Origin of the sequence: Sinosporangium album, from assembly GCF_900100605.1 — a bacterium.
In the GTDB taxonomy this organism is placed as follows: domain Bacteria; phylum Actinomycetota; class Actinomycetes; order Streptosporangiales; family Streptosporangiaceae; genus Sinosporangium; species Sinosporangium album.
This window is the reverse complement of the sequence record NZ_FNCN01000014.1, coordinates 1-57671: the sequence shown is the minus strand read 5'-3', so window position 1 is coordinate 57671 and position 57671 is coordinate 1. Positions and strand designations below refer to the sequence as shown.

Sequence of the window (57671 nt, the reverse complement as noted above, 5' to 3'; positions counted from 1 at the left end):
GAGGGCCCGCAGATGGTTGGCGACCACGACGTTGAGGTCGGGCAGCAGCTCATGCCTGGCGGGGTTGGCGCTCCACGCGGCCAGGGCCTCTGCGCCTATCTCCCGTCCCGCCTCCAGCCTGCTGATCCGGTTGGCGGCGTAGAGGAAGCGGAGCTGGTTGAGGACCCAGCCGCAGACCCGCTCGTCGGTACTGTGCAGCGCGCCCGACGGGTGGATGTGGTTCCACAGCTCGGTGAACACCGCCTGGTGCTCCTGGTCGGACGCGTCGAACCTCGGGAAGGCGTAGGCCGCGAGCACGCCGAGTGCCTGCCGTCTGCGCAGCTCCGCCTCCTCCTCGCTCATGAGGCCGCGGATCAGACGCTGGATGAGGGCATTGGTGCGCACGGAGGGGGCCCCGCCCCACCGCATCGCGATCAGGCCGTACCTTTCGGCCTTCACCAGCACCGCGTCGATCATCTGCGGGTCGTCGAGCCCCTCGCCGAAGCGGGCGAGCTCCGACGCGACCCGCCACGAGCGCAGCAGCTTCAGCGAGATGCGTGCGGGATACAGGAACGAGATGAGCTGGAGCAGCCAGATCACGCCCTTGCCGAACGTGCGGAACCGTAGCGAGTCCAGCGCCATCGCCGTAATGGCCCGTATCTCGGGCGTGCTCGCCACCGCGGTCTCTCGCGTACTCTCTCGCGTGCTCTCTCGCGTGCTCTCCGACACCTCGTACGGCCCGGCGAGCTCGCCGAGGGCGCCGAGGGCGCCGAGGGCGCGGTCGAGGGTAGCGCGGAACCGGCTCACCGCCTGCGCCGCGGCCTCGGCGTCCGGCACGTTGCGGAACCGGCGCCACCGCGCGTCCTCACCGATCCAGGCGCAGGCCAGTTCGACCGCGAGCGGCACATCGCGTACGGCCGCGGCCACGCCCGCCGCGTCCTCCACGTCGAGCGCGGGCAGTTTGTCCAACAGGAGGGCGACGCTCTCGTCCCGGTCGAAGGGCGGCACGGGCTCGCCCTGCCCGTCGGCGGCCGAAGAGGTGAGCGTGACGATCACGTGCCCGGAGCGGGACCGGGGGGTCATCCCGTCGAGGTGGCGGATGTCGTCGACGTTGTCGTACACGAGCAGCCAGCGCGACGGCTCGACGTTCAGGGCCTTGAGCATGGCCTTGGCGCCGTCGCCTCCGGGCGGGATCTGGAGCGCTTCGGCGAGGTCGGCCAGGCCCTTGCGGATGTCGGTTCTGGAACCGCTCGGGATCCAGCCGATGATGTCGTAGTCCGGGGCGAAGCGGTGCACGTATTCCAGGACGAGCTGGCTCTTGCCTACCCCTTCGTCGCCGCGCAGGTAGTAGGGCTCGGGGGCGAGCACGGTGGGCGCGAGGCTGTCCCGCAGCGACTCCAGCAGTTCGTCGCGGCCGACGAACGACGGGTTGCGCGGCGGGTAGGAACGGTGGCCCGGCCCGGTGCCGGGCTTTCGCCCGTCGGCGGCGGCGCCGGGGAAGCGCGTCGCCGGCAAGGGCCGGAACTCCTGGAAGGAGGTGAGTCCAAGCTGTCTGCGCAGCCGTTCCTCCGCCTGCTCCTCCTTGATGTCGCGCAGGTCGAGCCGGTCGAGCGAGGCGGCCCATTCGGGCTGGTCGGCGCCGTCGACCAGCACCGCGACGGTCCGGCCGGACACGCGGGCCCCCTCGGCCGGGCGCGCGGGCCGCTTCCGCTCCGTACGGCGGTCGCGGGTGTGGACGGCCCAGGCGCGGGCGAGGTTGCGCGGGGAGATCAGCAGAACGTGGTGGCCCTCCTCGACGGGCGGCGGGACGCGGGAGGCCAGGGCCGGCACCATCTCGGTGGGGACGCCGTGTTCGCCGAGCAGGCCGCGGCACCAGTCGGCCCAGACGCGGTCGCGCGGCGCGTAGACGATGGACACCCCGGTCGGGAGCGTGGAGAACGACTGGCCGAGCGCGCGGGTGTAGCGCTCCCTGAGCGCGGCGTCGGGCGGTGTCATCGACCGCACCCGGTCATCGCTGATCAGCCTGGCGAGCAGTTCGTAGGCCCGCGTCAGCCGGGCGTGCTCGTCGTCGCCGTCCAGCAGCACGGCGAGTTTCTCCTGGTGGGAGAACTCCGGCCGGTACAGCACCTCGATCTGCCCGAGCAGGGAGGATTCGCCCGCCGTGATGGAGGCGAACCGTTCGCGTGCCAGCAGCCGCGCCCGCCGCAGCCCTTGGGGGTCGCGCTCGTCGACTCCCGTCGGCACTGGCAGGATGCGCAGCTCGGTGCGCCTGCTCAGCATGCGCCGCGCCAGGGCTCCGCTGCCCATGATCGCCCCGGGGGTCATGGACACGCACAGCACCACGGTGTCGGAGAGTTGCGCCGCGGTGGCCACGGCGATGTCGCCGGCTCCGGCGGGGCCGTCCACGAGCACGTAGTCGTAGACGTGGGAGGTCAGCCTGCGGCGCAGGTCGGGCAGGCGGCGCGTCCACGCCTCGAAGGAGAAGCGGGGAATGTGGGCCCGCTCTCCGATCGCCGGTTCGGGCAGTGCGGGCCCGAGGTAGTCGACGCGGCCGTCCCGGGACGGAGGGTCGCAGTCGAGCCGGACGACCGCGGCGAGCGGGTTGTTGCGGTCGGCGGGACGCTCCGCGTCGAGCACGGGCCGCCCGAAGGGGGCGAAGTAGCGGTGGAGGGCGGGGGCCTCGGTTCTGGTGTCGACCACGAGCACCTTCTGCCCCGCCGACGCGAGGATCCAGGCGATGTTCGCGATGGCCGCCGTCTGCCCGGTTCCTCCGCCGTAGGAGACGAAGGAGACGACGACGCCGGGCCCTGCCGCCACGGCGGTCACCGCCCTCGTATCGGGTGCGTGCCGCGAATCATCCGCGATACCAAACGTTCCATATCAACCTCCAACGCTCGGCAGCAACCCCGCGAAACCGGAAAATTTCCTAGATATCCAAACTTAGGCAGCGAAGCATCCAAAACCAGTATATGTACTGCTACCTCTCGCGAGAGCCTTTCCCGGCACGCGCTCAGATCGCATTCCGGAATCCGTCGAAGGCGCAGAGCATGGAACCGGCTGCGGCTTCTCTGCGGATTCTTCGCAGAGAAGCCGACAATGCCGTCTCCGGCAGCTCGGCGAGCACGCTCAGGTCACCACTGCTCAGGTCGACGCCGCTCAGGTCGACGCCGCTCAGGTCGACGAGATCCGAGCGGTGGTCGCGGATGCCCTCGCCCATCGCCCACACCACCCCCAGCCACGTGACCTGGGGCGGGCCTCCGCCCTCAGGCCGGTGGGTCACATGAAATCGCGCTCCGATGGTCCTATCACGAACGACCGACAAATTCTATATTGACATGATTGATGTGACAATATCGGTTTTAGGATATAGGTATCGTAGGATGACTGCTCTTCGCAAACGCTGGGAGTGAGCACGAAGCGGCGCCAATCCCTAAAGGCCACATCTCTAAAGAACCCCCTACTAAAGGGCCCCCTCTCCCGGAGAGGACCACAGAGCCCGTCGATGTCGCGGAACTTCTCGCCGACGGGTGGCGCCCGACCCCCTTCACGCAGTTCGTGATGAAAATCGCCGCCAGGTGCGATCTCGCCTGCGACCACCGCGAGCAGCGAGGAGGAGGCATACGGCCTGTCGTTCACGAACTGCGACAGGGCGAAATCCGGAGAGTTCCTCCCACGGGAGCGGACCAGTCTCACCGGGTCCACGTCGAGCATCAGCGCGGCCGTGCACCGGCCTGGCTCGGCTTCGGGATAGAAGACCCGGGCGGTGCCGTACGACTGCTCGAACTCCTGCACCCGGTCAGGGTGCTTATGAAGGAGGTAGCCCAGATCTGTCGCTGGTGTGCGGGTTGTCGAGATCGTCAGAAGCACCCCGCCAAATGTGCCGGAGACCCATCCGCAGCCGCATCCGATTTGTCCAGCACGCTCCACGCCTAACCATCACTATCCGGACGCATCGGACGACATCTGTCGATCACTTCCAGTGCGGGGGGCACCCTTGCTAACGTTCAAGCTTCCGGTGCGCACCGTAGCCGATCCAGCACATTATGCGATCGGCTCTCGTGGTGAGAGGCGGATCAGGATGCCGGTGACAGACGACACCCCGCTGGCCGCCGGCCAGGGCACAGGCGACGGGCCTTCCCGCCGCGGAGACGGGCCGAGGCCCGCCCCCGCCGACGGCCCCTCCCCGGGCCCGGATCGCCCAAGCCACCGATACCGGCCGGATCAACCGAGTTGGCCGCCCGGGCCCAGGAACGGTCCCGTCCCGGCGACGGCGACCGATCGCCACGCCCGGCACGACCATTCCCCGATACCCGAGTCCGAGCAAGGGCGACCCACCCCCTACAACGGCGGCGGCCCCACCGAGGCCGACCACTCCCCTGGGAGCGGTCCTCCCCCAGGGGACGCGACTCACCTGCGGGCCGGACACGGCGACACCGGTCCGGAAAACCCCGGCCGTAAGCTCACGGACACGGGAGACTCCGGGTGCAGGGACGCTCACCCGGCTGACCCCGGCCACAGGCATTCCACTCCAGAGGACCCCGGCCACAGGCATGCCAACCCCGGAGATTCCGGGCGCACGCACATTCATCCTGGTGACGCCGCCTCCGGCCATCCTGGTGACGCCGCCTCCGGAGACACTGCCTCCGACACTGCCGGCCGACGGGCGGGGCCGACCGACGAACCGCCCCCGCAACCCCCCTCCGAGAACGACGGCTCACCCCCGGGAGGCCTGGAGACGGGAGCGGGCGACGGTCTCGCCCCCCGGCCGCTCGTGTTCTTGGGGTTCCTGGGACTGGCGATGGCAACAAGCGCCGCGATCTGGGCGCTTCCCGGTAAAGCCCACACAGACTGGGCACCCGCACCCGCACCCAGCACCACCAGCCGACCGGCCACCGGCGGCACCGCCGCGGCACCCCCACGGGAACCGGCCCGATCCCCCGAGTCGCCCCCCGACCCTCCCCCCGACCAGGTGCCCGTCTCCGCCACCAGCCCCGAACAGCCCTCCGGTTTCGTGGCCTATGTCGACACCGGCAGGGACCCCGGATTCCAGCCGGTCGACGCCATGCGGCGCACAGGCGCCGATTGGTTCCTCCTCGGCCACCTCACCTCCGGACCGGACGGCTGCGCCGCGCTCTGGAGCGGGAAGATGGGCCACAGCGGCGACCTCGTGATCGGCAGACTCGGCGGCCTGCGAACGGCGGGCGGCGACGCCGGGGTGTCCTTCGGCGGAGCCTCAGGCACCGACCCTGCGGTGACGTGCAAAGCGAAATCCCGGGTGGCCTCGGCCTACCGCAGCGTCCTGGGCGCGTTCGACCTGACCCACCTCGACTTCGAACCGCGCGAAAAGCCCTCCCTGCCCGTCGCGAAACGGCGGGCCGGCGCCGTGGCCGCACTGCAGAAAGAGGCCACCGCGGCCCACCGCCCCCTGTGGGTGAGCTTCTCCCTCCCGGCGACCCGCCACGGCCTGTCCCGCGAACACCGCGCCCTGCTCCGCGCCACCCGCCAAGCCGGCGCCCGCATCGACACCGTCAACCTGATCACCCCGCTGAAACCCGGCGGCCTGCGCGGCGTGGCCGCCGCCGTACGCGCCGCCGCCCCGCAGATCGGCGCCGCACTCGCCCTCGACCACTCCACCGTCTGGCGCCACCTCGGCGTCACCCCCGTGCTCTCCCACCCCGACGCCCTCACCCCCGCCGGCGCCCGCACCCTCGCCGCCTACGCCGAACGCCACCACCTGACCTGGCTGTCCCTCCGCGGCGCCACCCCCGACGACACCATCACCCGCGTCCTCACCGCCCCAACCGAACGGTCAAAGTGACCTGAGCCCAGAACCGACCACGGCGGGCCCTCTCGGTATCACCAGAAATGTGCGCGACCGGTGCGTGCGCATGCCGCCCTCCCTGTCGTCGTTAGCCTGAACAGCAAAAAGCCCCGGCGTGCTTCAGTTCGAATGGCCGGGGCTTCGCCATGCTCCGGGCTATGCGGACGGTTTAACGCCTTCCAGCCGGGCGAGAATGCGCGCCAGCAGGCTGCTCGTCTCGATCTGGTTCGCCTTGATCTCCGCCATGTCCTCGACGACGCGGTTGAGCTTGAGCTCCATGGCGGACTGGCCCGCCTTGAGAGCTGCAAGGTCCCCCCTGATCTCGGTGACATCTTCCCTGATCTGCGCGATGTCGCCCTCGACGCTGGACACCCGGTCCTCGATGTACGGCATGCGCCCAGGATAGGTGGTCAGCTCGGGCGGATGGGCGTGTCACGCCTGACGGATCTGCCCACCGCTCTCTCATCAAGGTCAGGGCCGGGGCCCAGAAGTAGTAGCCTCCGGCCCGCACGCCGTGGTCGAGGTGCGCGTGCCCTCGGGAGTCCGGTCAGGCGTTGCGCTGTCGGTAGGCACGCTGCCTGCAGGCGCGGGAGCAGTACTTGCGGGGGCGTCCGGTCGGGGGCAGGCCGGTGGCCTTGCCGCACACCGTGCAGCGACTTTCGTCACCACTTTCGTCACGAGTTCCGTCACGGGCAGATCTCCCCTCGCCGATGAGAACCTCGATGCCGTCAAGCACCCGCTGCAGGCCGAACTCGAACGGGTCCAGCGGATCGTGGTAACCGCCTTCGCTGTAGATGCGGGTCAGCGTGGGATAACGGTGCATGTGCTCGAAGAGCGAGTCGCGCTCCCCCCACCACTCCTCCTCCCCCACCCCCGTGCTCTGCTCCATGCGCAGGGCCTCCACGGCCTGCCGGGCGGCGCTCTCGATGAACCCGGACACCAGAGTCACCACGGCCACCACCTGCCTGGGCGGCAGCCCCGTCTCGGCCACCACGCCGAGGGCCCAGTCCAGGCCCGCGACGGCGTTGGGCCCCGGCAGGGAGCGGACTCTGGTGGACTCCACGAGCCAGGGGTGGCGGAGGCAGAGCGCCAGCTCGGCCCGCGCCCAGGCGGTGACGGCGCCCCGCCAGCCCGGCTCACGCCGTACCTCCTCATTCCCGGCGTCCTCGCGCGCGGGCTCCCCCATGACCTCGTCGCGCATGAGGTCGACCAGCTCGGCCTTGCCGGGCACGTGGCGGTAGAGCGACATGGTGGTGAAGCCGAGCCGCTCGGCGACCCTGCGCATGGAGACGGCGGAGAGGCCTTCGGCGTCGGCCAGCTCAATCGCGGTCCGCACGATCCGCTCCAGGTTGAGGCCGACCCTGGCCTTCGCCCCCCACAGCAGTTCGGTGCTCCGCTCCGGATTCGCCACTTTCACTCCTCTCGTGTATATGCTGTATATCAGATATGTACGCCATAAACTTGTATCCCATTAACGCGGAGGCCTTCCATCATGATCTTCGTCGATCCCACTGGTGACGACTCAGGTCCGGGCACGAGCGAGCGCCCATTCGCGACCCTCGCCCGAGCCCGCGCCGCCGCCCGGCCCGGCAGCGTGATCACCCTCAGGGGCGGCACCTACCACCTCACCGAGACATTCACTCTCTCGGCCGCCGACTCCGGCGTCGTCTACCAGGCCTACGGGTACGGCACGGCCGACCAAGACGATGTCGTCATCAGCGGCGGCAGGCACATCACAGGCTGGCGGAAAGGCGACGACGGCGTCCACCTCGCCGAGGTGCCAGGGTTGGCCACTCGGCAGCTCTACGTCTCCGGGCGCCGTGCCGTACGGGCCTCCATCCCGCTCGACCAAACGCTCAAGAGGACCGAGACGGGCTACACCATTGACACCCCGACAGACTGGCACGGGGAGGTGGAACTGGTCTACCGGGGCGTCTATCCGTGGTCCGAGGCCCGCTGCCAGGTCGCGCGCATCGGGAACGGCCCGGACGGCACCACCCTCACCATGGCGCAGCCCGCGTTCGCGTGGGCCACGAAGCTTTACCGGGCGATCGTCCCGTGGGAGAGCGGCGAGTCGTACGGCGCCGACTCCCCCACCTCGGCGGAGAACAGCCCCGCCTTCGTCAGCGAGGGCACATTCGCGCTCAACGGCGGCGTCCTGCATTACATGCCGCTGCCCGGAGAGAGCCTCGACCACGTGGTGGCGCCGATGCTGGAGACGCTCATCCACGCCAACGACGTGCGGGACGTCGCCTTCCGCGGCATCACCTTCGCCGACGCGACGTGGCTGCGGCCCAGCTCACCTGAGGGTTTCCTGCATTACCACGGCAACGGTTACTACGACGGCGGCGAACTCGTCGTCTATGCCTTCCACGACGGCCAGGCCGAGGTCACCGGCCCGGGCGGCGACAGCCCCTCCATGCCCGCCAACGTGATCTTCGAGAACGCCTCCGGCGTCACCCTGGAAGGCTGCCGCTTCACCCGGCTGGGCGCGACGGCCCTGGCGTTCCACGGCGAGGGCGCGGACAACGTGCTGCGCGGCAGCGTGATCGACGATGTGTCTGGCGGCGGAATCATCGTCGGCGGGGGCACCAGGGTCCACGTGGAGGAAAACCACATCCACCACATCGGCCGCGACTACAGCGGCTCGCCCGCGGTCCTCCTCACCGACACCCACGGCGCCGTGGTGGCACACAACCAGGTCGACAACGTCCCACACGCGGGCATCGTCATCTACGAGGGGCGCGGCACCCAAGTGCTGCACAACCTGGTGCACGACACCATGCAGGTCCTCGCCGACGGCGGCGGCGTCTACATCGCCGGCCCGCAGGGAGACTCCCCCGCCAACGGCGCCCTGATCCGCGGCAACGTCATCCGCGACACCATCACCCCCTACAACTTCGCCCTCTACACCGACTACGGCGCCGCCTGGGTCACCGTCGAAGGGAACGTCGTGCACCGGGCCGACAATCCGGTGATCCTCGAAGTGTGGCCGGCTCTGGAGAACGTGGAGTTCACCGGCAACTACTGGGACGCCGACCCCGGCCAGGCCCCCGCCGGCGTGACCCTCACCGCCAACACGGTCCTCACCGAAGAGCAGTTCGCCACCGACCCGGCCGTCGCCGGCATCGTGGCCGCCGCAGGACGCACCAGCGCGAACTGACCTCCGGCCCCGGCAGTTCGGCGACGTGGGCGACCGTCACTGTCTTGGGGTTGTCGGTCAGCAGGTAGGTCGGTGCGCCGCCCAGGGTTCGCAGCGCGCTGTCCAGCCAGGCGGTCAGGAGCCCAGGGTCTGGTCCCAGGCGGGCAGCACGATGTGGAAGCGCGACCATGCGGCCAGGCGCAGAACAGCTGGGTGCGACGGCCGGCAATCTCAGGTCCCTCGCCCCAGTCCCACTGCAACCACGTGCCGGCTTCAGGGATCCAGGAGCGGTAGGTCCGCCGGCGTCCTGCCTTCCGCACCTCCTTGATCACTCGGACGGCCCGGCGCGTCATCCGCTCCGAGCCCTTGAACAGCACGCGTGGCGTTCTTCGTATCGACAGGCACCGCCGGGGAAGTGCACGACCATTGCTCACCTCTGCCGTACTCCCACCGTCGTTCACCTGAACAGCGAAAAGCCCCGGCTTGGCCGGGGCTTCGCCGTGCTCACGGCTATGCGGACGGCTGGACGCCTTCGGCGCGGGCCACCAGCCGCGCGAGTAGGTCCCGGATCTCTATCTGCCCGGCGGTCAACGCCGCGACGTTTTCATCGAGACGGTTCAACCTGAGCTCCATATTGCCGACAGCGCGCTCGACGACGCCGATCCGGTCCTTGATCTCGCCTACGTCGCCCTTGATCTCGGCGATGTCGGCCTCAACGGTGGACACCCGGTCCTCGATGTACGGCATGCGCCCAGGATAGGTGGTCGGCTCCGGCGGATGGGCGTGTCATACCCCGTGGCTGTCCGCAGCCCCGCCGGACTGCCGGCCGCTTGGGCGCTCGCAGACCCGAACTCGACGAGCGCGAGGTCTCTTCGGCGCGTCAGCCATGTGTCGCCGTGCGTCAGCGGTGCGTCAAAGCCGTGCGACCCATGGCGACACCATGCAACAGTTTTTCCAGCTCGGCGCACTCAACAGTTAAACGATCAGGCTGCTACCAGCAGGGCGACGCACTCGACGTGGTGGGTCATGGGGAAGGCGTCGAAAGCGCGCAGGTCGGACAGGGTGTAGCCATGTTCCCCGAACCAGGCGACGTCGCGGGCGAGGGTGGCGGGGTCGCAGGAGACGTAGACGATGCGGGCGGCGCGCAGGTCGGCGACGCGGTGGACGACGTCGCGGCCGAGGCCGGCGCGGGGCGGGTCGACGACGACGAGGTCGGCGCGTTCGATCTCGAACCGGTCGAGGGCGTCTTCGACGCGGCCGCGCTCGACCGTGGCCTGCGGCAGATCGCGTAGGTTGCGGCGGGCGTCGCGCACGGCGGCCTGCTCGGATTCGATGCCGAAGACGGCGCCGTCGGGGCCGACGGCTTCGGCGAGCCCGGCGGCGAAGAGGCCGACGCCGCAGTAGAGGTCGAGGGCCCACTGGCCGGGTTTGACGTCGGCGAAGGTCAGGACGGCGTCGAGCAGGGTGGCGGCGGCCTCGGGGTGGACCTGCCAGAAGCCGCTGCCGGTGACCTGGAAGGTGCGGTCGCCGACGCGCTCGTGGAGGACGCCGCTGCCCTTGACGGCGCGGGTGCGGCCGCGGCCCTCGTCGACGAGGACGGCTGCGGCGGCGTCGAGGTCGGGCACGGCGACGGTTCTGCGGGGGCGCGGGGTGATCACGACGGCGCGCTCGCCGCTGCTTGAGGCGATCACTTCGACGCCGGAAGCGCCCCGCCAGTTGCGGTGTTCGACGCCGGCCTTCTCGATCTCGGGCTGCGCGATGAGGCAGGCGTCGATCGGCTCGATCTCGTGGGACCGGTGGCGGCGGAGCCCCACGACGCCGTCGGGCCTGGCGGCGAACTGCACCCGTGTGCGCCATCCGAGGCCGTCCGGGGTGCCGGGCAGCTCCTCGACCGCCACGTCGCGTTCGATCCCGGCGAGCCGCTGGAACTGCTCGGCCACGACGGCGGATTTGAGGCGCCGCTGGGCGGGAAGGCTCGCGTGCTGCCAGTCGCAGCCGCCGCAGCGGCCCGGCCCGGCGAACGGGCAGGGGGCCTCGACGCGGTCGGGCGAGGGGGCGAGGATCTCGACGGCGTCGGCGCGCAGGAAGCGGCTGGTCTCCTCGGTGATCTCGGCGACGACGCGCTCTCCGGGCAGGGCGTGGCGGACGAACACCACGCGCCCCTCGTGACGCGCCACGCACCAGCCGCCGTGAGCGACAGCACCGACAGAAAGCTCAACTCGCACGAAACTCTCCCACGACCACCGCGTGACCGGTCTTGGCACGCCGTGTCAGCGTACCGGCAGCGCGTACGGCGGGCCGCCACACGCGACTCCAGCGCCGCGCGCGAACTGCCGGCGCAGCCGTACGGCATGGGCCCGACCAGGCTCATGCCGTACAAATCGAACTATGCCCCAGGCTGTTGGTCCCCGTTGCGGACGGGCTCCGGGGGTCGGCGCACCGCACCGGGCGCGTGCGGCTCGGGCCGGCCCTTGAGGCGGTCGGAGGAGTGGAGCTGCCATGGGACGCTGGTCACCATGACCCCGGGCTGGAACAGCAGCCTGCCCTTCAGCCGCAGCGCGCTCTGGTTGTGGAGCACGTGCTCCCACCAGCGGCCCACGACGTATTCCGGGATGAACACCGTGACCACGTCTCTCGGGGAGCGGCGGCGCAGGGTCTTGACATATTCCAGAATGGGCCGGGTGATCTCCCGGTAGGGCGAGTCGAGGGTCTTGAGCGGCACCGGGACGCCGAGCCGCTCCCACTCCTGCCGCAGGGCCGCGGCCTCGTCGCCCTCGACCCCCACGGTGATCGCTTCCAGGGTGGAGGGCCGGGTGGCCCGGGCGTAGGCGAGGGCGCGCAGGGTGGGCTTGTGGAGCTTGGACACGAGCACGATCGCGTGGTTGCGGGCGGGGAGGGTGGCCTCTTCGACCTCGGCTCCGTCCGGCACGGCGAGTTCGGCGGCGACGTTGTCGTAGTGCCGCCGGATGCCCTTCATCATGAGGAACAGGACCGGCATGGCGACGCAGACGATCCACGCCCCCGGGATGAACTTGGTGACCAGCACGACGACGAGCACGGTGCCGGTGAGGATCGCGCCGAAGCCGTTGATGAGCCGCGACCGCTTCATGCGGGCGCGGGCCTTGGGGTCGGTCTCGGTCGCGAGGTGGCGCGTCCAGTGCCGCACCATGCCGGTCTGGCTGAGCGTGAAGGAGACGAACACGCCGACGATGTAGAGGTTGAGCAGCCGGCTCACGTCGGCGTCGAACCCCCACAGCAGCAGGCAGGCCGCGGCGGCGAGGATGACGATGCCGTTGCTGAACGCCAGGCGGTCGCCCCGGGTGTGGAGCTGGCGCGGCAGGTAGCGGTCCTGGGCGAGGATCGAGCCGAGCACCGGGAAGCCGTTGAAGGCCGTGTTGGCGGCCAGGAAGAGGATCAGCGCGGTGACCGCGGCGATCACGAAGAACAGGATCGATCCGCCGCCGAACACCGCGTCGGCCACCTGGGCGATGATCGGCTGCTGGTAGTAGTCGGGGCCCGCCGGTTTGCCGTCGATGAGCACGTTCGTGGAGACATGGGCGGGCTCGGCGAGCTTGACCTCGGATACCAGGCCGAGAGTGATGATCCCGACGAACATCGTGACCGAGATCGTGCCCATCATGAGCAGGGTGGTGGCCGCGTTCTTGCTCTTGGGCTTCCGGAAGGCCGGCACGCCGTTGCTGATGGCCTCGACTCCGGTCAGCGCGGCGCACCCCGAGGAGAACGCGCGCAGGATCAGCAGGGCCGCGGCGAACCCGGCGAGGTTGGTCTGCTCCGGGATGATCTCGTAGTCGGCCGTCGGCGCGCGCAGCTCGTCGTCGAGCACGAGCACGCGGAACGCGCCGTAGAGCACCAGGCCGAGGACCGACACCATGAACAGGTAGGTCGGTACGGCGAAGGCCGCCCCCGACTCCCTGATGCCCCGAAGGTTGATCACGGTCAGGAAGATCACGATGAGGATGGCGACGAGCGGCTTGTGCTCGGCCACGTACGGGATCGCGGCGCCGACGTAGTCGACGCCGTTGGCCACCGACACGGCCACGGTGAGCACATAGTCGACCTGCAGCGCGCTCGCGACGGTCAGACCGGCGTTCTTGCCCAGGTTGACGGTGGCGACCTCGTAGTCGCCGCCTCCGCTCGGGTAGGCGTGGACGTTCTGCCGGTAGGAGGCGACGACGGTCAGCATGACCACGACGACGCCCACCGCGACCCAGGGGCTGTAGTGGTAGAAGGAGAGCCCGGCGATCGACAGGATGACGAGGATTTCCTGAGGCGCGTAGGCGACCGAGGAGAGCGCGTCACTGGCGAAGACCGGAAGGGCGATGCGCTTCGGCAGGAGCTGCTCGTGAAGTTGCGTGCTTCGAAGCGCCCGCCCCACGAGCAGGCGTTTCAAAAGATCGGTCACCTTTACCACGAGTGACGATGCTAGCTCGCAAGTCATGCCCCTCCGACACGGCACTCCCGAAGCGGGCCATACTGGCTAGGTATCAACTAAACGGTCCGCCTCAACCTGAGCGGCGGGGGAGTATGCATATCGTGATCATGGGATGCGGCAGGGTCGGCTCGACCCTGGCTCACATCCTTGAGGACAGCGGCCATTCGGTCGCGATCATCGACCGTGACCCTCAGGCGTTCCGCCGTCTCCGGGCGGGCTTCCGAGGGCGGCGCGTCACCGGTGTCGGTTTCGATAGGGATGTCCTCGCCGAGGCCGGCATCGAGTCGGCGTCGGCCTATGTCGCGGTGAGCAGCGGCGACAACTCCAACATCATCTCCGCCCGCGTGGCCCGTGAGACCTTCGGCATCGACAACGTCGTGGCCCGGATCTACGACCCGCGACGCGCCGAGGTCTACCAGCGTCTGGGCATCCCCACCGTGGCCACGGTCCGCTGGACGGCCGACCAGATCCTGCGGCGCGTCCTGCCCGAGGGCGCCGAGCCGCTGTGGCGCGACCCCACCGGCACCGTGATCCTGGCCGAAGTGGTCTTCAACCCCGCCTGGATCGGCATCCGCACCTCCGACCTGGAGGCAGCCGCCGGCGCCAGGATCGCCTTCGTCAACCGGATGGGCGAGGCGCTGCTCCCGACCTCGGAGACCGTGCTCCAGGAGGACGACGTCCTGCACATCATGGCCGCGGAGAACGACATGGACCGGATCAACAAGGTGCTGTCCGCGGCGCCGGAAGAGGGGCAGTGATGCGCGTCGCCATCGCGGGCGCCGGAGCGGTCGGCCGTTCCATCGCCGCCGAGCTCCTCGAGAACGGGCACGAGGTCCTGCTCGTCGACAACGACCCCAAGGCCATCAAGATCGACAGCGTCCCCCGGGCCGAGTGGCTCCTGGCCGACGCCTGTGAGATCTCCTCCCTCGACGAGGCCGGGTTCAACAACTGCCACGTCGTGGTGGCCTCCACCGGCGACGACAAGGTCAACCTGGTCGTCTCCCTGCTCGCCAAGACCGAGTACGGCGTGCCGCGCGTCGTGGCCCGGATCAACCACCCCAACAACGAGTGGCTGTTCAACGAGTCGTGGGGCGTGGACGTGGCCGTGTCGACCCCGCGCCTGCTGAGCGCCCTGGTCGAGGAGGCGGTGAGCGTCGGCGACCTGGTGCGGCTGCTCACCTTCCGGCAGGGGCAGGCCAACCTGGTCGAGCTGACCCTTCCCGACGACGCCCCCGTCGTGGGGCAGCGCGCCGGGTCGGTGCCCTGGCCGCCCGACTCGGCCCTGGTGGCGATCCTCCGCGAGGGGCGTGTGCTGGTGCCCACCGCCGACGACCCGCTGGAGGCCGGAGACGAGCTGCTGTTCGTCGCCCGCCAGGAGGTCGAGGACGAGCTGGCCCAGCTCCTGTCCCCCCACTGAACGCACGCACGTGAACGCACGCGCGCGCGAGGCCCCCGCCCGGGCAGGGCGGGGGCCTCGTCGTCGTCCGTACGGCCGGAGCCCACATGTCGCGCGGCCTGCGTGTCGCGGGGCCTGCGTGTCGCGCCTACGTGTCGCGCCCCTCGTGCGCGGCGGGAGCGGCGGGTGCGCCCGTCGCGGCCCCGATCGGGGTGCGCCCGCGCGCCAGCACCCACACCATCGCCCCCAGCGCGGCCACCTGCAGCGGCCACCCCATGATGACCTTGGCCACGCCGAGCGCGGCCACCTGGTTGCCGAGGTAGAGCGGAAGCTGCACCACGACCCGCACCAGGCACGGCAGCATCAGCAGCCAGGTGAGCCGCGAGCACAGCTTGACGACCCCGGAGTCCTGGCGCCACGCCGTCGGGTCGCCGCTGAGCGACCCGATGAGGAACCCGACGAGGGGCCACCGCACGATGATGGACAGGAACATGGCCGCGGCGTAGGCCGCGTTGTAGAGGATGCCGGGCAGCAGCACATCCCTCGCCTCACCGGTGCGGGAGGCGAAGAAGGCGCCGATCGCGATGCCGATCAGCCCGTTGAAGACGAACTGGATGCTGGTCCGCTGCACCAGCCGCACGATCAAGAGGACCACGGCCAGGCCGCCACTGATGATCAGCGAGGTCCGGAGCTGCTCGGTCGAGATCCACGACAGCGTGAAGGCGGCGGTCGGAAGAGCCGCCTCGACGATGCCGCGCTTCCCGCCCAGGGCCTTGGCCAACTGGCCTCGGACGGCCGCCTCCACGGTCTGGTAGGCGGCGCTCTGATCGGCCTCGGCCGTGTTGCTCATGGACGTGGTCACCGTGCCTCTGCCTCAGGCTCCGCCGGACGGGCGCAGCTCGTATCTCGGATTGAACATCACCTTGCGCCCATCCTGCATGCTCACCAGGCCCTCCGCACGCAAGGTGCGGCCCGGCTCGATGCCGGCGATCTTGCGACGCCCGAGCCAGACCAGGTCGATCACATCGGAGCCGTCGTAGAGCTCCGCCTCCAGGGCGGGCGCTCCTCCCCTGGGGCGCAGGGTCACGGTGCGCAGCGTACCCGCCACACATGAGCGCCGCCGGTCGGCGCACGCGGCGATCGGAGTCGCGCCGTGGCGGTCGAGATCCTCTTGGAGCTCCTCGGCCTCCAGCTCCGACCGAGTCGACGTCAGCCGCTTGAGGAACTCTCGGAATCCCCCACGTTTATGGGGCTCTGCCGTACTCACACTGCTCCCTGCTTTTCCCTGCTTTTCCAACGCGCCGTAGCGCGTGTCCCGCTCGTACCTCCAGCTTGACCGACGGGGGTCCGCGGAGGCGACCCGGGTGTGCCGGAGGGGCGCCACCGCCCCGCTCAGCGGAGTTCGGTGATCTCGGGGCCGCGCTCGAACGGGTTGAGATCGCCGCGGTCCCGCGCCGCGTGCTGCTCGACGGCCTGGCGGGTCTCGGTGGGCAGCACGAGCTGGATCGGCTCCTTCGGAGGCATCGGCTCGTCACCGCGCACGATCACGAGGTCGCGGATCACGCCTTCGAGCGTCGCGGCCGCGCCGCCGTCGACGGCGGCCTTGCCGCTGAGTACGGCGCGCAGGAACCATCGGGGCCCGTCCACACCGACGTAGCGGACCGGTTGAAGCGAGCCGGCGGCCGGGGCCTGCCCCTCGGCGGGCACCATGGCCACGAGCTCCACCCCGAACGGGCCGTCCTTCTCCTCGGACGAGCCGCCGGCGTTCTTGACGCCTTCGGCGAGCTCCGAACGGACCTCGTCCCAGATGCCCGACCGCTTCGGCGCGGCGAAGGCATGGATCTGGAGTGCGCTCTCCTCGAAGAGCACGACCGCGCCGACGATCTGCTCGCCGGCCACGTTGAGCTGCACCTCGAAGCCCGGGCTCACCGGTAGGCGCATGCCTCCGAGGTCGACCCGTTCGACCTCGGGGTGGGGGTCTCCGGAGTCCCACGGGCCGGTCGTGCCCGCGGGGGCACCGCCCTCCTCGGGGACCGCCGGTGCCGCCTCGGCTTCGTCATGACGACGGCGTCGACGTCGAAACACTTTCCTCGCCTCCCATGTTGTCAGCGGCCGGTGGACCCGAACCCGCCGTCGCCCCGTGCGGAGCCCGGCAGCCTGTCCACCTCGTAGAAGGCGGCACGCTCGACCCGCTGGATCACCAGTTGGGCGACACGGTCACCGCGCCGGAGCCGGACCGCCTCCTTGGTGTCGGTGTTGAGCAGAGTCACCCGTATCTCGCCACGGTATCCGGCATCGACCGTGCCAGGCGCGTTGACCAGGGTGACACCATGCTTTGCTGCCAAACCCGACCGGGGGTGGACAAAAGCGGCGAAGCCATCGGGTAGGGCGATGGCGATACCGGTGCCCACGATGACCCGCTCCCCTGGGAGCAGCTCGACGTCCTCCACGGCGTAAAGGTCGGCACCGGCATCGCCGGGGTGGGCGTAGGTCGGCATGGGGAGGTCCGGGTCGAGGCGGCGGATCAGCACCTCGACACCTCTTTCCGCACTTGTGGTCACGAGGGGGAACCTTACCGCCTGCGCTGGCGATTTCTCCGTCCTACACGACCGATCCCGCGGGCCCGACCGAACCTGGGGTCGGATCTGATGAGGATTCGGGTGATTGGCCATGAGCGGCCCCCGGCTCGGACCGCCGCCCGGACTTCGCCTCGCCGGGCTTGGAGTCCCCACCGGTCTCGGAGGGCCGGCCGGTCTCCCGCCGTCCGCCGGTCTCCCCAGGCCCGCCCTGCTCGCCGGGTTCGGACGGCTCGGCCTTGGTCGGGCCGGTCGCGGTCGGGCCGGTCGCGGTCGGGCCGGTCGCGGTCGGGCCGGACTCCGAGGGACCGGGCTCTGGCTTCGGGCCCGGTTCAGGCGGGCCGGTTGCGGGCGGAGCCGTACCGGACGGCGGCACCGGTGGGTCCTTGCGCAGCTCGGGCAGCGCCCTGTAGAGCACGGCCGCGATGGGCACCGCGATGGCGGCCCCCGCGATGCCCGCCTGGATGCCGCCCAGCGCGAGGACCAGGATCACCGCCAGCGGGTGGAAGTTGATGGCCCGGCCCACGATCAGCGGCTGCAGTACGTGGTTCTCAAGCTGCTGCTCCACGACCAGGATGCCCAGGAAGATCAACGCGTAGACCCAGCCCTTGGCGCCGAGGGTCACGAGCGTCGCCACCGCCCCGGCGAAGAAGATTCCCACGATCGGGATGAAACTCGCCAGGAAGATGAGCACCGCCAGGCCCGCCCACAGCGGCACGCCCATGCCCGCCAGGACGATGCCCATCACCACGCCGTGCACCGCCGCCACCGCGACCGTGCCCTGCACGTAGAGCGACAGGGTGCGCCACGCCGCCCGCCCGGCACGGTCCACACGCGGCGTCAGACGCCCGAAGGCGCGCAGGAACCACAGCCAGATGCGGTCGCCGTCCTTGAGCAGGAAGAACGTGATGAACAGCAGCAGCACCAGCGAGGCGAGCACCTCGACCGCCACCGCGGCCCCGCTCACGAGCGTGCCGGTGATCTCGGCCTGCCGCTGCTGGAGCTGCTTGAGGAGCTCGTCAGTCCAGCCGGAGATCTGCGTCTGCTGGAGCTTCAGCGGCCCGGTGGTCAGCCAGTGCTGCACCTCGCGGACGCTTGCCTGGACCTGCCCGGCCAGCCGCGGGAACTCGTCGTTGGCGCGGACCCCCACGATCCATCCCGTGCCTCCGATCACCGCGAGGGCGGCGAGCATCGTGATCCACGTCGCCCAGATGGGCCGCAGACCGACCGCGCGCAACCTGCGCGTCAGCGGGTACAGCAGCGCGGTCAGCAGCATGGCGATGGCCACGGGCAGTGCCACGAAGGTGACGCTTCCGATGCCGAGAGCGGTGTAGTAGACGACTATTCCGATGACGATCAGGCGCCAGCTCCACGCGGCCAAGGCGGCGAGAACTGGTGGCACGAGCTCTGAGCGAGGTTCTCGGTCCGGAATCACGTTGTCCAGCCTGACACGTGACTCGCCGGAACGCGCGCACGTTTTCCCACGCTTCGCACGCCCATAAGCTCAGAAGTTCACCTAAAACCCCTGATAGGGATCGCAGCACAGGTGAACATTCGAACCGAGCCCCTCCCCCTCAGCGGCGCGGGGGCCGCCCGGAGGGGCCGCGGGCTCACGCCAGAAGGACCTCGACGCTCTTCGCGTCCGCGTGGGTGAGCACGAACTCCTCGACGTTGCCCGCCGCGCAGAGGTCGTCCTGGGCCTGGCGGATCAGGTGGGCGTGGGGGTGGGCGACGGACAGGCGGGAGACCTCGGCCCGCATCGAGAGCTTGGCCTCGGACTTGGCCTTGCGGATGCCGCGGAGGACCTCGGAGACGACCGGCAGGAGCGCGGGGTTGCCGGCTGTGCCGTACGGCGCGGGCCAGGTGGCACCGTGAATGGACGTGTCATGCCACCACGACCACACCTCCTCCACCACGAAGGGGATGAAGGGGGCGAACAGCCTGAGCAGCACGTCGAGCGCCGTGCGCAGGGCCTCCTGAGCGGAGGCCGCCGCCGCGTCCGACCCGTAGGCCCTGGCCTTGACGAGTTCGAGGTAGTCGTCGCAGAACTCCCAGAAGAAGCGCTCGGTCGCCTCCAGGGCCCGGGTGTGGTCATAGCCGGCGAGCGCGGCGGTGGCCTCCTCGACCACGCCCGACAGGCGGGCCAGCATCGACAGGTCGAGCGGTTCGGTGACGGCGGTCGGACCGGCCCCGGCCGCGCCGGTCTCGGAGGGGGCGAGGCCGAGGATGAACTTCGAGGCGTTCAAGATCTTGATCGCGAGACGTCGGCCGATCTTGAACTGGCCGGGGTCGAAGGTGGTGTCGGTGCCGAGGCGTCCGCCGGCCGCCCAGTAGCGGACGGCGTCGGAGCCGTGCTTCTCCAGCAGGTCCATGGGCGTGACGACGTTGCCCTTGGACTTGGACATCTTCTTGCGGTCGGGATCGACGACCCACCCGGAGATGGCCGCCGACCGCCAGGGCACGCAGCCGTGCTCAAGGTGGGAGCGGACGATCGTGGAGAACAGCCAGGTGCGGATGATCTCGTGGGACTGCGGCCGGAGGTCCATGGGGAAGACCTTCGAGAACAGGTCGGCGCCGCCGCCGCTCTCCCACCGCGCGGCGATCTGCGGTGTCAGCGATGAGGTGGCCCAGGTGTCCATGACGTCGGGGTCGCCAATGAAGCCGTGGGGCTTGCCGCGCTGGTCCTCGGTGTAGCCGGGGGGCGCGTCGGCGGACGGGTCGACCGGCAGGTCGGCCTCGCCGGGGACGATGGGGCTGTCGTAGACGATCTCTCCGGCCCCGTCCAGCGGATACCACACCGGGACGGGCACGCCGAAGAAGCGCTGCCGCGAGATCAACCAGTCGCCGGCCAGCCCTTCGACCCAGTTGTCGTAGCGGACCCACATGTGGCCGGGGTGCCAGGACAGCTCGCCCCCGCGCTCCAGCATCGTGCCGCGCAGGGCGTGGTCGCGGCCGCCGTTGCGGAGATACCACTGCCGGGTCGTGACGATCTCCAGGGGGCGCGACCCGCGCTCGTAGAACTTGACCGGCCGGGTGACAGGCCGGGGATCGCCCTCCATGTCCCCGCTTTCGCGGAGCATCTCGACGATCCGCTCCCGCGCGCCGTGAACGGTCTTGCCCGCGATCTCGGCGTAAGGTCCGGCGGGCACCCCGGCCGGGGGCTCGGGCAGGAGGCGCCCGTCCCATCCGATGACGGCCCTGGTGTCCAGGCCGAGCTCGCGCCACCAGATCACGTCGGTGACGTCGCCGAAGGTGCACACCATCGCGATGCCCGAGCCCTTGTCGCGGTCGGCCAGGCGGTGTGCCACGACGGGCACCTCCACGCCGAACAGCGGGGTGCGCACGGTGGTGCCGATCAGCGGCCGGTAGCGCTCGTCGTCGGGGTGGGCGACGAGTGCCACGCAGGCGGGCAGCAGCTCGGGCCTGGTGGTCTCGATCCACACCCGCCCGGTGAACCCCATGGCCCGCTGCTCCTCCGAGAGCGGGAAACCGACCCGGTGGAAGGCCCCCGTGTGGTCGCGGTCCTCCAGCTCGGCCTGGGCGACGGCCGTGCGGAAGGTCACGTCCCAGAGCGTCGGCGCCTCGGCGAGGTATGCCTCGCCGCGGGCGAGGTTGCGCAGGAAGGCCCGCTGGGAGACGGCCTGGGCCCCGTCGCTGATCGTCGTGTAGAGCAGGGACCAGTCGACCGACAGGCCGACCCGCCGCCAGACCTCCTCGAACGCCTGCTCGTCGACGGCGGTGAGGCGGTGGCACAGCTCCACGAAGTTGCGCCGCGAGATCGGCACCTCGTGCTTGCCCGGCCGGGCGGGCGGCTCGAAGTCCGGGTCGTAGGGAAGCGAGGGGTCGCAGCGCACGCCGTACACATTCTGCACGCGGCGCTCGGTCGGCAGGCCGTTGTCATCCCAGCCCATGGGATAAAAGACGCTCTGACCACGCATCCGCTGGAATCTCGCCGTAATGTCGGTATGCGTATAAGAGAAGACGTGACCGATATGCAGTGAGCCCGAAACGGTGGGCGGCGGCGTGTCAATGGAGAAGACCCCGTCACGCGGGCGGGACCGGTCGAACCGGTAGACGCCCTCGGCCTCCCAGCGAGCGGACCATACCGTCTCCAGCCCGTCGAGAGAGGGGTTCTCGGGGACTGTCGCATGGCGCTGTCGCGGTGTGGTCATGCCTCCTTATGGTATGGCTTGGCATCCATGCGCGCCGCAAGAGACTAGGGTTCCATCACAGAGCGGTGATGAAGGGGGAGCCATGAACGACACGCTCGAAGAAATCGCGGATAACGCCAAAGCCGAAAAGCCCGACCTGGCGTGGCGACTGATCGGCGGCGCGGTGGCCATGGGCGTCGGTTTCGCGACCCGCAAGCTGATCGAGTACGGCTGGCGCAAGACGACCGGCAAGAAGCCCCCGGCCAACCCGGAGTCCCTGGAGGTCGGTCTGGCCGAGGCGGTCGGCTTCGCCGTCGTCATGGGCGTCGGCATGGAGGTCGCGCGCATCGTCGCCACCCGCGCCGCCGCCAAGCGCTACCAGGCGTGGAGCAGCGCTGCCGCCAAGGCGACCTCCCACAAGGTCTGAGCGGCCGGTGCGGGCCGCGAGTCCACCGCCGGCCCGCACCACACCGCTGGTCACTTCCCACTCATGCGTTCACACCGCGTACGGCTGCCGCCCTGGTGCCCCCGCCACCCGCCCGTCCCCCTGGCCACCCGGGCCGGCCTCCGGCCGTACGCCTCACCGCTCGCGTGTCACCCTTCGCCTCGCCCCTCCAAGGCGTTGAGGAACTCGCCGGCCCAGCGGTCGACGTTGTAGGTCGCGACGCGCCGCCGCATCGACCGCATGCGCCGGGACAGCTCGTGCGGGGTGGCCCGCATGGCGGCGATCATGGCCCGCTTCATGCCCTCGACGTCGTAGGGGTTGACGGAGAACGCGTGCCTGAGCTCGTCGGCCGCCCCGGCGAACTCGCTCAGCACGAGGCTGCCGCGCAGATCGTGGCGGCAGGCGATGTATTCCTTGGCGACGAGGTTCATGCCGTCGCGCAGGGGGGTGACCACCATGACGTCGGCGGCGAGGTAGAGCGCGGCGAGCTCGCGCCGGTTGTAGGACTGGTGGAGGTATTGCACGGGCTGGTGCCCGAGCTGGGAGTGTTCGCCGTTGATGCGGCCGACCTGGAGTTCGATCGAGTTGCGCAGCCGCCGGTATTCCTCGACGCGTTCGCGGCTCGGGGTCGCGATCTGCACGAACACCGCTTCCCCCGGCGTGATCGCGCGGTCGGCCAGCAGCTCGCCGTACGCCTTGAGCCGCTGCCCGATGCCCTTGGTGTAGTCGAGGCGGTCGACGCCGAGCAGCATGTGCTCGGGTTCGCCGAGCTCGGACCTGATCTCCTTGGCCCGCGCGACGATGCCCGGCTCCCTGACCAGGGTGTCGAGTTCGCTGAAATCCACCGAGATCGGGAACGCCTCCGCCCTGACCCGGCGCCCGGAAAGCTCGACCTCGTTGCGGTAGTGCTGGAGGCCGAGGAGCCTACGGCACAGCCGTACGAAGTTGGCCGCGCCGCCGGGCCGCTGGAAGCCGACGAGGTCGGCGCCGAGGAGACCCTCGACGATCTCCCTTCGCCAGGGGAGCTGCCAGAACAGTTCGACAGGGGGAAAGGGGATGTGCAGGAAGAAACCGATGCGCAGGTCCGGGCGGAGCCGGCGCAGCATGGCAGGCACGAGTTGGAGCTGGTAGTCCTGGATCCACACGACGGCGCCCTCGTCGGCCGCCTCCGCGGCGGCGCGGGCGAACCGGTCGTTGACCGCCCTGTAGGCGTCCCACAGGACGCGGGAGTAGATCGGGGTGGCCACCACATCGTGGTAAAGAGGCCAGATCGTAGCGTTGGAGAACCCTTCGTAATAGAGCTCGACCTCCGAGGCGGAGAGCGGGACGGGAACCAGGTGCATGCCGTCGTGGTCGAACGGCTTGACCTCCTCCCCCGATGCGCCGTGCCACCCGAGCCAGGCGCCCTCGCGGCGCTGCATCACGGGCGCGATGGCCGTGACCAGGCCACCCGGGCTGCGCCGCCACGAGGCGGTGCCGTCCGCCGCGACGACTCGATCAACGGGTAGACGGTTGGCGACGATCAGAAACGAGCTCCGAGCCTTCACGCATTGCCTCCCAAGGCTTGACTGCTGAGGGTCTCCCATCTCCTCTTCGCGAGCCGCGGGGGCGGGTCGGCCGGTTCGGACGAGATCGGGTGCCCGCCGTGGCAGCCGACCAACGGCTTGCGACGTGGATGGGAACACTCAATGTCCACCATACGGAAACGCTCCGCAGTGAGCATGCCCTGGGATGCCGGGCGGTCCGGCGCCGCCGGGGTTTTCGGTCCTGCGGCCGGTACCGTCTCAGGCGGGCGGGAGTCCTCGCTGACGCCGCAGGTCGGCGCGTACGGCGGAGGCCAGCTTGCGGGTCGCCGCCCTGTTGAGGGCCGCCCCGGCGACCGCTCCGGTGAGGAAGGGGCCGAGCGTGGTCAGATGTCGGCCGAATGTCCTCATCAGCCGGTTGCGCAGCGCGGTCTTGGCAGCCGTGCCGAGCGCGAGGGTGATGCTTCCGGGGGCCAGCGGGTCGATGCCGCGCTGCCTGCTCCAGGCCGCGGTGAAGGCGAGGGCGCGCTGGGGGACGCCGCCCTGGACGGCGATGCCGTACACCTCGTGGAGTTCGGCGATCAGTTTGACCTCGATCGACGCGACGACGATCGTCTCGGCGACGAGTAGCGCGGGGGTCGAGACGAGCAGCGGCGGGGTCGCGAACTGCGCGGTGACAAGGGCTCCGCCGACCGCGCCGACCGCCATGGTGGCCTTGGTCGCCACACGGGTGAGCTCGTCGGCGAGGGCTTCGCCGGTGAGCCCGTGGTGGTGCTCGCTGAGGGTGGCGAGATCGCGGATGGGGATGCGCGGGGCGACGCTCAGGAAGATCTCGGCGAGCCATCGTCCTCGCCCGACGCCGTTCTCCCCCGCCGCGCGGGCACCGCGAGCCAGTGCGGCGCCGAGACGGGTGAGCAGCCGCTTCCGCTCGCCGTTTTCGAGATCGTCGGGCTTGGTGAGTCTGTCAAGGAGTTCGGCGACCTCATCACCGGCCGTGTCCCTGCCTGACACGGCCCCGGACGCGCCTTGGGGGGACGGTCCAGCGGAGGTGGAGCCGTCCTGATCCCTTGGTGTGTCCGTCGCTTTGGGGACGCCGGACCCTTCGTGCTCGGGTTGATCCGCTGTGGACGTCACGGTGCGGAACCTCCTTGTCCGTCCTCACGCCGCGAGGGCGCGGACGGGCATCGCAGCCTGATGGTCAGGCGGCGCACTCCCGGCAGATCTGCTGGCCGTTCTTGTCGGAGGCCAACTGGCTCCGGTGATGCACCAGGAAGCATCGCGAGCAGGTGAACTCGTCGGCTTGACGAGGTATCACCCGCAGCGAGAGCTCCTCGTTCGACAGGTCCGCGCCGGGCAGTTCGAGTGACTCGGCGAGGTCGGTCTCGTCGATGTCGATGCTGCCCGAGGACTTGTCCGTGCGCCGCGCCTGAAGTTCCTGCAGGCTGTCTTCAGCCATGTCGTCGTCGGTCTTGCGCGGGCTGTCGTAGTCGGTAGCCATCGTGCTTACTCCATCCCCCTCATCTATCTGTTGCGCGTTTCGCGCGTGTGTAACGTCCGAGAGGTCCGTCTTGTGCCCGATCTGCCAGGGAGATTTTGCTGGGGTACCCAGGCGAGGCATGAGATGAACCTCATCCACACGTGAGGGACCTACCGCCAATGGGCGTGGTTAGTCAAATATGGCGAAAACCACAGCATTGACGGCATGCACCACCTGTGTTCGACGGCACATCCAACCACATGTGCGGGGTCCGCGAGACGACCCCCGCCGGATCAGCGCCCGGCAAGTCGGATCGTCACCACAAGTCCTCCGCCCTCGCGGGGAAGCGCCGCGACATTTCCACCGTGTGCCTGCACAACCGCCCGGACGATGGAGAGCCCGAGCCCCGCCCCCTTCGCGGAGTCGACCCGGTCGGCGTTGAGTCGCCGGAACGGCTCAAAAAGGCTGCTCACCTCGTATGCGGGCACATGCTGCCCGGTGTTGGCCACCTGAACGACCAGTGCCCCCTCCACCATTCCCGTACGCACCCAAACTCTTCCTGATTCGGGAATGTTGTACTTGATCGCATTCTCAATGAGGTTCGCCACAGATCTCTCAAGAAGCACAGGATCACCAATGGTGTGAGCACTGTGTAGGTCTGCGGAGATCGTGACACCGGCCTCTTCAGCCCAGGGCGAAAGTTGCTCCAAGGCCGCCTCGGTGACCTCCTTCACGTCCACCGGCTTGCGCACCCTCAGCTCGCGCTCACTGCGGGCGAGCAGCAGCAGCCCCTCGATCAGCCGCTCGTTGCGGGCGTTCACCTCAAGCAGGGTGCGCCCCAGTGCCTTCAGATCCTCCGACGCCTCCGGATCGCCGAGGGCGATCTCCAGCACCGTCCGGTTGATCGTCAGTGGGGTGCGCAGTTCGTGCGACGCGTTCGCCACGAACCGGCGCTGGGTGTCGAAGGCGGTGTTGAGGCGCGTCAGCATCGCGTCGAAGGTGTCCGCCAGTTCCTTCAGCTCGTCGCTCGGCCCCTGGAGATCGATGCGCTCATGAGCCAGCGTGCTGTCCGACAGCCGCCGCGCGGTGGTCGTCATCTGCTGGACCGGCCGCAGCGCCCTGTCGGCGATGAAGTAGCCGGTGACCAGCGACAGCAGCCCCACGCCGCCCAGGGCGAGCAGCGCCCTGTTGAGGAAGTGGCCCTGCGCGATGTCCAACATGACCGTCTTGACTTCCTCGATCATCGCCCGGACGGCGTTCGCCTGCTCAAGGGTGGCGTAGGACGGGAAGGGCAGACTCAAGAGGACATCGGTGATGATCTGGCCGAACATCGAATAGAGGACGAACACCAGCATGGCCCCGGCGGCGAAGACCATCGCACTGTAGGTGAGGGTCAGGCGCCACCTGATGCTGATGCGCTCGGTGAGCCACGTCACACCGGCCATGGCCCTGCCCTTGCCCGCGTGGGGCCCGGCCGACGGCGGCGGCGGACCGTCCCAGGCCGGCGGTCCCGCGGGTGGAGGCGGCGGGCCTCCGGCGGCGCCGTACGGCCGCGGCCCGTTCTCGGCCGCCGCCTCGGCCTCCGGCCGACTCCCGCGGTGAGGCTTCGCCATCGGGCGAGTCGGTTCCGGACCGTGTGGACCAGTCACAGTTTGTAACCCACTCCTGGAACTGTCTCGATCACCTGGGGGTCACCGAGCTTCTTGCGGAGCGTCATCATGGTGACGCGGACGACGTTCGTGAACGGGTCGATGTTCTCGTCCCACGCCTTGTCCAGCAGGTCCTCCTGGCTGACGACCGCGCCCTCGGCGCGCATCAGCTCCTCCAGGACCGCGAACTCCTTCTTGGTGAGCGCGATCTCCCGCCCGTCCCGCGTGACCAGGCGCTTGCCGGGGTCGAGGCGCACGCCCGCGCGTTCGAGCACCGGCGGGAGCGCGGGCGCCGAGCGGCGGCCGAGCGCGCGCACGCGGGCCACGAGTTCGATGAAGACGAAAGGCTTGGCCAGGTAGTCGTCGGCGCCGAGGCCCAGGCCCTCGACCTTGTCGTCCACATCGCCGGCGGCGGTGAGCATGAGGATGCGCGAGGCCGTACGCTGCTCGACCAGCCTGCGGCAGACCTCGTCGCCGTGGATCTTGGGGAGGTCGCGGTCCAGCACGATGACGTCGTAGTCGATGTAGCCGGTGCGCTCCAGCGCGCCGGCCCCGTCATAGGCGACATCGACGGCCATGGCCTCCCGGCGGAGCCCCGTCGCGATCGCGTCCGCGAGCACCCGCTCGTCTTCGACCACCAGCACCCGCACGGCCCCTGACACCTCCAGATCGACAATCGGCGACGTTCGTTCGAAACCCGTTCGCGAGTCCCGCCGGCCACGAGGACACCCTGCCCCCGCCACATTGTCCCCGGACCCACCGTAAGCACACGGTAAGCCGGTCTCAGCACAGGTCTGGTCATTGAACGTGATGGACAGCACACCACGAATATCCGAAGAGTCAGGTTTTAACCAGGACTTGGTATGGGTAAAGCGAGAACACTCCGCCGGGCAACCGAGGCAGGGCACCCGTGGCCCACCTCAGGACACGCGGCGGACCAGCACTTTCCCCTACTCGCGGAACCCCTCAGAAAGAAGGTGAGATGGGCGAGTTCACGACCACGATTGAATACCGGCTCGACCAGGCCTACAAGGGCCTTCAGGAGGCTCGCTCCACCGGCGACGAGTACCTCGCCGACACCCTCGCCGCCGAGATCGAGGACCTGCGCCGTGTTGCGGATGAGCACGGTATCGCCCTGAACGGGTAGTCCGGGCTCACGCCGACTCGGTGGTGGCAGGCGAACGAGTCAGCACGCTCAACACGCTCGACGATACCGCCCCGTTCGCTCCCCCGAACGGGGCGGTTTCGCGTGTCGCGGAACGCGCCTCAGGCGTCGCGTTCGGGATCGAGCGGGAGCAGCATGTCATGCAGGGCGTCGAACAGGTCCGGCGCCGCGCACAGGGTGAGGTCGGAGTTCGGCTCCCGGCCGCGCAGCCCGCCGAGCCTGGCCCCGGCCTCGACGGCGATGAGCCCGCCCGCGGCGTGGTCCCAGGTGTTGACCCCGCGCTCGTAGTAGGCGTCCACCCGGCCCGCCGCCACCGCGCACAGATCGGCCGCCGCCGAGCCGTACCTGCGGATGTCGCGCACCCTGGGCAGCACGTGGGCCAGCACCTCGGCCTGGACCTCGCGGCGGTTCGACTCGTAGCCGAAGCCCGTCGCCACCAGCGCCTGCGGCAGCGGCACCCCGGTGTTGCACTGGAGTCGCCTGCCCGCGAGGTAGGCCCCCGAGCCGCGGCTCGCGGTGAACACCTCACCCCGGGGCACCACGTTGACGACGCCGGCCACCACCTCGCCGTCGACCTCGACGGCGAGGCTGACGCACCAGTCGGGCAGGCCGTACAGGAAGTTCACGGTGCCGTCGATGGGGTCCACGATCCAGCGCACCCCGCTGCCGCCGGGCGTGTCACCGCCCTCCTCACCGAGTACGGCGTCGCCGGGCCTGGCCGCGGCGATCCGGGCGCGGATCAGTTCCTCGGCGGCCCGGTCCAGGGCGGTGACCACGTCGGTGGGGCTGGATTTGACGGCGAGGACCTCGGGTCTGTCGGGCCGCTTGGCGAGCAGCATCTCGCCCGCCTCCCGGGCGATGTCCTCGGCAAGGGCCAGATAATCGGTCATGTCAGCGACTCCGGGTGTTTCCACTCGTGGCCAAGGACGTGCTGGGCCAGGAAAGCAAGACAGGTTTCATACCAAGCGACGATATTTCCTGGCTTGAGGATCCAGTGATTCTCGTCCGGGAAGTACAGGAACTTGGACTCCGCGCCCACCCGCTGGAGATCCCACCACAGGCGCAACGCCTCACCGATGGGCACGCGGTAGTCCTTATCGCCGTGGATCACCAGCATCGGGACCGAGATCCGCTCCAGCGCGCGATGCGGGGAAAGCTCGTCGTACCGCGCCGCCCCCGGCGGGGCGATCTCGCGCACCATGAAGAAGGCGGTGTCGGTCGTGCCGGAGAACTGCTCCAGGTGCCACAGGGAGGCGTGGGTGACGACGGCCTTCCAGCCGGTGGTGCGACCCGCCAGCCAGTTGGCCATGTAGCCGCCGAAGGACCCCCCCATCACCGCCGTCCGCGTCGCATCGATGTCGGGACGTGCCAGGCAGGCGCCGGTCACGGCCATCACGTCGGCCTCGGTGCTCGGCCCCCAGTCACCCCAGCCCCGCGCGATCATGGCCGCGCCGTACCCGGTGGACAGACACGGATCGGGCAGGAGTACGGCATAGCCCGCCTCAGCCATGATCCACGGGTTCCACCGCCACGACCAGTCGTTCCAACTCGCCATGGGACCGCCGTGGACCCACAGCAGGAGAGGCGCCGGGTTCGCGGCGCTCGCGCCGTCCGGCAGCACAAGCCACGCCCGGAGGTCCTGCCCGTCCGGGGCCCGGGCGTCGAACTCGGTGAGGGTGCCGGGGAGCCCCAGGTCCGGGGTCGGCGAGGGGAGCCCGGTCACCGTGCCGTCGACGCCGATGCGCACCGGGCCGGGGGGCGCATCCATCGCGCTCCGCAGCGCGTACAGGCCGGTGCCGTCGGGCAGCGGGCACAGCGCCGCGTAAGCGGCGTCGTCGGGCGTCAGCCGTACCGGCTCCGAGCCGTCGAGGGCGAGGCGGAACACCGGGCGGCGGCCCCGGTGGTCGGCGGCGGCGTAGACGTGCGACGCGTCGGAGGCCCAGGCGACGTCGGCCGGCCACAGCCCGCCTCCGAAAGGGACGACCCGCCCGGAGGCCAGGTCCACCAGGCAGAACACGATCTCGGGCGGCCGGGTGGGCTCGGAATGGCTCACCTTCACGCAGGTCACGTGGCGGCCGTCCGGCGAGACGCGGACCGGGCCGAGGAAGTCCTGCCCCTCCTCCGAGGCCAGTGTCCTGCGCGTCCCCGTGGCGACGTCGAGCACCGCCAGATCCGAGCGGAGCATCCCGCCGGGGAGGGCCACCCGCCACGTGGTGACGACGGCGGATCCGTCGGGGGTGACGTCGAAATCCATCTCGTCGAGGGCCCGGCCGGGCTCGGGGGTGAGATCGCCGACCTCCGCCAGAGCCTCTCCGACCGGACCCTCGGCCGCGAACAGCCGTGTCTGCCCGGGACCGAGGTCGCTGTCCCAGATCCGCACCGGAAAACCCTCGTGCAGGATGGCGCTGATCCCGGCGTCCTTGCGCGCGCCGCGGCGCTCCTCCTCCAGGCCCGCGTCGCCGGGAAGCACGTCGGCGGCGTAGACGACGGTGGGGCCGCCCGTCCGCACCGCGGAGATCCCGCCGGGCCGGGACGCGATCCGCCTGGCCTCCCCGCCGTCGGCAGGCAACAGCCACAGGGCGGGCACCTCCCCGTCCTCCCCGTCGTTCCCATCGGCCGGGTCGGGCCTGGCGGAGACGAACAGCAGATCCCCCTCGGCGGTGAACGCCGCTCCGCTCTCCCCCTTCGCCGACCTGGTGAGACGCCGCGGAGCGCGGGGGCGGCCCCCGTCGACCGCGGTCGGGATGGACCAGAGCGAGGTGCCGTAGGACTTCCCATCGGAGTTCAGCGTTTGGACGACGGCGACAAGCCGCGACCCATCGGGTGCCAGCCGCAGGTTCAGCACACGCGGTATGCGCACATATTCGCGAATATCGTTGAATGCGCTCACCCTGCCGAACCTACCCATCCCCATAGGCAACCTCCCCAGACACCGGCCGCACCGGAAGCAACCTCCCCGGACACCAGCCAAACCGGGAGCCACCTCCCGGGATGTCGGCCAAACAGGGAACGCGAGGGGGCGCCGGTGCTTGGACTGACGAACGCAGGGAGCGCAGCGACCGGAGAGAGGAGGGAAAGCACCGGACCAAGAGCCCCCTCGCCGCGCGCCAAAGGCGCGCAATCAAAAAGGCGCTGGTTCGTAAGCCGGTGGCCATATGCGGTTGGATGAGGCCATGGGGACCTATGACGCGCTGCTCCTCCTCTCCTTCGGCGGACCGGAGAAACCCGCCGACGTGCTGCCCTTCCTGGAAAACGTCGTGCGCGGGCGCGGCGTGCCGAAGGCGCGGCTCATGGAGGTCGAGGCGCACTACCAGCGGTTCGGCGGGGTCAGCCCGATCAACCAGCAGTGCCGCGACCTGATCGAGGCGATCCGCCCGAAGGTCGACCTGCCGATCTACTGGGGCAACCGCAACTGGCACCCCTTCCTCACCGACACCGTGCGGCAGATGGCCGATGACGGCGTACGCCGCGCCGCCGCGTTCGCGACGTCGGCCTACGCCTCCTACTCCGCCTGCCGCCAATACCTCGACGACATCGACCGGGCGCGGGAGGCCGTCGACGGCGCACCGGAGATCGTGAAGTTGCGCCACTACTACGACCACCCCGGCTTCATCGCCGCCATGGCAGACCACACCGCGCAGGCGCTCGGCAGGCTCCCCGCGGAGGTGCGCGACGGCGCGCGGCTCGTCTTCACCGCGCACAGCATCCCGCTCACCATGGCCCGTACGGCGGGCCCCTCCGGCGGCGCCTACGAGGCGCAGCTCCTCAGCGCCGCGCGGCTCGTCAACGCCGCCCTCGGCCGTACCGAGCCCTTCGACCTCGTCTGGCAGAGCCGCAGCGGCCCGCCGGAGGTGCGGTGGCTGGAGCCCGATGTATGCGATCACCTCGAAGTGCTCTACAAGCAAGGGGCCCAGGCGGTGGTGCTGGTGCCGATCGGCTTCGTGTCCGACCACATGGAGGTCGTCTACGACCTCGACGTGGAGGCCCGCGACCTCGCCGCCGGCTTGGGGCTGCCGCTGGAGCGCGCCTCCACCGCCGGCACCCATCCGGCGTTCACCTCCATGGTGGCCGACCTGCTCGCCGAGCCCGAGCCCGCCGGCTGCGCCGCGACGTGCTGCCCGGCGCCGCCGCGGCGCCCCGCCCCCGCGTGAGCGGGCGTCAGTACATCCGCTCATAGCCCTTGGCGACGCCTAGGACCTTGTCCACGTAGGACCAGGAGTGGTTGTAGAACCACAGGGCCTTCCTGAGCTTCTCACCGCCCCGGCCCGCGCCGTTGGCGCACAGGTAGTTCGCGGCTGAGGGGACCGCGTCGTACGGGCTCCAGATGTCGGCTTTGCCGTCTCCGTCGCCGTCGATCCCGTAGGCCTTCCAGGTGGCGGGCATGAACTGCATCGGCCCGAGGGCGCCCGCGCTCGACGGGCCGTTGTTGCGCCCGTGGGAGCTCTCCACCTGGCCGACGGCCGCGAGCACGGTCCAGGACAGGCCGGGGCACACTGCGGCGGAGGCGCGGTAGAGGTCCAGGTAGCTCGCGGGGCGGCCGACGTTCACCGCGCGCGCGTTCCGTGCCGGGGCGGCGGCGGCCCGGGGAGCGGACGCGGCGGGTTTGGCGGGTTTGGCGGGTTTAGTGGGCTTGACGCCCAAGGTGATCACCTGCGCGCCTTTGCCGAGGAGGCGTCCCACGCCCGTGCGAAGCGCGCCCGGCGGGTCGTCGGCGGTGTGGATGAGGATCGCGATCTCGGGCACCAGGCCGACTCTGCGGCCGAGGTCCACGCCGACTATCCCGTCCACACCCGGCAGGCCGAAGGTCGCCGAGGCGGCCAGGCGGGTGGCCTCCCCCGCCGCGAGCTGGTAGCTGGCGCCCAGGCGCAGGCCGAGCCGCTTGGCCGCCGAGGTCTCGGCGATCATCTCCCCCGCCGCGAGGGCGCTCCACACGGCCGGCTCGTCGGCGACGGCCTTCGGCGCCCACGACCGGAACTCGACCGGGTCGACGGCCAGCAGGCTGATGCCTCGGTTCTCCACACGCACCGAGCCGGCGTCGGCGACGGCGACCTTCTGGACGTGCTTGAGGTCGGAGATCCGGTTGACGGTCTCGCGGGACACCGCCTGCCGCGCGATGGCCATCAGTTTCGGCGGGGTGGAGGTCACCCCGGGGCCGCCGCCGCGCTCGGGCGCCGGCGTCTGGGCCGAGGCGGCGGTGGGACTTCCGTGGGGGCTTCCCGGAGGTGGAGCCGCCGAGGCCGGACCGCTTGGCGCCGGGTTCCCGGGCTTGGGGTTTGCAGGCACGGGGTTTCCGGGCACCGGGCCTCCCGAGGCCGGGTCTCCGACGCTGGGGTCTCCGACGGCGGGGGGCGGATCTCCCTGGGTCGCGGGGGCCGTGGGGTTCAGCGCCTCCAGGCCGGGCATCGCCCGTACCGCGCCCGCCATCGCCGGATGCTCCACGGCACTCGCCGGAGGCGAGCCGCTCCGCTGGGCCTCATCGCGAAGGATGACGAACACACTCACTCCGGCCCCGGAGAGCGCGATCAATGCCCCCAGGCTCACCAGAATCACCTTCCAACCGGGAAGACGTGCCATTCGCCCCACGTTAGAGCCTGGTGGTGGTCACGCGAGGGGAAAATGCCCTTGCTTCGCGACTGATTCGTACATCAAGGTCGAAAGCTACGAAAGACCACCAGCACAACGTCGGCCCGTCACCTGACCCGAGGGCGGCCAGGCTGGGAACAATCACGCCATAGGCGTGCAGAAGTGGAGAAAGACACGTGGTCGGGCCGTACCGGGGGCTTTTCAACGCGCCAGGAGTCAAAGGCTTCGTGATCAGCGGCTTTGTGGGCCGCTTGCCGATGTCCATGCTGGGTATCAGCGTCATCCTGCTCATTTCCGCCATCACGGGGTCGTACGGCACGGCGGGTGCGGTCGCCGCGACCGTCTCGGTCGCGTTCGCGATCTCAGCGCCGCTCTCCGGACGGCTGGTCGACAGGTTCGGCCAGGCCAGAGTACTCATCCCGATCACCCTGGCGCACGGCGGCGCACTGACCGGGCTCATGCTGCTCGCGGAACTCGGCGCGCCCGTCTGGACGCTCTTCGCTATCGGCATCCTCGTCGGCGCGACAGCCGTCTCGCTCGGATCGATGGTGCGGGCCCGCTGGGCCCACTTCGCCGCCGGCGACCCCACCAAGCTGCACACCGCCTTCTCGTTCGAATCGGTGATCGACGAGGTCGTCTTCGTGGCCGGCCCCGCCCTGGCCACCGCGCTCGCCACGCAGATCAGCGAGTACGCCGGACTGGTCGTCGTGCTGCTGTCCGCGGTCATCGGCACCATCACCTTCGCGCTCCAGCGCGGCACTCAGCCGCCCGTGCGCCCCAAGGGCTCGGTCTCCGGCCGCAGCCCGATCACCATCCCCGGCGTCGCGCTGCTGTCCATCGTCTTCCTCGCCATGGGCGCGGTGTTCGGCTCGATCGACCTGATCACCGTCGCCTTCGCCGAGCAGCACGGCTCCAAGGGCCACGCCGGGACGATGCTCGCGGCCTTCGCCGGAGGAAGCCTCATCTCCGGCATCTGGTTCGGGTCGCGGCAGTGGAAGATCTCTCTGCGCAGCAGGTTCATCCGGGCCGTCCCCATCTTCGCCCTCGGCATCATGCCGATCGTCTTCGTCACCAGCGTGCCGGTCATGGCGGTCGTGCTGTTCATCGCCGGATTCTCCATCTCCCCCATCCTGATCACGGGGTATGCGCTGGTCGAGCGGATGGTGCCGAACGGACTCCTCACCGAGGGCATGGCCTGGATCTCGACCTCGGTCGGGTTCGGCGTCGCCGCCGGCGCGTGGGCCGGAGGCCGCCTCACCGACATGTACGGAGCATCCAACGCATATGGATTTGCCCTGGTGTGCGCGCTTCTCGCCGCCGTGACCAGCCTCGCGGGCGCGGCCCTGCTGCGCATCCCCGAAGAGCCGTCACTCGCCGCCCCTGAGGTTTCGACCTGATTGCAGATCCCTGTGAACCGCGGTGTAGATCCACTATGCCGATACGATGCGGGACGCCCCTGACTCAAACGTGAAAGAGCTTGTCATGCCCCGCCTTATTCGGTCACTGCTCGCCACCGCCTGCGCCGCCGCCGTGTTAACGGCGGCCTCGGGTGCCGCCAACGCCGCGGCGGCCGAGAGCACCGCGAAGGCGAAGGTCGACTGCACCGCGGTCAAGTGCATCGCACTGACCTTCGACGACGGACCCGGCAAATACGCCGGTGAGCTCCTCGACACCCTCAAGAAGCACAAGGCGAAAGCCACGTTCTTCCTCCAAGGGCAGTACGTCAAGTCGCGTCCCACCCTGGCGAAGCGCATCGCACAGGAAGGACACGAACTCGGCAACCACAGCTACAGCCACAAGAACTTCACGAACATCTCGATCGAAGACATCAACACTGAGGTGACCTCGACCCAGGACGTCGTCCACCAGGTCACCGGTAAGCGGCCCACGCTGCTGCGCCCGCCGTACGGGCTGAGCAGCCCCGACGTCGAGCAGGTCGCGACCGAGCTCAAGCTGCCGATCATCCTGTGGAACGCGGGCTCGCGAGACTGGGCTCTGCGCGACACCAAGGCGATCACCAAGCAGGTGCTCAGTGTGGCCGAGCGCGACGCGGTGGTGCTGATGCACGACTGGGTGCCGCAGACCGTCCAGGCCATGCCGGAGATCCTCACGGAGCTCACCAAGCAGGGCTACGCACTGGTGTCGGCCTCCGAGGTTCTGGGCGACAAGCTGCCCGCAGCGGGAGAGACCTACCGCGGCTGATCGCAACACAGCGACAGAGCGACACAACAACGCAGCAACACAACAATGCGGCAACACCGCGTTCGACCGGCACGGACCGGCCCTCGCCACCATGGGCGGCATCACCGCCCAGACCGAGTCGGGGGCCGTCCGGACCGGCACCCGCGGCTCCGGGCGGGACAGCGGCGGGCCATCCGCCCCGTCCCGCTCCGTACGGCGGCGGCCCGGGACGCCGAGCGCGATCCCCGACACGGGCAACACGCACGACACGGGCGACACGCACGACACGGGCGACACGGGCGACACGCCGCCGTCCGCTCATGACGAGAACGTCGGCCTCTCCCGCCCCCCATACACCGACCACGTGCCTGGTCAAGCACGCGAACCGGACATCAGGCGCCCGCCCGCAGCCGAGATGAGGTTTATCCGCGATTTGCGGATTTCCTTGCCTTTCGGGGGAAACTAGACCCCAAGCATCCCGTTCATGCACGACCGCGCGAACAGATGCTCACCTGAAACCGTCCCCGCAGACTTGAGAGCCAGTTGAGGGAAGTGCTTGGCTGGGCGGCAGCGATTAGGGAAGATTCCGTCGAGGAGCCTCACCCCCGTCGTCCCGCCACTGATCTATAGTTCCATCTCAACGCAACAAAATGTGACCGGCGTCACATCGCCCCCGGCCCCCTCCGGGAAGGCGATGTTCGGACATGCCGGGTACGGTGCTGGCAGGCAACCGGCACACGCGAGAGACTCAAGGGTCCGGGGGAAGAACAAGCAGGACGACGAAGGGACTCGCATGCAGGAGCTCCGACTCGTCGCGGTGAGCGAAGACGGCACATACCTCGTGCTGGCCACAGCCGGCAGGGGAACGCGATTCACGCTCCCTGTCGACGACCGGCTCCGTGCTGCCGTCCGCGGCAACTTCTCCCGTCTCGGCCAGTACGAGATCGAAGTGGAGAGTCCGTTGCGTCCCAAGGAGATCCAGGCGCGCATCCGCGCAGGGGAGACCGCGGAGGAGATCGCCGCGACGGCGGGCATCCCGGTGGAACGTGTCCGTTGGTTCGAGGGCCCGGTGCTGCAGGAGCGCGAATACATGGCGCAGCAGGCTCAGCGCTGTGCCGTACGCATGCCCGGCGACACATCCGCAGGACCGATCCTCGGCGAGCTCGTCGCCGAACGGCTCAGCCGCAGGGGCGTTCCCGCGGACGAGATCGACTGGGACTCCAGCAAGCGCGACGACGGACTATGGCGCGTCAAGCTGGGCTTTGTCTGGAACGGACACACCCGCGGCGCGGAATGGCTGTTCGACCCGCGCCGCCGGCACATCAGCCCCAACGATGACGAGGCGCTGCGCCTGTCGGCCTCCGACGACTACACCGAGCCCGCCCCCGATACCACCGTCACGCCCTTCGTGCCGCGCGTCGCCAAACTCCAGCCGGTGCCGCCTCTCGGCAACGCCGCCCCGCTCACGCAGCCGCCCGTGCCGTTCCCCTCCGTGGTGCGCCACGACCCGCCGGCCGCCATGCGCTACGACAGCGACCCTCACCCCCGGCACCTGGACACCCGGCGCGACGCGCCCGCACTGGAGGCGCCCAACCGCTGGGACGGCGCCCCGGCTCAGGAGGCACCCAACCGCTGGGACGGCGCCCCGGCTCAGGAGGCACCCAACCGCTGGGACGGCGCCCCGGCTCAGGAGGCACCCAACCGCTGGGACGGCGCCCCCGCCCAAGAAGGCCGCTGGGCCCCCGAGCCGTCCGCGCGCCTCGACGGCGTGCCACGCGGCCACGAGGCCCCTTCGGCCTGGCCCCAGCCGCCTACTCCCCCTATCACGCCGGGCGCCCCGGCTCCTCTCGACCCGGCGCCGACCAAGATCATACCTGCCGGTTCCACACCCCCCGACACCGGCCGCCCCGACGATCCCGGCCCCATCCCCGCGGCTCGCCTGAGCCACGAGAGCTCCTACCGGCCGTCACGCGAGCTCGCCCACCATCTCCCCCCCTCCACACCGGATACCACACCCGCCACGGCGGAGGGGGACGACAATATGCTCGACAGCACCCGGCCCGCACTCACCCCAAGCGGTACGGCGACGCCCACACCACCGGCCACCGCCACCGTCGCGACCGCCCACCCGGCCGTCGCGGCGCACGGCGTGGCAGGCGGTCCGGCGCCGACCGGGGCCGGACAGCCGGGCCCATCGCCGTCCGACGCCGCCGGCGCGGACAGGCGGCCGGTCGCGCCGGCCGACGCCGTCCCGAGCCTCCAGGACACCGCGGACCACACCCCGACGGCGGCCTCGCCCTCCGACGCGCCCCCGCAGGCCGGCGAAAGGCCGGGCGCGTCCGGGACCGACAGCGGACAGGCCGTCTCGACGGCCACCGCCGCGACACCTTCCCCGGTGTCGGCCGCGGCGGCGACCGCGGGCTCCGACGAGCCGGCCTCCACGGCGGAGCGGCCCGCCGCGACCGACACGGTCGCACCCGCCGAGGCGGCGGACTCCACCGAGGCGACGGGCCCGGCCTCCGACGTGTCCGGCTCCGACCTGACCGACAGCGCCCAGGCGGCGCAAGCCGCGGCGTCCGGCGAGTCGACGCCCACGACGGAACGGCCCACCACCGGCACAGCCGGCCCCGCCGAGACGGCGGGCTCCGCCGCGACCGCCTCCAGCATGGCGACGGACTCGCCCTCCAGCGTGTCCGAACAGGCCGGGGAGGCGTCGGGCTCGGCCCGCACCGACAGCGGCGAGGCCGCTCAAGCGGCGTCGGCCGACGCCTCCGGCGAGACGGCCTCACCGGCTGAGCAGGCCGCCCCTGCCGACGCGGCGGAGGCCGCCGCGACCGGCGGGCCCGACGACGCGGACGCGGCCTCCGAAAGCACTCCTTCCACCACCGAGACCACCGCTGAGACCACCACCGAGACGGCCAAGGCCGACAGCGGCGCAGCAGAAGCGGGTGAGGCAGACGCCGAGGCCGCAGAGGCGGCGAACACCGTGAACGCCGCGGACGCCGGCGACCCCGGCGACGCCTCGGACGATGCGGCCAAGGCCGCGGCTCCGAAGTCGGCCGCGGAAGTGGCTCAGGCCGTACGGGCGACCGACGAAGGCAAGGCCGACGACGCGGCAGCCGTACGGCAGGCCGCGGACAATGCCGCGCCGAAGCCCGAACCGGCCGCGCCCGCCAAGGCGGCCAAGGGCGCGAAGGGCACGGACAAGGAGCCTCCGCAGGCTCCCCCCGCCCCCGCGCAGCCGGCCAGGCCCGCCAGAAGGTCCCGCAGCCGCCGTGCGTCCGTGCCGAGCTGGGACGAGATCATGTTCGGCGCCCGCCGCCAAGACTGACCCGCCAGACCGACCGAGAGCCGGCCCTGCCCAGCAGGACCGGCTCTCGCCGTATCCAGCCTCCGTATCCAGCCCCCGTTCCCCGGCCCCACCAGGACGGGGCGCGACCCCGCTCCAATCTGATGCCAGAGCCCCCAGGGCCGGGGGCTCTGGCATTAGTCGGGATCGCGTGGGAGGAGGAAGGGGGTGATCCAGTCGGGGGTGACGTCGGCGGTGAAGGCGACGCCGTCGGTCTCGGCGACGTCGATGGCGGCGTAGCCGCCGCTGCCGGCGCCGACGCCGGCCGTGACGGTGAGGAGCCCGGCGCGGCGTTGGAACCAGGTCTGTTCGATGGTCCAGCCGACGATGGCCCGCCGTTCGATGACGGCCTGGGCGCGTCTGAGCGACCCGGAGCGGACCGAGATGCGGACGCCGTCGTAGGCGTGGCCGAGGCTGCGGTAGAGGTCGAACCCGAGGGGGACGCCGAGCAGGGCCAGGGCGGAGGCGATGACGGTGGCGGCCCACCAGCCCCAGCCTCCGCCCGTGAGGGCGACGGTGCCGAAGGCGGCGGCGAGGGCGAGCCAGGGGACGATGGAGCGGAAGAGGCTGCGGCGGAGGGCCGCGGGCGGATGGGGCCGCAGTCGCGCAGTGAACGGGGTAACGGCCGCGGCGGTGACCTCCAGGGCTGCCGCCTTGGGCACGGCGGGGAGCAGTTGGCCGCGGGTCTGGGAGTCTCCGAGGCCGGCGACGATCGCCCAGACGCGGGCGACTTTCCAGACTCGTTCCAGCGGCGCGTCGACGATCTCGTATCCGCGCACTCTGCGGCGTTCCAGAGAGACGCTTCTGCGGGTTGTCAGCCCGCGCTCGGCCACCAGGTGGTCGCCGCGGGTGAGCAGGGTGAAGCGCCAGTTGAACAGGAAGTGCATCACGCCGCCCGCGACGGGCATGGCCAGCAGGAGCAGCAGGATGACCACGGTGAGGACGACGGGTCGGTCGAGGACCCACAGGCCGGCGTCGCGCGCGATGCGCAGGAGGCCGGCGTCGCCTTCGCCGTTGTCCAGCCCGAGTTCGCGCCACGAGTTGAAGAACAGGCCGACGGCCGCGCCCATCACCGCGAACGGGGTGAGCACGTACGCGCCGGACAGGGGCCCGTAGCGGAGCCAGCGGCCCGGCACCTTGAGAAAGACCTGTTCGGCGGGTGCGGAGGCGGCCTCGGGCGCGGGGGCGCTGGGTGCGGGGGCCGTGGGGGTCGCAGGGGCCGCGGGGCCGCGGGCGGCGGGGGCGGCGGTAGACGTACCGGGCTGGCGGGTGCGCTGGGTGAGGAGGGCTTTGAGGCGTTCGGCCTCGTCTTTGGTGATGCCGCTGAGTTCGCCTTCCTGCTGCTCGGTGCCGCTCGCGCCGGTGTCGATGCGCAGCACCACGAGACCGAGGAGGCGGTGCAGGGGCGGGGTGGCGATGTCGACGCCGCGGATGCGGTCGAGCGGGATGGTACGGACGGACCTGCTGATGAGCGACCTGGTCAGTTCGAGCCTGTCCCCGATCACCTGGTACCTGAAGGTGAACCACCGCACGACCGCGAACACCACGGCCCCGGCGATGGCGATGGCGGCCCACCGGAAGGAGGCGGGTGAGAAGCCGCCGACGAACAGTACGCCGACAAGCGGCACGAACAGCCCAGGAAGGTTGCGCACCGGGTCGATCAGGATCATCAGCGGGCTGAGGCGTGACGGCTCCGGCGGCACCTGCGCGTAGGGCGGCCAGTCGGCGGGCGGCCCTTCGGGGCCGGGCAGCCCGGTCCAGCCCTCCGGCGGCCCCTCGTGGCCCGGTATCCCCTCGGGGCCGGGCAGATGGGGCCAGTCGAACTGAGGCCGGTCGGGTTGCGGCCGGTCAGGTTGAGGCCGGTCAGGTATGCGCTCCTCGTCGGGTGAGCCCCGGGTCTCGGACGGACCCTGGGCGGACGCGTCCCCGGGGGTCGGCGCCCCGGGAGCGGGGCGCTCGCCGGTCACGTGGCGTCGTCCCTCAGGGCTTCGGCCCGCTGGGCCAGGGTGCCCGCGAGGCTCGCGGCCACGGTGTAGTCCAGCCCCTTGATCGAGGAGGACCCGGCGTAGGAGGCGGTACGGATCTCCACGGTCGCCAGGCCGAAGAGGCGCTCCATGACCCCCTGCTCCTTGTCGACGGTCTGAATACGGCTGACCGGGACGAAAACCCACTTCTTCCCGATCCACCCGGACCGCGCGTACACCACGTCGTTGGACAGCTCCCAGCGGTGTACGGCGTAGCGCTTGATCGGCTCAAGGACGCCGAGCGGGCCGACCACGGCGGCCGTGGCGATCGGCAGCCAGTCGATCCATTCGGGCACCCAGGCCCAGTCCCGGCCCGAAAGCCAGCGGGATAGGAGAAGCGCCCCTCCCACCATCACGACGAATCCGATAAAAGATTCGAGCATCCAGAGTTTGATGGCGTTTTTGGAGACACGATTGATGGGATCGCGTAGCGGTGCGGTCACCTGCCCAGCCTAGCCCGGTTTCGACCACATGCGGCTCTCCCCTTCGACCCTCTCACCTCAGGGCGAAGTGCCCTCTCACCTGGCAAAACAGACGTGTCAGCGATATGTCAGCGGTGCCGTACGGCCTGTCAGCGGCCCCTCAGGGAGCTGTCAGCACGCCCTCGCACACTCGGTGTGAAGCGAAAGGGCGGAGAACGACGATGCGATATGCGATCCAGGCCGAAGGTCTGGCGAAACACTACGGCGCGACCAAGGCGCTGGACGGCGTGGGCCTCGTGGTGCCGCAGGGCCGACTGCTCGGCGTGCTCGGGCCGAACGGAGCCGGGAAGACCACCGCGGTAAGGGTCCTGGCCACCTTGATCCGCCCCGACGCGGGCAGGGCCGAGGTCGGCGGGTTCGACGTGGTGCGCGACGCCCACCAGGTGCGCTCGCTGATCGGCCTGACCGGGCAGTACGCCTCGGTGGACGAGTCGCTGACCGGCACCGAGAACCTCGTCATGATCGGACGGCTGCTCGACCTGCCGAGACGGGCGGCCAAGGCGAGGGCGGCGGAGCTGCTCACCCGGTTCGAGCTCACCGAGGCGGCGGACCGGGCGGCCAAGACGTACTCGGGCGGCATGCGGCGGCGACTCGACCTCGCCGCGAGCCTGGTGGGCAGGCCGCAGGTGCTGTTCCTCGACGAGCCCACGACCGGGCTCGACCCGCGCAGCCGTACTGAACTGTGGGGTGTGGTGCGCAGCCTGATCGCCGACGGGGTGACGGTGCTGCTGACCACCCAATACCTGGAGGAGGCCGACCAGCTCGCCGACGACATCGTGGTGTTCGACCACGGCCGCGTGATCGCCTCTGGAACCCCGGACGAGTTGAAGGCCACGACCGGCACCCAGGTGCTGGAGCTCAAGCCGGTGGACGGCGAACGGCTCGGCCAGGCGGAGAGCGTGGTCGCCACCGTCGTCGGGGTGAGGCCGGACGTCGCGGAGGGACGGGTGTCGGTGCGCGTGAAGGACCCCGCGGTGGTGCCGGCGATCGTGCGCGCACTCGACGACCTCGGCGTGGTGGCAGCGGAGCTGACGCTGCGGAAGTCCAGCCTCGACGAGGTCTTCCTGGCGCTCACCGGCGACAACCCCGCACAGCCCGCACGACACGTCAAGGAGGCGGTGTCCGCGTGACCACCCTGACCGAGACCCTGCCGAAGCCCGCGGCCAGGCGCGTGGGCCCCAGGGCCACTCTGAACCACTCGCTGACGCTGACGTGGCGCAACCTCGTGCAGATCAAGCACGACCCGTGGGAGCTGCTGGGGCTCAGCGTCCAGCCGATCATGCTCCTGCTGCTCTTCGTCTACGTCTTCGGCGGCGCGATCGCCGGGAACACCACCGACTACCTGCAGTTCGCACTGCCCGGCATCATCGCGCAGAACGTGCTCTACTCCACTGTCGGTACGGCGATCGCCCTCAACACCGACATCGCCAAAGGGGTGTTCGACCGCCTGCGCAGCCTGCCCATCGCCCGCACCGCGCCCCTGACCGGGCGCATCGTCGCCGACAGCGTGAAGCAGCTCTGGGCGCTCGGCCTGTTCCTCGGCATCGGCGCGCTCCTCGGATTCCGCGTGCAGAACGGCGTGGGGGGCGTGCTCGGCACCGTGGCCCTACTGATGGTCTTCACGCTGTCCATGTCGTGGCTGGCCGTGCTGGTCGGCCTTACCGCCAAGAACCCGGAGCGGGTGCAGCTCCTCACCTTCTCGCTGATCATGCCGCTGACCTTCACCAGTAACGCGTTCGTCCCCTCCGAGACGATGCCCGGCTGGCTGCGGACCTGGGCCGAGGTGAACCCGGTGTCCCAGCTCGCCGACGCCGTACGCGGCATGCTGATCGGCGGCGAGGTCGCCGCGCCGACGACGAACTCGCTGCTGTGGGCGGTGGGGGTCATCGTGGTGTTCGCGCCGCTCGCAGTGCGGGCCTTCCGCCGCGGGCGCTGAAGGTGGATCGCTCAGCGCACGAGCGCGGCGGCGCCCTCGCGGGACACACGCCGGCCGCGCTCGTGGCACCGGGAGAACTCCTCGGTGCCGAGCGCGGCCCTCACGGCCTCGGTGACGCGCACGTGGTCGAAGCCGACCACTTCCTCGAAACCGCGCATCCGCGCCGCCCAGCCGAGCAGCATGGCCGCCCTCTCGGGCTCGCCGTCGGCGAATGCGAGCGAGGCGCACCCGACCGCCGCCACGCTCACCACGGGCCCCTCGGCACGGAGCATCGCCGACTCCAGGGCGTCGGCCATCAGGAGCCGCGCCTCCTCAAGGTCGCCTTCCTGAAGGGCGAGCATGGCCAGCGAGGTGCAGGCGGGCGCCCGCATCGTGTCGAGCGCTTGGCGCGACCGGCCGATCAGCGCCAGGGCCTCGGTGTAGTCGCGCCGGGCCTCGGCGTACCGTCCCCTCTCACGCGCGAAGTCGCCGCGCAGGACCAGCAGGATGACGGCGGTGAGGGGGTCCCACGCCTCCGTCATGATCTGAACCGCCCGGGCGAGCTCCGCCTCGGCGGCCTCCCTCTCCCCGGCCGTCCACAACGAGGCGGCGAGACGGCCGCGCAAGTGGAGCGTGTGCTCCGGCGCTCCGAACTCCTCCGTCATGGCGATGGCCGCCCGCGACTGGTCGGCGGACTCCCCGACCCGTCCCCGCAGGTAGTTGGTCTCGGCCAGGGCCGCCAGGCAGCTTGCGGCGCCCCACCGGTCGCCCAGGGCCTCGAAGCCCGCGAGTGCCAGCTCGGTCTCCCGCTCTCCCTCGGCCACCCTGCCGTTCCCGATCCCGAGGAATCCCCTGAGCATGCGCGCCCAGGTGCGCACCCACGGGTCCGAGTGGGTGCGCAACGCTGCCACGCAGTCGGGCTCCGTATGCTCGTCGGCGGCGAGGGCGATGACGCTCGTCGCCATCGCGGCGAACGGGTGGGACTCGCGCCCCACCGCGACGGCCGACTCCTGTATGTCCCGCAGCAGCGCCGCGGCCTCCGTGCCCGAGACGAGCTGCAGCTGCTCGTAGACGTTGAGGTTGTGGACCGCCCGGACCACCAGCCGCGCGTGCGGCGGGGCGCCCTCGCCCGCGCGCAGCGCCTCACGGCTGCGGGCGACCGCCTCATTGCGGTGGCCGGTCAGCCACCAATACCAGCCGAGCGCCCCTACGAGCCGCAGCGCGATGTCGCCGCGCCCCGCGTCGACGGCCCAGCGGATCGCGGCGGACGCGTTGTCGTGCTCGGCGGACATCGCCGCCAGCACGTCGAGCTGCCTGCGGTCGCGAAGCCCCGGCTCGATCTCCTCCACGAACCGCGTGACGTGTTCAGCGTGGGCGAGCCGCATCCGCTCCCGCTCCCCCGACTCCGAAAGCCGCTCCAGCGCGTAGGCGCGGATGGTCTCCAGCATGGTGTAGCGGGCCTCACCGGAGCGCCCGCCCTCGACGGTGACGGTGACCAGGGACTTGTCGACCAGGCGTCCGAGCAGGTCCAGCACGTCGGCCGGGTCGAGGCCCTCCCCGCCGCACACCCGCTCGGCCGCGGCCAGCCTCGCGCCTCCGGCGAACACCCCGAACCGCCGGGCGAGCATGCGCTCGCGCTCGTCGAGCAGGTCCCAGCTCCACTCGACGACGGCGCGGAGCGTCTTGTGCCGTGGCAGTGCCGTACGGCTGCCGCCGGTCAGCACCCGGAACCGGTCGTCGAGGCGGTCGGCGAGGTCCTGCGGCGACATCGACCGGAGCCGGGCCGCGGCCAGTTCGATGGCCAGCGGCATGCCATCCAGTTCCCGGCAGATGCGGACGACCACGTCGAGGTGGTCGGCGACGGAGAACCCCGAGCGTACGGCGGCGGCCCTGTCGGCGAACAGCCGTACGGCGGGAGCCTCCGCCGACGACCGCGCGGGCTCGCCGGGCGAGGGCACGTGCAGCGGTGAGACGGCCCAGAGGGTCTCTCCCGTGATGTTCAAGGGTTCCCTGCTGGTGACGAGCACCCGCACCTCGGGGCACTCGGCGAGCACCTGGTCGACCACCAGGGCGGCCGATTCGATCACGTGTTCGCAATTGTCGAGTATGATCAGCAGGTGCCTGCCCGTCAACGCACCCAGCAGCCGCTCCAAGGGGTCGTGCGGCCGCTGCGCTTCGACGGCGGCGAGCCCCGGCTGGAAATGGCCCGGCCGCACTCCGACGGCGGCGCTCACGGCTTCGGCCACCTCGCGCGCGTCGGCGCCCGCCGCCACTCCGGCGAGCTCGACCAGGCGCACCCCGCCCGGCAGGCGCCCGTGCCCGGCGAGCGGCTCGGCCGACTCCACGGCGAGCCTGGTCTTGCCCGCACCTCCCGGGCCGAGCAGCGTGACCAGCCGGTTCGCGGCCAGCAGGTCGCCGACCGCGGCGACATCCGTTTCCCTGCCGACGAAACTTGTCAGGCGCGCGGGCAGGGTGCTCCGGCGCGTCCGCTCCGCGTCGGGGGGTGCCGGTGCGTGCCGCATGGCGACGCCGCCGGGGGCCGCGTCGGAGACCGGGCCGGGGGCCGGGTCGGGCGGGGGCTCGGGCGGGGCGCCGCGCTCCTCGCGCCATTCGCCCTTGAGCATGGCGAGGTGGACGGCCGCCAGGTCGGGCGAGGGGTCGGCGCCGAGCCGGTCGGCGAACGTCTCACGGGCGTCCTCGTAGGCCGCGAGGGCCTCGACGTGGCGACCCTCGCCGTACAGCGCGCGCATGAGCTGGGCCCGCAACCGCTCCCGCAGCGGATGCGCGGCGACGAGCGCGGGCAGGCCCGCGGTGGCCTGCGCGAAGCGGCCGAGGCGCAGAGCGGCCTCAAACCGGTCCTCCAGGGCGGCCAGGCGGGCCGCCTCCAGGCGGGCGGTCCACAGCGAGGCGGTGTCCCCGTCCGCGAGGTCGGTGAAGACGGGGCCGCGCCACAGCGCGAGCGCTTCGCCGAGCGAGGTCCACGCGAGGTGCGCGTCACCGCCGGCCAGCGCGCGGCGGCCCGTGTCCGCGAGGGCCGCGAAGCGGTGGGCGTCGACCTGGCCGGGCGAGACGGCGAGACGGTATCCGGTGGCGTCGCCCGCGACGAGCGCTCCGCCCTCGCGCGAAGCCCCCGGAGCGAGCGCGGCACGCGCTCGCGACACCAGAGCTTGAAGGGCGTTCGTCACATTCGCCGGTGGGCTTTCGCCCCAGACGCCGTCGACGAGAACGGAGCTGGACACCGTTTTGCCGGCGCTTCCCGCGAGCAGCGACAGAAGCGCCCGCAGGCGCCGACCGCCGATCTGGACGGGCTTTCCACCGTGTCCGACCTGGAGGGGGCCGAGGACGGCAAAGCTCGTCTCCGCGTCCGATCCCAACCCCTCCATCCCTAGATTCTGTCGGATTCCGGGTGAATTCCGCGCCACCGAACCGGCGGAACGGGTCAGCCCAGCGTTCGAATCCGCGTAGCATCATCGGGCATGGGGCAGCCAACGACCTTCGCAGCCGCGCGCCGGGCCTCCATCACCGCTGCGGTGACGGCGCTCGCTGTCTGCGTGTCCGGCTGCGGAATCCTCGGCAAGTCCTCGGACCCGCCGGCCGTGGCGGAGTTCGTGGTCTCCAGCCCCCAACTCAGAGACGGCGATCCGCTGCCGTCCGGATATTCCTGCCACGGGACGCAGGGCAACCCTCCACTGCGCTGGTCCTTCGTGCCGGCGGACGCCAAGTCGATCGCCATCGTGGTCGACGACAGCTCACTGGCCGGTTCCCAGGTCCACTGGGTCCTTTTCGACATCCCTCCCGGCACCACCGAGGTGCCGGAGAACATCGCCGACAACCTCCCCGACGGTGCCCGGCAGGGGCAGACAAGTCAGGGAACGGCGGCATACGTGCCCCCGTGCAATCCGCAGGGCACCTACCGGTTCAGCGTTTACGCGCTACGCGAGAAGGTCGTCACCAACGGGAAGAGCGCCCCCCTCTCCCTGTCCGAGGGCCTTTTGCAAGACATCGCCTCCCAGACCATCGCGAGAGGGCGACTGACCGCCACAGGCATCGAGTCGCCCCGCGAAAACCGGAGGTAGTCATGAGTTATCAATTCTTCACATAGGGTGTGACAACGCTCATAGTGGTCCGACACAATCAGTTCCATTCGCTGAGCGCAGGTGAACAAGGGGGGCAGGTCGCGTCGATGGCCGCGCGACCTCACCGGCGCCGCTGGAAGGCCATGGCCTTGAGGGTGGTGCAATGACTGCGGTCGTTTTGAGTCTCGTCGCCGTCGTGCTCCTCGTGCTCGTCGTCGTGGCACTGGGCATGCGGTCGATGAGCCGCCGGGAGAGCGCGCTCCCCCCGGAGCGGCTGAAAGAGATGGCCGAGCAAGAGGAGGTCAAGCCGAGCCGGTCAACCGACGAGTTCGCCGCCTCCGAACCTCGGATGGACAAGTTCACGCCCGACTTCAGCCCGATCGACGTGCCGCGCCCGAAACCGTCGGTGCCCCGCGTCGGCGGGCCCCGCGGGCGCCGCGGCGTGGACGAGTTCGGCACAGCCGACGACTACGACGAGGAATACTGGGGCCGGGTGCGCGCCGACGACGGCGGCTTCGGCGGGTCGATCGCGGCCAAGGTCGGCGCGAGCCGTCCCCTCTCGGACGCGGAGAACCCCGAGCTTCCCGCCGCGGCGCCCGCGACCGGCGCACCCGTGTCGGCCGACGCGGTCACCATGCAGGCGCCGCTGCCGAATCTCGCCGGCGGGCAGATGCCCGTGGGCGGGCAGGGCCTCGCCGACCTGGTCGAGCCCGCGGCGCCGCACCCGGCGCCCGTGACGTCGGCCGCCGTGCTCGCCGAGCAGAAGACCATGACGTTCGCGGCCCCCACGCCCGAGGTCCTCGCGCAGTACGCCCCCGGACAGCAGCCTCCCGCGCAGCAACCCCCGGCGCAGCACGCCTCCGCGCCCCGCGAGACCTCCGCCCGCCAGGCCGCGCCCCACGACGCGCCCCACGACGCGCCCCACGGCGCCGGCCCGCGCGAGACACCCGCGCCGGGGCGCCGCGCGTCCGGCCGCGGGTCGCGCGCCGTCGACCCGCACGCCCCCGCCGAGCCCCCCGCGCGCGGCTCCGGGGGACGGGGCGGGAGCCGTACGGCGAACCGCGCGTCGAGCAGGACCACGCGCTCCACGGCCCGCGGGGCGGAGACTCCCGCCGGCGACGCGCTCGCGACGGGCGGTGCCCCGGTCGGCGACGTGGGCCCGGCAGGCCGAGGCGTCGGCACGCCCCCCGCGGGTCAGCCGGGGCCGCATCCGCCCGCCCCCGCCGTTCCTCCGGCGGCCAGGCGCCGTGCCACGGGAGGGTTCCCCGCTCCGGCGGCCCCCTCCATGCCCGCCGCCGGGGCCCCCGCTGCGACACCCTCCGGGGCCCCCGCCGACCCGCGCGGCGGCGCCTATCCGAGCGGCGCCCCCGCCTTCGGCGGACCGGACTCCACCGACGCCACCTGGCCGCGCACCGGGTCCTACCCTCCCAATCCCGCCCACCCCGGGGCCTCCGACATCTTCGACGACCAGTCGACGCCCGCGCAGCCCGTCACGGCCCCCCACCCCGTGCAGCCCGCCGCAGCGCCGACCCACCCTCCGGCCGCTCCCGGCCGCTCCGCCGTGGCGGCCTCGTGGCCGTCGGCACGGGCCTACGGCACGTCACGCGAGCAGACCTACCCGAAGAGCTACGAGGTGCGCTCCGGCTGGGCCACGATCGACGACGACGCCGTCACCGGCCCCACCCCGGCCGCCTCCACGACGACCGGCCCCGCGCGAGCGGTCTCCCCGCACGAGCCGGCGGGCGGCCCCGCCCGCCCGGCCGACCCGCCGCGGGCCGGCGGCCCCGCCCCGCAGGCCGGCACGGACTCGTGGCCGTCCTTCGGCGACATGTACGGCCCCGGCTCCGGCAGCGGCACTGGCACTGGCACTGGCAGCAGCGGCACTGGCACTGCGGCCGATGGCTCCGCCTCCCCCGGCGAGCCGGGCCGCCGCCGGGGATCGCGCGGCAGCCACCGGGCTCCTGACCCGGACTACCCGGATTACTACCGGTAAACCGCGCTTACCCCTCCATATCCGATCTTCTTTGCGTGTGTCCCCCGCTTGTGCAAAGCCCTTCTTCAAAGGCTTAGGAGAGGGGGGACACACGCCATAGGGTTCGCTCCATGAAGCCGATGGACACCCTGCGTGACAGATCGCCTACTTTCAGTGGTTTCGGGTCGGTGCTCCGGCACGACTTCCCCGCGTCGCTCGTCGTCTTCCTCGTCGCCATCCCGCTGTCGCTGGGCATCGCGGTGGCCTCCGGGGCGCCCCTGGTGGCCGGCCTCGTGGCCGCCGTCGTCGGCGGAGTGGTGGCGGGCTGCCTGGGCGGCTCCGCCGTACAGGTCAGCGGCCCCGCGGCGGGACTCGCGATCGTGGTCTCCGACCTCGTGCAGACATACGGCTGGCGCGCGACCTGCATGATCACCATCATGGCCGGGGCCCTGCAGTTCCTCCTCGGCCTGTGCCGGGTCGCCAGGGCCGCGCTCGCCGTCTCCCCCGCCGTCGTCTACGGCACGCTGGCCGGGGTCGGCGTGACGATCGCCCTGGCCCAGCTGCACGTGGTGCTCGGCGGCAGCCCCCAGCACTCCGCCCTGGCCAACATCATCGAGCTGCCCGCCCAGCTTCTGGCCAACCACAGCCACGCGGTCGCCGCCGGACTGCTCACGATCAGCGTGCTCGTGGTGTGGGGCCGCCTGCCGCGCCGGATCCGCGCCGTCCCGGCCCCGCTCGCGGCGCTCACCATCACCGCCCTGGCGTCCGCCACCCTGTCGTGGGACGTCACCCACGTGGACCTCGCGGTCGACCCCACCGTGTGGACCTCGCCCCTCTGGCCGCAGGGCGACTGGCACGGCATCGCGGCAGCCGTACTGCTCATCGCGCTTCTCGCGGGCGTGGAGACCCTGCTGTGCTCCGTCGGCGTCGACAAGCTCCACACCGGCCCCCGGGCCGACCTGGATCGCGAGCTCACCGGCCAGGGCGTCGCCAACATGATCTCCGGCGTGCTCGGCGGGCTGCCCGTCGCGGGCGTCATCGTGCGCAGCACCGCCAACGTGGGCGCGGGGGCCCGGAGCCGCTGGTCGGCGGTCATGCAGGGACTGTGGGTGCTGACCTTCGCGTTTGGTTTCGCCTGGACCATCCGCTACATCCCGATGGAGGCGCTCGCCGCACTGCTCGTCTTCATCGGCGTCCAGATGGTCAACCTGGTGCACATCCGCAACCTGCGCGGACACGGCGAGGTGCCGATCTACCTCGTCACGTTGGCGGCCGTCGTGTTCATCGGCCTCGCCGAGGGGGCGCTGATCGGCATCGGGCTGGCGGCGCTGCTCGCGCTGCGCCGCCTCACGTGGATCAGTGTCACCGTCAACGCCGAACCGGACGGCCGCCGGCACGTGGTCATCGGCGGGTCGCTGACCTTCCTCGGCGTGCCGAGGCTCGTCTCCGGACTGGCCTCGGTGCCCGCAGGCGTCCCGGTCGACCTCGACCTCAACGTCGACTTCATGGACAACGCCGCCTTCGAGGCCCTGCACATGTGGCGGCTTGAGCATGAGCGCCTCGGCGGCACCGTCGATATCGACGAGATGCACGACGAGTGGTACACGCTGGCCGCCAAGGGCGTGCGCGTCTTCCCGGCGAAGACCCCGCCCGTCACGCCCGACCACTGGTGGCTGCCGTGGGCCGACCGGCGCAGGCGCCGGCCGGGGCCCTGCCGGACGTCCGCGCTGACCCGGCACGCGCACGCGCACGGCCCCGAGCAGCCCGAGCTGGTGGTGGGAGCCCGCGAGTTCCACCGCCGCACCGCAGCGCTCGTGCGCCCCATTCTCACGCGGATGGCAAGCAAGCAGGAGCCGTCCCACCTTTTCATCACCTGCGCGGATTCCCGCGTCGTTCCCAGCCTCATCACCGCGAGCGGCCCAGGCGACCTGTTCACCGTGCGCAACATCGGCAACCTCGTCCCGCGGCACGGCGCGGCGCCTTACGACGACTCGGTGGTCGCCGCGATCGAGTACGCGACCACCGTGCTCGGCGTCCGCACGATCACGGTGTGCGGCCATTCGGGGTGCGGCGCGATGGCGGCGCTGCTCGGCGGGGCGGTGAACGCCGAGGAACTGCCGGGCCTGCGCCGCTGGCTCACGCACGGCCACCACAGCCTGGCGCGCTACATCATGACCGACAGCACGGGTGAGGACGCCGGGCCGCTCGACCGGCTGTGCCGCGTCAACGTGATCCAGCAGTTGGACAACCTCCGCACCTACCCCGGCGTCGACGCGCTCGTCGCTTCGGGACGGTTGGAACTGGTCGGCATCTACTTCGACATCGCGCAGGCCAGAGTCCACATGCTCACCGGACAGGAGGCCGCCGAGGACCTCCCGGTGGGCTGACCGGCGCCTGCGCTGTGGGCGAAACGGTCTCGCGCCGAGATTCGCACGGACGAAGAATGCACGCATGAAGGTATTGATCATTGGTGGGACCGTCTTCCTCGGCCGCGCGATCGTGGCGGAGGCTCTCCGACGCGGACACGACGTCACCACGTTCAACCGCGGCGTCAGCGGAGTCGACCAGCCCGGCGTGGAGGCGGTGCGCGGTGACCGCGAGGTGCGCGCCGACCTTGAGCGGCTCGTGGACGGCAGGCAGTGGGACACCGTCATTGACGTGTCCGGATTCGTCCCGACCGTGGTGAGCGAGTCCGCCGAACTGCTGTCCGGGCACGCCAGGCACTACGCGTTCATCTCCACGCTGTCCGCCTTCCCGGACTGGCCCGCCGAACCCGTCGACGAGACCGGCCGCCGCCACCCCTGTCCCGCTGACGCGGGCCCCGAGGCCGGTGACTACGGCTTCCTCAAGGCGGGCTGCGAACGGGCCGTCGAAGAGCGCTTCGACGGCCCCTCACTGATCATCGAGCCGGGTCTGATCATCGGCCCCTACGAGAACGTGGGCCGCCTACCCTGGTGGCTCACCCGCATGGCCAGGGGTGGCCAGGTGCTCGCCCCCGGCAGGCCCGTCTCGCCCTTCCAGGGCATCGACGCCCGCGACATCGCCGTCTTCACCCTCGACCAGGCGGAGAAGGCGGTGAACGACCGCTTCATCACCACCTCTCCCGTCGGCGGCCTCTCCTTCGGAGGCTGGCTCGACATCATCGCCGAGACAACCGGCTCGCACGCCGAGCTGGTGTGGGTCCCCGATGAGTTCGTCCTGGCCCATGAGGTCGCACCGTTCACCGAGCTGCCGCTCTGGATGCCGGAGAGCGGACCCGCGGCTCACACCTGGAAGGCGTCCCCGGACAAGGCGATCGCCGCGGGGCTGCGCATACGTCCGATGGCCGAGACCGTCGCGGACACCTGGACGTGGCTGCGCGGGATCCCCGAGGCCGAACGCAGCTTCGGCCTCGAAAGGCTTGGGGTCCACCACGGCATCGACCCCGGCAAGGAGGCATCCGTCCTCGCCGCCTGGTCCGCCCGATGAGCCCCCGCGAGCCTGGCGAGCCGTCTGTGTACTTCTACGCGGAAGGTTTGGCATCGCCTCCTCATCGTGGGCGTCATCGTGGGCGTCATCGTGGGCGTCATCGTGGGCGTCATCGTGGGCGTCATCGTGGGCGTCATCGTGGGCGTCGTCTGGCGTGAACTCGCCCTTGTGACCGTGCCGGTTCGGCCCGCTCTTGCCGGGGGTCGAGTAAGGGGTCGAGACAGGCCGCGCCTACCTCCATCCCTTTACAATGTAGATCTTCATCTTGGCGACCGTCGGTGCCGTCGAGCCCGCGTCCGCACCCTGGACTCTCAGCCCACCCTGAGACGCCGGCTCGTCAACACATGACGGCGATCTACCTATTTATGGACGAATGTCATGCCCTTCTAGGACAGAGTGCCCTGACGCCGCAGCGCCGGGTCAGGGAGTATGTAAGTGCACCCACCGAAACGGGGGGCAGGGTCCCCGAAAGGGGGAAATCCCCGGACGGCGGGCCCGCCGAAGGGCGCAGGGGCACTGGGTGACCCGAAGGGCCACAAGACTCACCGTCGCCAAGACGGACGGCGCCTGGAGGCGGGACCGTTCACCCTGACCCCCCGGGTCGGCGGGTGCCGCAGGATCCGGTCCCCCGCTAGTGGGCGAACACGGCGATGGGCATGCGCAGACGGGCGGCCACGGGCCCTCCGTCGAGCAGCCCCGAGGGCAGGGGGACGACCTTGCCCCTGCTCCGCAGTACGGCCACAGCGGCCTCTTCCAGCACATCGGGCACCGCGCGCACGTCGGCGTCGCAGTCGGGGCAGGCGCGCTCCCCGGCCTCCAAGAGGTTCCCGCAGCCGCGGCAGACCGCTCCGCGGATGCGGATGCCGTCGTCGAGGAGCAGTGTGCCGACCGCCCTGGCGTTGACGGCGGCGAGGCAGCGGGCCAGCCCGGTGACCGCGTTCTTTTCCGTGGCGGCGTCGCTCACGACGGCCGCCGCCAGGTTCTCGTCGTATTCGGCGATCCGGCGGGCGATGACGGGGTCGGTCCGCGGCTTCATGTTCGCGGGGTTGAGGGTCCTGGGGTCCACGGCGACAACGCCGGACACCTTGGAGCGCATATCCACGGGCAGTTCCTCCATGAACACCGGGATCTCGTAATCGTGCCCGCAGAGCACAAGCAGGTCGAGCCCCTCCCGCCGCATGAACCGCCGTATCTCCGCGGCGGCCCTACGGTAGTGGCGGATCCGCAGTCCTTCGGCGCGGGACCGGACCCCGTATTCCGACAGCCCGTACCAGCCCGCGTAGTTCGGCTTGCGCAGGGCCTCGTCGGTGACGGCGGTGATCTCCGCGGGTTCGTCGTCGGGCCAGATCCAGGCGTGCGCTTCGTCGACGACGGCGATGCCGTACCGCGGGCACCGATGCCCGATCGCGATCAGCGGTCGCACGTATGGTCTGGTCCCCACCATGGCGGTGTCGTCGACGGGAGCGGGCAGCTTGAGGCGCTCGAAGAGCCCATTGGCGCCCGCGACGAACATCGCGACCCCTCGGCCGAGCCAATCACGTGTCGCCGCCAGCGTGTCCCGCAGGTCCGCGAGCGTGATGCGGGAGCCGCTGTCGGCCGCGGCCTGCCGTACGAGATGCTCCACCCGGGGCAGAACTCCATCGAATTCCGCGGGATCAAGGGGAACGGTGTAATACACGGACAAAACCTCCGGGTGAGGAATCTCCGTCTCCACAAGCCGCTCGAAGAAGGACGCGTACCGCATGACAACCCCTCCCATGGCCTTCACGGTCGGCCGTACGGCTAGGTCGCGGCGTCGGGCCGGCGGGCCGGGGCCGACGGCAGGAGCACGCCGCGCACATCCCTGGGGAGCCTGTCGAGCGCGTGGACGACCGACTGCTCCGACAGCTCCTGGCAGAGAAATCTCGTGACCGTGGAGGCGAGCCCCGGAACGTCGCTGATGGCGATGCGACCCGTCCGGGCGAAGTGCTCGACGAACTGATGCCGGTCCCTGCGTACGGGCACGGCGCTGGGGTCCCAGCCGTTGTAGTAGACACCGCGCAGAAGATCGGGGAGCTGAGCGGCGAAGTGCGCCGTGCCGTCCACCGTGAGGCCGTCCCTGACGACGTGCAGCCACGTCCTCAGGACCCGCTGCGCGAACTCCCGGTCGTCCGTGCCGATCAGCTCGGCGAGATCGGCCAGCCAGCGCTTGGTCGTCTGGACGGTGTGGTCGATGCTGCGCACGTGATGATGAGACATCGCTCCTCCTGAAAGCGCGTCGGCGGCGCGCCCGCGCTCCAGTCCGGCTGCACAGCCGGCAAGGCCGACACGTGTTCCACGGATTCCACCGCCGGGTGCGCGCTGCCGCACGCCCCGGCCACGATCCCCTCCGCTTGTCGCTATTTGTGGCCTTTCAGGGAATGTGCTCCTGCTGGCAGTGGGGAAACCAGAGACCAGAGTCCCGAGGCTGTGTCGTCACCCTCGATCTACCCTCGATCTACCTGCGGTCCGCTCAGCCGACCTGCCGGTCCAGTTCGCCACGGACCGGCAGCGGGCTTCCGACGCGCCTGCCGTACCGCCTTTTGTCTCCGGCCGCCTTATGCCCCCGGGCCGCTGAGCCGGCGGTCGCCGCGAGTGGTCACGGCGTAGACCTGCCAGTTGTAATAGGCGTAGTAGTTTCTGATGTCCCGTTTGATCTGGCGGGCGTGGAGCTGGACCGCGTTGACGTAGCGGTAGGAGTGGTTGTAGGCCCACAAGGCCCGGCGGTAATCGCGGGGTGCGCCTGAGGCGCGCAGATAGTTGGCGGCCCCGAAAATGGCGTCCTGGGTGTCGTGGACATCGCCGCCCATGCCGTACGCGTCCCAGGTTCGAGGCATGAACTGCATAGGCCCCTTGGCACCGGTGTGGCTGGGTGACCGCACCCGGCCGAACTTGGTCTCGACGAACATCACCGCCGCGAGCACCTCCCACTCGACGCCGAAACGGCGTTCGGCGCGGCGGAAGTGACGCAGGAGGACATCCGCCGATTCGGGCTGCTCGATCCTGAGCTTGACCGCCCCCTTGATGGGCCGCACGAGCGTCAGCAGGTCCCGGATGGCCGTGACGTTGTCCTTCGCCTGCGCGGCCAGGGAGCCGGACAGCTTGGCGTAGGTGCGGGAGGCGAGCCCGGGATCGCGGGCCAGGTGTCGGTAGACGCGCTGCTGGTAGAGGGCCAGGAGCACCACCGGCTCCGGGGGCTTCCCCTTCGCCCGGTCGTCGCGGAGCCAGGCGTCGACGGCACGCCGGAGCTCTTCGGAGGTGGTGGTCAGGGACCGGGCCAGGCGCGACGGGTCTGAGGGAATCGCGGCGTCCGCGGCCGGCGGCGACGGGGTGGGCGGCGCAGTCGCGGGTGCCTCCTTCGTTCGGCCCGCGGACACCTCCTGGGCCGCGGGCGAGGCCGACCGCGTCACCGCCTGCCCGGAAGGAGCCGACGAGGCGGCCCCCTGGGCGCTGCACCCCGACACCACCATGACCAGGCTCAGCGCCGGGGCCGCCAGCCGACCTGCCCGCCCGCCCCTCTGCCGACCGCCCCGCACAACCACCGTCCGCCGCATCGCCCGATCGCCCCGCTCCGGCCTCGAAGTCGCGTGCTCGTTCATCATCGGCCCCACCGTACTGGAGTGAGCTCACCCCGGCCCGCCTTCACCACGCGCCGCATCCCCCTCCGGGCTCTCGCTCGTGCCTGCCCGTCGTTCTGCCATGGCCCGTGATCATCTGCTACCTGGTGGCCGCAGGGGCGTTTCTGCTGACGGCAGGATCGCCACTGCCCCGGGGACGGCATCGCATCGCCCTGTGGACCGGTGCCCTCGCCGCGTCCGCGTGGACGGTCGTGACCTCCCGGCTCCCGGATCCCACCGACGGATTCATAGTCGGGGTCGCCGGCAATGAGCTTCCGGCATCGCCTTGGGACACCATGGCCTGGTGGTTTTTGGACGCCGAGAGGACCGGCCTCCCGCTCGTGATCGTCGCCCTGGCCGCGACCGCGCACGGAACGTTCTCCGACCTACCGGGACGCCTGACCGTCGCCGCGACCGCGGCGGCGCTTCTCTTCTTCGCGCTGCTCGACGTCGTGGCGCACGCCGACCGCTATGGAGGAGACTTGTTCGCCTATGCCACCAGCCTGGTGAGATGGCCCCTTCTCCTCTCGGCCGTCCTCATCACGATGGCCGGAAGAACGCGGCGGATGTCCACCTCCCCCACCGGAGCCGTCGGCTCGGCACCGGCCGGAATTCCCTGGCGGCCGAAAGAGATTGCCATAGCGGTCGTTGTCGCATTTGGAGTTGTTTGGCTGGTCGTCTCGTCCTTCGCTCCGAGCTGACATTTTCACCCGCTCGCTCTGTCGACCTGTGCCGGCCATAATGCGGGCTGACCGAGAATCTGAATTCGGAGGGTGCTCCGAACCGGCACCGATTCCAAACGCCGTTGACTCGCACTACCGCGGAGATCGATAGTGCAGGTGTGCTACTCGGCGCCTTGATTCAACGCCGCGCCTAGAGAGGTTTAAAGGCTGAGGTTAGGGCGGCTGGAAGTCCAGCCCCGTCTTGGCGATGAACCCGGCGATGAGGTCAGGCCTGCGCTGCACACGCCTGAGCCGACCGCGCACCACCGAAACCAGCTCCTCCACGGTGCGCACCGGCAGGTTGGCCATGCTCTTCTTCATGTGAGCCCATACCGCCTCGACCGGGTTCAGCTCCGGCGCATACGGCGGAAGCCGGAACACCGTCAGCCACGGCCGGGCCTCGATCAGCCGCCTCATCACGGCCGAGGTGTGCGTGTTCAGGTTGTCCCACACCAGCACGATCGGCCCGCCCAGCATGCGGTGGGCA

At 70.7% G+C, this 57671-nt stretch carries 46 protein-coding genes and 1 pseudogene (1 of these 47 running past the window's edge); 18 read left to right on the top strand and 29 right to left on the bottom strand.

From position 1 onward, the window contains the following. The 3 genes and pseudogenes from fxsT to BLQ73_RS16585 all read right to left on the bottom strand — a co-directional run. Nucleotides 1-2796, bottom strand: partial view of an FxSxx-COOH system tetratricopeptide repeat protein gene (fxsT, locus tag BLQ73_RS16595; RefSeq protein ID WP_143020295.1) — the 5' portion only. The gene continues 1086 nt to the left of window position 1, outside the view; only the first 2796 of its 3882 coding nucleotides appear in the window; it begins with the start codon at nucleotides 2794-2796; the stop codon falls past the left edge of the window. Nucleotides 2797-2989: 193 nt separating this feature from the next. Then, nucleotides 2990-3259, bottom strand: a complete 270-nt coding sequence (locus tag BLQ73_RS16590; RefSeq protein ID WP_093171364.1) for a hypothetical protein — start codon at nucleotides 3257-3259, stop codon at nucleotides 2990-2992. Between the two features lie 299 nt (nucleotides 3260-3558). Next, nucleotides 3559-3846 (bottom strand): annotated as a pseudogene (locus BLQ73_RS16585) (3' terminal RNA ribose 2'-O-methyltransferase Hen1); the annotation flags it as partial. 931 nt (nucleotides 3847-4777) lie between these two features. On the opposite strand from BLQ73_RS16585, the gene BLQ73_RS16580 reads away from it, so the two are divergent. Beyond that, nucleotides 4778-5797 (top strand): glycoside hydrolase family 18 protein, encoded by a 1020-nt coding sequence (locus tag BLQ73_RS16580; RefSeq protein ID WP_143020294.1) that lies wholly within the window; start codon nucleotides 4778-4780, stop codon nucleotides 5795-5797. Nucleotides 5798-5956: 159 nt separating this feature from the next. On the opposite strand, the gene BLQ73_RS16575 is transcribed toward BLQ73_RS16580, so the two are convergent. Continuing rightward, on the bottom strand, nucleotides 5957-6193 hold the full coding sequence (locus BLQ73_RS16575; protein ID WP_093171362.1) for a hypothetical protein: 237 nt from the start codon (nucleotides 6191-6193) through the stop codon (nucleotides 5957-5959). Nucleotides 6194-6347: 154 nt separating this feature from the next. Then, nucleotides 6348-7211: a TetR/AcrR family transcriptional regulator gene (locus tag BLQ73_RS16570; protein ID WP_093171451.1), complete on the bottom strand. Its 864-nt coding sequence runs from the start codon at nucleotides 7209-7211 to the stop codon at nucleotides 6348-6350. Nucleotides 7212-7292: 81 nt separating this feature from the next. On the opposite strand from BLQ73_RS16570, the gene BLQ73_RS16565 reads away from it, so the two are divergent. Beyond that, nucleotides 7293-8963: a right-handed parallel beta-helix repeat-containing protein gene (locus BLQ73_RS16565; RefSeq protein WP_093171361.1), complete on the top strand. Its 1671-nt coding sequence runs from the start codon at nucleotides 7293-7295 to the stop codon at nucleotides 8961-8963. Nucleotides 8964-9452: 489 nt separating this feature from the next. Here the strand turns inward: BLQ73_RS16565 and BLQ73_RS16560 are convergent, their stop codons facing one another. The 3 genes from BLQ73_RS16560 to BLQ73_RS16550 all read right to left on the bottom strand — a co-directional run bounded on the left by BLQ73_RS16560 (nucleotide 9453) and on the right by BLQ73_RS16550 (nucleotide 13374). Further along, complete coding sequence (locus BLQ73_RS16560) at nucleotides 9453-9689, bottom strand: hypothetical protein (protein ID WP_093171360.1); 237 nt, start codon at nucleotides 9687-9689, stop codon at nucleotides 9453-9455. Nucleotides 9690-9925: 236 nt separating this feature from the next. Beyond that, nucleotides 9926-11167, bottom strand: coding sequence for a class I SAM-dependent RNA methyltransferase (locus BLQ73_RS16555; protein WP_093171359.1), 1242 nt, complete (start codon nucleotides 11165-11167; stop codon nucleotides 9926-9928). Nucleotides 11168-11328: 161 nt separating this feature from the next. Further along, the gene (locus tag BLQ73_RS16550) at nucleotides 11329-13374 is read right to left on the bottom strand and encodes an APC family permease (protein ID WP_093171358.1); all 2046 of its coding nucleotides are present in this window, start codon (nucleotides 13372-13374) and stop codon (nucleotides 11329-11331) included. 113 nt (nucleotides 13375-13487) lie between these two features. Here BLQ73_RS16550 and BLQ73_RS16545 point away from each other — a divergent pair, with 113 nt between their 5' ends. Continuing rightward, on the top strand, nucleotides 13488-14153 hold the full coding sequence (locus tag BLQ73_RS16545; RefSeq protein WP_093171357.1) for a potassium channel family protein: 666 nt from the start codon (nucleotides 13488-13490) through the stop codon (nucleotides 14151-14153). Then, nucleotides 14153-14812 (top strand): potassium channel family protein, encoded by a 660-nt coding sequence (locus BLQ73_RS16540; RefSeq protein WP_093171356.1) that lies wholly within the window; start codon nucleotides 14153-14155, stop codon nucleotides 14810-14812. The genes BLQ73_RS16545 and BLQ73_RS16540 overlap by 1 nt, the downstream gene beginning before the upstream one ends. A 127-nt stretch (nucleotides 14813-14939) precedes the next feature. On the opposite strand, the gene BLQ73_RS16535 is transcribed toward BLQ73_RS16540, so the two are convergent. The 6 genes from BLQ73_RS16535 to valS all read right to left on the bottom strand — a co-directional run bounded on the left by BLQ73_RS16535 (nucleotide 14940) and on the right by valS (nucleotide 21539). Next, the gene (locus tag BLQ73_RS16535) at nucleotides 14940-15641 is read right to left on the bottom strand and encodes a DUF3159 domain-containing protein (protein WP_093171450.1); all 702 of its coding nucleotides are present in this window, start codon (nucleotides 15639-15641) and stop codon (nucleotides 14940-14942) included. A 24-nt stretch (nucleotides 15642-15665) separates the two neighbouring features. Beyond that, nucleotides 15666-16058, bottom strand: a complete 393-nt coding sequence (locus BLQ73_RS16530) for an OB-fold nucleic acid binding domain-containing protein (RefSeq protein WP_093171355.1) — start codon at nucleotides 16056-16058, stop codon at nucleotides 15666-15668. A gap of 125 nt (nucleotides 16059-16183) precedes the next feature. Then, entirely contained in the window at nucleotides 16184-16876 is a 693-nt protein-coding gene (locus BLQ73_RS16525; protein ID WP_093171354.1) for a DUF3710 domain-containing protein, read from the bottom strand. 20 nt (nucleotides 16877-16896) lie between these two features. Next, a complete protein-coding gene (dut, locus tag BLQ73_RS16520; RefSeq protein ID WP_275936294.1) occupies nucleotides 16897-17352 on the bottom strand; it encodes a dUTP diphosphatase in 456 nt (151 codons plus the stop codon). 40 nt (nucleotides 17353-17392) lie between these two features. Continuing rightward, on the bottom strand, nucleotides 17393-18769 hold the full coding sequence (locus BLQ73_RS16515) for an AI-2E family transporter (RefSeq protein WP_245691131.1): 1377 nt from the start codon (nucleotides 18767-18769) through the stop codon (nucleotides 17393-17395). Nucleotides 18770-18977: 208 nt separating this feature from the next. Further along, complete coding sequence (gene valS, locus BLQ73_RS16510) at nucleotides 18978-21539, bottom strand: valine--tRNA ligase (protein WP_093171351.1); 2562 nt, start codon at nucleotides 21537-21539, stop codon at nucleotides 18978-18980. An 82-nt stretch (nucleotides 21540-21621) separates the two neighbouring features. Here valS and BLQ73_RS16505 point away from each other — a divergent pair, with 82 nt between their 5' ends. Next, nucleotides 21622-21945, top strand: coding sequence for a DUF4235 domain-containing protein (locus BLQ73_RS16505; RefSeq protein ID WP_093171350.1), 324 nt, complete (start codon nucleotides 21622-21624; stop codon nucleotides 21943-21945). A gap of 167 nt (nucleotides 21946-22112) precedes the next feature. On the opposite strand, the gene BLQ73_RS16500 is transcribed toward BLQ73_RS16505, so the two are convergent. From BLQ73_RS16500 to BLQ73_RS16480, 5 genes are all read right to left on the bottom strand, one after another. Continuing rightward, nucleotides 22113-23510 (bottom strand): alpha,alpha-trehalose-phosphate synthase (UDP-forming), encoded by a 1398-nt coding sequence (locus BLQ73_RS16500; RefSeq protein ID WP_245691130.1) that lies wholly within the window; start codon nucleotides 23508-23510, stop codon nucleotides 22113-22115. 237 nt (nucleotides 23511-23747) lie between these two features. Continuing rightward, nucleotides 23748-24497 (bottom strand): hypothetical protein, encoded by a 750-nt coding sequence (locus tag BLQ73_RS16495; RefSeq protein ID WP_093171348.1) that lies wholly within the window; start codon nucleotides 24495-24497, stop codon nucleotides 23748-23750. A gap of 187 nt (nucleotides 24498-24684) precedes the next feature. Next, nucleotides 24685-24984, bottom strand: a complete 300-nt coding sequence (locus BLQ73_RS16490; protein ID WP_093171347.1) for a DUF4193 domain-containing protein — start codon at nucleotides 24982-24984, stop codon at nucleotides 24685-24687. A gap of 272 nt (nucleotides 24985-25256) precedes the next feature. Next, nucleotides 25257-26576: a sensor histidine kinase gene (locus tag BLQ73_RS16485; RefSeq protein ID WP_093171346.1), complete on the bottom strand. Its 1320-nt coding sequence runs from the start codon at nucleotides 26574-26576 to the stop codon at nucleotides 25257-25259. A gap of 32 nt (nucleotides 26577-26608) precedes the next feature. Next, complete coding sequence (locus BLQ73_RS16480) at nucleotides 26609-27262, bottom strand: response regulator transcription factor (RefSeq protein ID WP_093171345.1); 654 nt, start codon at nucleotides 27260-27262, stop codon at nucleotides 26609-26611. 332 nt (nucleotides 27263-27594) lie between these two features. Here BLQ73_RS16480 and BLQ73_RS32480 point away from each other — a divergent pair, with 332 nt between their 5' ends. Next, nucleotides 27595-27759, top strand: a complete 165-nt coding sequence (locus BLQ73_RS32480) for a hypothetical protein (RefSeq protein ID WP_176955496.1) — start codon at nucleotides 27595-27597, stop codon at nucleotides 27757-27759. A 119-nt stretch (nucleotides 27760-27878) separates the two neighbouring features. Here the strand turns inward: BLQ73_RS32480 and BLQ73_RS16475 are convergent, their stop codons facing one another. Then, on the bottom strand, nucleotides 27879-28667 hold the full coding sequence (locus BLQ73_RS16475; RefSeq protein ID WP_093171344.1) for an inositol monophosphatase family protein: 789 nt from the start codon (nucleotides 28665-28667) through the stop codon (nucleotides 27879-27881). Next, nucleotides 28664-30685: a S9 family peptidase gene (locus BLQ73_RS16470; protein ID WP_093171449.1), complete on the bottom strand. Its 2022-nt coding sequence runs from the start codon at nucleotides 30683-30685 to the stop codon at nucleotides 28664-28666. The genes BLQ73_RS16475 and BLQ73_RS16470 overlap by 4 nt, the downstream gene beginning before the upstream one ends. Before the next feature lie 265 nt (nucleotides 30686-30950). Between BLQ73_RS16470 and BLQ73_RS16465 the strand changes: the two genes are divergently transcribed. Next, complete coding sequence (locus BLQ73_RS16465; protein ID WP_093171343.1) at nucleotides 30951-31928, top strand: ferrochelatase; 978 nt, start codon at nucleotides 30951-30953, stop codon at nucleotides 31926-31928. 7 nt (nucleotides 31929-31935) lie between these two features. Here the strand turns inward: BLQ73_RS16465 and BLQ73_RS16460 are convergent, their stop codons facing one another. Continuing rightward, entirely contained in the window at nucleotides 31936-33351 is a 1416-nt protein-coding gene (locus BLQ73_RS16460) for a lytic transglycosylase domain-containing protein (RefSeq protein ID WP_245691129.1), read from the bottom strand. Nucleotides 33352-33587: 236 nt separating this feature from the next. Here BLQ73_RS16460 and BLQ73_RS16455 point away from each other — a divergent pair, with 236 nt between their 5' ends. The 4 genes from BLQ73_RS16455 (at nucleotide 33588) to sepH (ending at nucleotide 38872) form a co-directional block, all read left to right on the top strand. After that, entirely contained in the window at nucleotides 33588-34757 is a 1170-nt protein-coding gene (locus BLQ73_RS16455) for an MFS transporter (protein WP_245691128.1), read from the top strand. A gap of 85 nt (nucleotides 34758-34842) precedes the next feature. Continuing rightward, entirely contained in the window at nucleotides 34843-35562 is a 720-nt protein-coding gene (locus BLQ73_RS16450) for a polysaccharide deacetylase family protein (RefSeq protein WP_093171341.1), read from the top strand. Between the two features lie 91 nt (nucleotides 35563-35653). After that, nucleotides 35654-36007: a hypothetical protein gene (locus BLQ73_RS16445; RefSeq protein ID WP_093171340.1), complete on the top strand. Its 354-nt coding sequence runs from the start codon at nucleotides 35654-35656 to the stop codon at nucleotides 36005-36007. Nucleotides 36008-36334: 327 nt separating this feature from the next. Then, a complete protein-coding gene (gene sepH, locus BLQ73_RS32475; RefSeq protein ID WP_176955495.1) occupies nucleotides 36335-38872 on the top strand; it encodes a septation protein SepH in 2538 nt (845 codons plus the stop codon). 155 nt (nucleotides 38873-39027) lie between these two features. On the opposite strand, the gene BLQ73_RS16435 is transcribed toward sepH, so the two are convergent. Both BLQ73_RS16435 and BLQ73_RS16430 read right to left on the bottom strand, forming a co-directional pair. Next, nucleotides 39028-40857, bottom strand: a complete 1830-nt coding sequence (locus BLQ73_RS16435) for a PH domain-containing protein (RefSeq protein ID WP_245691127.1) — start codon at nucleotides 40855-40857, stop codon at nucleotides 39028-39030. Beyond that, nucleotides 40854-41297, bottom strand: coding sequence for a PH domain-containing protein (locus BLQ73_RS16430; protein WP_093171446.1), 444 nt, complete (start codon nucleotides 41295-41297; stop codon nucleotides 40854-40856). Before BLQ73_RS16430 ends, BLQ73_RS16435 begins: the two co-directional genes overlap by 4 nt. A gap of 260 nt (nucleotides 41298-41557) precedes the next feature. Here BLQ73_RS16430 and BLQ73_RS16425 point away from each other — a divergent pair, with 260 nt between their 5' ends. Continuing rightward, nucleotides 41558-42526, top strand: a complete 969-nt coding sequence (locus tag BLQ73_RS16425; RefSeq protein WP_093171339.1) for an ATP-binding cassette domain-containing protein — start codon at nucleotides 41558-41560, stop codon at nucleotides 42524-42526. Next, nucleotides 42523-43332, top strand: coding sequence for an ABC transporter permease (locus tag BLQ73_RS16420; protein WP_093171338.1), 810 nt, complete (start codon nucleotides 42523-42525; stop codon nucleotides 43330-43332). The genes BLQ73_RS16425 and BLQ73_RS16420 overlap by 4 nt, the downstream gene beginning before the upstream one ends. An 11-nt stretch (nucleotides 43333-43343) precedes the next feature. Here the strand turns inward: BLQ73_RS16420 and BLQ73_RS16415 are convergent, their stop codons facing one another. Beyond that, nucleotides 43344-46694, bottom strand: a complete 3351-nt coding sequence (locus BLQ73_RS16415) for an AfsR/SARP family transcriptional regulator (RefSeq protein ID WP_093171337.1) — start codon at nucleotides 46692-46694, stop codon at nucleotides 43344-43346. 93 nt (nucleotides 46695-46787) lie between these two features. On the opposite strand from BLQ73_RS16415, the gene BLQ73_RS16410 reads away from it, so the two are divergent. The 4 genes from BLQ73_RS16410 to BLQ73_RS16395 all read left to right on the top strand — a co-directional run bounded on the left by BLQ73_RS16410 (nucleotide 46788) and on the right by BLQ73_RS16395 (nucleotide 52827). Next, nucleotides 46788-47387, top strand: a complete 600-nt coding sequence (locus BLQ73_RS16410) for a YbhB/YbcL family Raf kinase inhibitor-like protein (RefSeq protein ID WP_093171336.1) — start codon at nucleotides 46788-46790, stop codon at nucleotides 47385-47387. Nucleotides 47388-47550: 163 nt separating this feature from the next. After that, nucleotides 47551-49380 carry a hypothetical protein gene (locus BLQ73_RS16405; RefSeq protein WP_093171335.1) on the top strand — a complete coding sequence of 610 codons (1830 nt, stop codon included), beginning with the start codon at nucleotides 47551-47553 and terminating at the stop codon, nucleotides 49378-49380. A gap of 110 nt (nucleotides 49381-49490) precedes the next feature. After that, nucleotides 49491-51746 (top strand): SulP family inorganic anion transporter, encoded by a 2256-nt coding sequence (locus BLQ73_RS16400; RefSeq protein ID WP_093171334.1) that lies wholly within the window; start codon nucleotides 49491-49493, stop codon nucleotides 51744-51746. A gap of 64 nt (nucleotides 51747-51810) precedes the next feature. After that, complete coding sequence (locus tag BLQ73_RS16395) at nucleotides 51811-52827, top strand: NAD-dependent epimerase/dehydratase family protein (protein WP_093171333.1); 1017 nt, start codon at nucleotides 51811-51813, stop codon at nucleotides 52825-52827. Nucleotides 52828-53458: 631 nt separating this feature from the next. Here the strand turns inward: BLQ73_RS16395 and BLQ73_RS16390 are convergent. The 3 genes from BLQ73_RS16390 to BLQ73_RS31390 all read right to left on the bottom strand — a co-directional run bounded on the left by BLQ73_RS16390 (nucleotide 53459) and on the right by BLQ73_RS31390 (nucleotide 56447). After that, entirely contained in the window at nucleotides 53459-54571 is a 1113-nt protein-coding gene (locus BLQ73_RS16390; protein ID WP_093171332.1) for a baeRF10 domain-containing protein, read from the bottom strand. Nucleotides 54572-54609: 38 nt separating this feature from the next. After that, nucleotides 54610-55065, bottom strand: coding sequence for a DUF2267 domain-containing protein (locus BLQ73_RS16385; RefSeq protein WP_093171331.1), 456 nt, complete (start codon nucleotides 55063-55065; stop codon nucleotides 54610-54612). 338 nt (nucleotides 55066-55403) lie between these two features. Beyond that, nucleotides 55404-56447, bottom strand: a complete 1044-nt coding sequence (locus BLQ73_RS31390; RefSeq protein WP_143020293.1) for a transglycosylase SLT domain-containing protein — start codon at nucleotides 56445-56447, stop codon at nucleotides 55404-55406. A 104-nt stretch (nucleotides 56448-56551) separates the two neighbouring features. On the opposite strand from BLQ73_RS31390, the gene BLQ73_RS16370 reads away from it, so the two are divergent. Then, nucleotides 56552-57163, top strand: coding sequence for a hypothetical protein (locus BLQ73_RS16370; RefSeq protein WP_093171328.1), 612 nt, complete (start codon nucleotides 56552-56554; stop codon nucleotides 57161-57163). A 195-nt stretch (nucleotides 57164-57358) separates the two neighbouring features. Here BLQ73_RS16370 and BLQ73_RS16365 read toward each other — a convergent pair. Next, nucleotides 57359-57671, bottom strand: a 313-nt coding sequence (locus BLQ73_RS16365; RefSeq protein ID WP_176955494.1) for a transposase, incomplete at its 5' end; no start/stop codon positions are given.

Bases quoted from the DNA above. Each gene is read 5' to 3' on its own strand.
- BLQ73_RS16580 (WP_143020294.1), top strand. From the start codon at position 4,778: ATGGCAACAAGCGCCGCGATCTGGGCGCTTCCCGGTAAAGCCCACACA.
- BLQ73_RS16575 (WP_093171362.1), bottom strand. From the start codon at position 6,193: ATGCCGTACATCGAGGACCGGGTGTCCAGCGTCGAGGGCGACATCGCG.
- BLQ73_RS16565 (WP_093171361.1), top strand. From the start codon at position 7,293: ATGATCTTCGTCGATCCCACTGGTGACGACTCAGGTCCGGGCACGAGC.
- BLQ73_RS16560 (WP_093171360.1), bottom strand. From the start codon at position 9,689: ATGCCGTACATCGAGGACCGGGTGTCCACCGTTGAGGCCGACATCGCC.
- BLQ73_RS16545 (WP_093171357.1), top strand. From the start codon at position 13,488: ATGCATATCGTGATCATGGGATGCGGCAGGGTCGGCTCGACCCTGGCT.
- BLQ73_RS16540 (WP_093171356.1), top strand. From the start codon at position 14,153: ATGCGCGTCGCCATCGCGGGCGCCGGAGCGGTCGGCCGTTCCATCGCC.
- BLQ73_RS16535 (WP_093171450.1), bottom strand. From the start codon at position 15,641: ATGAGCAACACGGCCGAGGCCGATCAGAGCGCCGCCTACCAGACCGTG.
- valS (WP_093171351.1), bottom strand. From the start codon at position 21,539: ATGACCACACCGCGACAGCGCCATGCGACAGTCCCCGAGAACCCCTCT.
- BLQ73_RS16505 (WP_093171350.1), top strand. From the start codon at position 21,622: ATGAACGACACGCTCGAAGAAATCGCGGATAACGCCAAAGCCGAAAAG.
- BLQ73_RS16490 (WP_093171347.1), bottom strand. From the start codon at position 24,984: ATGGCTACCGACTACGACAGCCCGCGCAAGACCGACGACGACATGGCT.
- BLQ73_RS16485 (WP_093171346.1), bottom strand. From the start codon at position 26,576: ATGGCGAAGCCTCACCGCGGGAGTCGGCCGGAGGCCGAGGCGGCGGCC.
- BLQ73_RS32480 (WP_176955496.1), top strand. From the start codon at position 27,595: ATGGGCGAGTTCACGACCACGATTGAATACCGGCTCGACCAGGCCTAC.
- BLQ73_RS16475 (WP_093171344.1), bottom strand. From the start codon at position 28,667: ATGACCGATTATCTGGCCCTTGCCGAGGACATCGCCCGGGAGGCGGGC.
- BLQ73_RS16470 (WP_093171449.1), bottom strand. From the start codon at position 30,685: ATGGGTAGGTTCGGCAGGGTGAGCGCATTCAACGATATTCGCGAATAT.
- BLQ73_RS16465 (WP_093171343.1), top strand. From the start codon at position 30,951: ATGGGGACCTATGACGCGCTGCTCCTCCTCTCCTTCGGCGGACCGGAG.
- BLQ73_RS16460 (WP_245691129.1), bottom strand. From the start codon at position 33,351: ATGGCACGTCTTCCCGGTTGGAAGGTGATTCTGGTGAGCCTGGGGGCA.
- BLQ73_RS16450 (WP_093171341.1), top strand. From the start codon at position 34,843: ATGCCCCGCCTTATTCGGTCACTGCTCGCCACCGCCTGCGCCGCCGCC.
- BLQ73_RS16445 (WP_093171340.1), top strand. From the start codon at position 35,654: ATGGGCGGCATCACCGCCCAGACCGAGTCGGGGGCCGTCCGGACCGGC.
- sepH (WP_176955495.1), top strand. From the start codon at position 36,335: ATGCAGGAGCTCCGACTCGTCGCGGTGAGCGAAGACGGCACATACCTC.
- BLQ73_RS16430 (WP_093171446.1), bottom strand. From the start codon at position 41,297: ATGCTCGAATCTTTTATCGGATTCGTCGTGATGGTGGGAGGGGCGCTT.
- BLQ73_RS16425 (WP_093171339.1), top strand. From the start codon at position 41,558: ATGCGATATGCGATCCAGGCCGAAGGTCTGGCGAAACACTACGGCGCG.
- BLQ73_RS16415 (WP_093171337.1), bottom strand. From the start codon at position 46,694: ATGGAGGGGTTGGGATCGGACGCGGAGACGAGCTTTGCCGTCCTCGGC.
- BLQ73_RS16410 (WP_093171336.1), top strand. From the start codon at position 46,788: ATGGGGCAGCCAACGACCTTCGCAGCCGCGCGCCGGGCCTCCATCACC.
- BLQ73_RS16405 (WP_093171335.1), top strand. From the start codon at position 47,551: ATGACTGCGGTCGTTTTGAGTCTCGTCGCCGTCGTGCTCCTCGTGCTC.
- BLQ73_RS16400 (WP_093171334.1), top strand. From the start codon at position 49,491: ATGAAGCCGATGGACACCCTGCGTGACAGATCGCCTACTTTCAGTGGT.
- BLQ73_RS16395 (WP_093171333.1), top strand. From the start codon at position 51,811: ATGAAGGTATTGATCATTGGTGGGACCGTCTTCCTCGGCCGCGCGATC.
- BLQ73_RS16390 (WP_093171332.1), bottom strand. From the start codon at position 54,571: ATGCGGTACGCGTCCTTCTTCGAGCGGCTTGTGGAGACGGAGATTCCT.
- BLQ73_RS16385 (WP_093171331.1), bottom strand. From the start codon at position 55,065: ATGTCTCATCATCACGTGCGCAGCATCGACCACACCGTCCAGACGACC.
- BLQ73_RS31390 (WP_143020293.1), bottom strand. From the start codon at position 56,447: ATGATGAACGAGCACGCGACTTCGAGGCCGGAGCGGGGCGATCGGGCG.